Source organism: Thermus sp. LT1-2-5 (assembly GCF_040363165.1).
In the GTDB taxonomy this organism is placed as follows: Bacteria; Deinococcota; Deinococci; order Deinococcales; family Thermaceae; genus Thermus.
On record NZ_BSRG01000005.1, the window covers coordinates 1 to 54801 of the forward strand.

General features: G+C 67.1%; 55 protein-coding genes and 1 tRNA gene (1 of these 56 only partly in view). 38 read left to right on the forward strand and 18 right to left on the reverse strand.

The features are described 5' to 3' along the window. Positions 1 to 46: 46 nt before the first annotated feature. A tRNA-Gly gene (locus tag ABXG85_RS06195) sits at positions 47 to 122 on the forward strand. A gap of 91 nt (positions 123 to 213) precedes the next feature. Further along, positions 214 to 1191, forward strand: a complete 978-nt coding sequence (gene moaA, locus ABXG85_RS06200) for a GTP 3',8-cyclase MoaA (RefSeq protein WP_353512854.1) — start codon at positions 214 to 216, stop codon at positions 1189 to 1191. Here the strand turns inward: moaA and ABXG85_RS06205 are convergent. Further along, positions 1169 to 1999 (reverse strand): DMT family transporter, encoded by an 831-nt coding sequence (locus tag ABXG85_RS06205; RefSeq protein ID WP_353512855.1) that lies wholly within the window; start codon positions 1997 to 1999, stop codon positions 1169 to 1171. The genes moaA and ABXG85_RS06205 overlap by 23 nt on opposite strands. A 17-nt stretch (positions 2000 to 2016) precedes the next feature. On the opposite strand from ABXG85_RS06205, the gene ABXG85_RS06210 reads away from it, so the two are divergent. Genes ABXG85_RS06210 through dusA form a run of 5 tightly spaced genes read left to right on the forward strand, consistent with a single transcriptional unit; the run spans position 2017 to position 5822 of the window. Next, positions 2017 to 3009, forward strand: a complete 993-nt coding sequence (locus tag ABXG85_RS06210; RefSeq protein ID WP_353512856.1) for a polyprenyl synthetase family protein — start codon at positions 2017 to 2019, stop codon at positions 3007 to 3009. Positions 3010 to 3016: 7 nt separating this feature from the next. Further along, positions 3017 to 3208 carry a hypothetical protein gene (locus ABXG85_RS06215; RefSeq protein WP_353512857.1) on the forward strand — a complete coding sequence of 64 codons (192 nt, stop codon included), beginning with the start codon at positions 3017 to 3019 and terminating at the stop codon, positions 3206 to 3208. Next, on the forward strand, positions 3196 to 3786 hold the full coding sequence (locus ABXG85_RS06220) for a hypothetical protein (protein WP_353512858.1): 591 nt from the start codon (positions 3196 to 3198) through the stop codon (positions 3784 to 3786). Before ABXG85_RS06215 ends, ABXG85_RS06220 begins: the two co-directional genes overlap by 13 nt. A 1-nt stretch (position 3787) precedes the next feature. Further along, complete coding sequence (gene ispH / locus ABXG85_RS06225) at positions 3788 to 4810, forward strand: 4-hydroxy-3-methylbut-2-enyl diphosphate reductase (protein WP_353512859.1); 1023 nt, start codon at positions 3788 to 3790, stop codon at positions 4808 to 4810. Then, positions 4803 to 5822 carry a tRNA dihydrouridine(20/20a) synthase DusA gene (gene dusA / locus ABXG85_RS06230; protein ID WP_353512860.1) on the forward strand — a complete coding sequence of 340 codons (1020 nt, stop codon included), beginning with the start codon at positions 4803 to 4805 and terminating at the stop codon, positions 5820 to 5822. Before ispH ends, dusA begins: the two co-directional genes overlap by 8 nt. On the opposite strand, the gene ABXG85_RS06235 is transcribed toward dusA, so the two are convergent. The 6 genes from ABXG85_RS06235 to glgC are packed head-to-tail and all read right to left on the reverse strand — an operon-like array spanning position 5727 to position 10670. Continuing rightward, positions 5727 to 6362, reverse strand: coding sequence for a tetratricopeptide repeat protein (locus ABXG85_RS06235; protein WP_353512861.1), 636 nt, complete (start codon positions 6360 to 6362; stop codon positions 5727 to 5729). The two genes, dusA and ABXG85_RS06235, sit on opposite strands and share 96 nt — an antisense overlap. 1 nt (position 6363) lies before the next feature. Beyond that, positions 6364 to 7677, reverse strand: a complete 1314-nt coding sequence (locus ABXG85_RS06240; protein ID WP_353512862.1) for a glycogen synthase — start codon at positions 7675 to 7677, stop codon at positions 6364 to 6366. Then, the gene (locus ABXG85_RS06245) at positions 7674 to 8045 is read right to left on the reverse strand and encodes a gamma-glutamylcyclotransferase family protein (RefSeq protein ID WP_353512863.1); all 372 of its coding nucleotides are present in this window, start codon (positions 8043 to 8045) and stop codon (positions 7674 to 7676) included. The genes ABXG85_RS06240 and ABXG85_RS06245 overlap by 4 nt, the downstream gene beginning before the upstream one ends. Beyond that, complete coding sequence (locus tag ABXG85_RS06250; protein ID WP_353512864.1) at positions 8045 to 8719, reverse strand: response regulator transcription factor; 675 nt, start codon at positions 8717 to 8719, stop codon at positions 8045 to 8047. The genes ABXG85_RS06245 and ABXG85_RS06250 overlap by 1 nt, the downstream gene beginning before the upstream one ends. A 17-nt stretch (positions 8720 to 8736) precedes the next feature. Then, positions 8737 to 9423 carry a SagB/ThcOx family dehydrogenase gene (locus ABXG85_RS06255; RefSeq protein WP_353512865.1) on the reverse strand — a complete coding sequence of 229 codons (687 nt, stop codon included), beginning with the start codon at positions 9421 to 9423 and terminating at the stop codon, positions 8737 to 8739. A 2-nt stretch (positions 9424 to 9425) separates the two neighbouring features. Then, a complete protein-coding gene (gene glgC / locus ABXG85_RS06260; protein ID WP_353512866.1) occupies positions 9426 to 10670 on the reverse strand; it encodes a glucose-1-phosphate adenylyltransferase in 1245 nt (414 codons plus the stop codon). Between the two features lie 68 nt (positions 10671 to 10738). Here glgC and ABXG85_RS06265 point away from each other — a divergent pair, with 68 nt between their 5' ends. Further along, on the forward strand, positions 10739 to 12829 hold the full coding sequence (locus tag ABXG85_RS06265; protein WP_353512867.1) for an AAA family ATPase: 2091 nt from the start codon (positions 10739 to 10741) through the stop codon (positions 12827 to 12829). Here the strand turns inward: ABXG85_RS06265 and ABXG85_RS06270 are convergent. Next, positions 12826 to 15132, reverse strand: a complete 2307-nt coding sequence (locus ABXG85_RS06270; protein WP_353512868.1) for a penicillin acylase family protein — start codon at positions 15130 to 15132, stop codon at positions 12826 to 12828. The genes ABXG85_RS06265 and ABXG85_RS06270 overlap by 4 nt on opposite strands. Before the next feature lie 58 nt (positions 15133 to 15190). Here ABXG85_RS06270 and ABXG85_RS06275 point away from each other — a divergent pair, with 58 nt between their 5' ends. The 6 genes from ABXG85_RS06275 to ABXG85_RS06300 all read left to right on the forward strand — a co-directional run bounded on the left by ABXG85_RS06275 (position 15191) and on the right by ABXG85_RS06300 (position 21560). Then, on the forward strand, positions 15191 to 16321 hold the full coding sequence (locus ABXG85_RS06275) for a M24 family metallopeptidase (protein WP_353512869.1): 1131 nt from the start codon (positions 15191 to 15193) through the stop codon (positions 16319 to 16321). A gap of 26 nt (positions 16322 to 16347) precedes the next feature. Beyond that, complete coding sequence (locus ABXG85_RS06280) at positions 16348 to 17280, forward strand: ribose-phosphate diphosphokinase (protein WP_353512870.1); 933 nt, start codon at positions 16348 to 16350, stop codon at positions 17278 to 17280. An 8-nt stretch (positions 17281 to 17288) separates the two neighbouring features. After that, positions 17289 to 17990: an alpha/beta hydrolase gene (locus ABXG85_RS06285; RefSeq protein ID WP_353513026.1), complete on the forward strand. Its 702-nt coding sequence runs from the start codon at positions 17289 to 17291 to the stop codon at positions 17988 to 17990. Next, positions 17987 to 18550 carry a DUF72 domain-containing protein gene (locus ABXG85_RS06290; protein ID WP_353512871.1) on the forward strand — a complete coding sequence of 188 codons (564 nt, stop codon included), beginning with the start codon at positions 17987 to 17989 and terminating at the stop codon, positions 18548 to 18550. The genes ABXG85_RS06285 and ABXG85_RS06290 overlap by 4 nt, the downstream gene beginning before the upstream one ends. Then, on the forward strand, positions 18547 to 20439 hold the full coding sequence (gene speA, locus ABXG85_RS06295) for a biosynthetic arginine decarboxylase (protein ID WP_353512872.1): 1893 nt from the start codon (positions 18547 to 18549) through the stop codon (positions 20437 to 20439). Before ABXG85_RS06290 ends, speA begins: the two co-directional genes overlap by 4 nt. Positions 20440 to 20519: 80 nt before the next feature. Further along, positions 20520 to 21560, forward strand: a complete 1041-nt coding sequence (locus tag ABXG85_RS06300; protein ID WP_353512873.1) for a GGDEF domain-containing protein — start codon at positions 20520 to 20522, stop codon at positions 21558 to 21560. Between the two features lie 40 nt (positions 21561 to 21600). Here the strand turns inward: ABXG85_RS06300 and metK are convergent, their stop codons facing one another. Then, positions 21601 to 22779, reverse strand: a complete 1179-nt coding sequence (metK, locus tag ABXG85_RS06305) for a methionine adenosyltransferase (protein WP_353512874.1) — start codon at positions 22777 to 22779, stop codon at positions 21601 to 21603. 88 nt (positions 22780 to 22867) lie between these two features. On the opposite strand from metK, the gene murI reads away from it, so the two are divergent. The 10 genes from murI (at position 22868) to ABXG85_RS06355 (ending at position 34150) form a co-directional block, all read left to right on the forward strand. Continuing rightward, positions 22868 to 23641 (forward strand): glutamate racemase, encoded by a 774-nt coding sequence (murI, locus tag ABXG85_RS06310; RefSeq protein WP_353512875.1) that lies wholly within the window; start codon positions 22868 to 22870, stop codon positions 23639 to 23641. A 9-nt stretch (positions 23642 to 23650) separates the two neighbouring features. Next, the gene (locus ABXG85_RS06315; RefSeq protein ID WP_353512876.1) at positions 23651 to 24295 is read left to right on the forward strand and encodes an LOG family protein; all 645 of its coding nucleotides are present in this window, start codon (positions 23651 to 23653) and stop codon (positions 24293 to 24295) included. A gap of 5 nt (positions 24296 to 24300) precedes the next feature. Next, on the forward strand, positions 24301 to 24912 hold the full coding sequence (locus tag ABXG85_RS06320; protein WP_353512877.1) for an XTP/dITP diphosphatase: 612 nt from the start codon (positions 24301 to 24303) through the stop codon (positions 24910 to 24912). Continuing rightward, positions 24909 to 25940: a hypothetical protein gene (locus ABXG85_RS06325; RefSeq protein ID WP_353512878.1), complete on the forward strand. Its 1032-nt coding sequence runs from the start codon at positions 24909 to 24911 to the stop codon at positions 25938 to 25940. Before ABXG85_RS06320 ends, ABXG85_RS06325 begins: the two co-directional genes overlap by 4 nt. Positions 25941 to 26034: 94 nt before the next feature. Beyond that, positions 26035 to 27231 (forward strand): sugar ABC transporter substrate-binding protein, encoded by a 1197-nt coding sequence (locus ABXG85_RS06330; protein ID WP_353512879.1) that lies wholly within the window; start codon positions 26035 to 26037, stop codon positions 27229 to 27231. Between the two features lie 60 nt (positions 27232 to 27291). Then, positions 27292 to 28620: an ABC transporter permease subunit gene (locus tag ABXG85_RS06335; protein WP_353512880.1), complete on the forward strand. Its 1329-nt coding sequence runs from the start codon at positions 27292 to 27294 to the stop codon at positions 28618 to 28620. Next, complete coding sequence (locus ABXG85_RS06340; protein WP_353512881.1) at positions 28621 to 29940, forward strand: sugar ABC transporter permease; 1320 nt, start codon at positions 28621 to 28623, stop codon at positions 29938 to 29940. Beyond that, positions 29937 to 31649 carry a glycoside hydrolase family 13 protein gene (locus ABXG85_RS06345; RefSeq protein WP_353512882.1) on the forward strand — a complete coding sequence of 571 codons (1713 nt, stop codon included), beginning with the start codon at positions 29937 to 29939 and terminating at the stop codon, positions 31647 to 31649. Before ABXG85_RS06340 ends, ABXG85_RS06345 begins: the two co-directional genes overlap by 4 nt. Positions 31650 to 31654: 5 nt before the next feature. Beyond that, entirely contained in the window at positions 31655 to 31885 is a 231-nt protein-coding gene (locus ABXG85_RS06350) for a hypothetical protein (RefSeq protein ID WP_353512883.1), read from the forward strand. 27 nt (positions 31886 to 31912) lie between these two features. Further along, on the forward strand, positions 31913 to 34150 hold the full coding sequence (locus ABXG85_RS06355; RefSeq protein ID WP_353512884.1) for an endonuclease MutS2: 2238 nt from the start codon (positions 31913 to 31915) through the stop codon (positions 34148 to 34150). Here ABXG85_RS06355 and ABXG85_RS06360 read toward each other — a convergent pair. Further along, the gene (locus tag ABXG85_RS06360; protein WP_353512885.1) at positions 34136 to 34546 is read right to left on the reverse strand and encodes an acyl-CoA thioesterase; all 411 of its coding nucleotides are present in this window, start codon (positions 34544 to 34546) and stop codon (positions 34136 to 34138) included. The genes ABXG85_RS06355 and ABXG85_RS06360 overlap by 15 nt on opposite strands. A 51-nt stretch (positions 34547 to 34597) precedes the next feature. Here ABXG85_RS06360 and ABXG85_RS06365 point away from each other — a divergent pair, with 51 nt between their 5' ends. The 7 genes from ABXG85_RS06365 to ABXG85_RS06395 all read left to right on the forward strand — a co-directional run bounded on the left by ABXG85_RS06365 (position 34598) and on the right by ABXG85_RS06395 (position 42749). Then, positions 34598 to 36865 carry a tetratricopeptide repeat protein gene (locus ABXG85_RS06365; protein ID WP_353512886.1) on the forward strand — a complete coding sequence of 756 codons (2268 nt, stop codon included), beginning with the start codon at positions 34598 to 34600 and terminating at the stop codon, positions 36863 to 36865. A 62-nt stretch (positions 36866 to 36927) separates the two neighbouring features. Then, complete coding sequence (locus tag ABXG85_RS06370; protein WP_353512887.1) at positions 36928 to 37050, forward strand: hypothetical protein; 123 nt, start codon at positions 36928 to 36930, stop codon at positions 37048 to 37050. 88 nt (positions 37051 to 37138) lie between these two features. Continuing rightward, entirely contained in the window at positions 37139 to 37924 is a 786-nt protein-coding gene (locus ABXG85_RS06375) for a hypothetical protein (protein WP_353512888.1), read from the forward strand. A gap of 90 nt (positions 37925 to 38014) precedes the next feature. Continuing rightward, the gene (locus ABXG85_RS06380; protein WP_353512889.1) at positions 38015 to 39415 is read left to right on the forward strand and encodes a hypothetical protein; all 1401 of its coding nucleotides are present in this window, start codon (positions 38015 to 38017) and stop codon (positions 39413 to 39415) included. 75 nt (positions 39416 to 39490) lie between these two features. Further along, positions 39491 to 40354: a hypothetical protein gene (locus tag ABXG85_RS06385; protein WP_353512890.1), complete on the forward strand. Its 864-nt coding sequence runs from the start codon at positions 39491 to 39493 to the stop codon at positions 40352 to 40354. Between the two features lie 214 nt (positions 40355 to 40568). Beyond that, entirely contained in the window at positions 40569 to 42260 is a 1692-nt protein-coding gene (locus ABXG85_RS06390; RefSeq protein WP_353512891.1) for a M3 family oligoendopeptidase, read from the forward strand. 36 nt (positions 42261 to 42296) lie between these two features. Then, on the forward strand, positions 42297 to 42749 hold the full coding sequence (locus tag ABXG85_RS06395) for an arsenate reductase ArsC (protein ID WP_353512892.1): 453 nt from the start codon (positions 42297 to 42299) through the stop codon (positions 42747 to 42749). On the opposite strand, the gene ubiE is transcribed toward ABXG85_RS06395, so the two are convergent. Continuing rightward, positions 42746 to 43450, reverse strand: a complete 705-nt coding sequence (ubiE, locus tag ABXG85_RS06400; RefSeq protein WP_353512893.1) for a bifunctional demethylmenaquinone methyltransferase/2-methoxy-6-polyprenyl-1,4-benzoquinol methylase UbiE — start codon at positions 43448 to 43450, stop codon at positions 42746 to 42748. The genes ABXG85_RS06395 and ubiE overlap by 4 nt on opposite strands. 59 nt (positions 43451 to 43509) lie before the next feature. On the opposite strand from ubiE, the gene ABXG85_RS06405 reads away from it, so the two are divergent. Then, positions 43510 to 45327, forward strand: coding sequence for an ABC transporter permease (locus ABXG85_RS06405; RefSeq protein ID WP_353512894.1), 1818 nt, complete (start codon positions 43510 to 43512; stop codon positions 45325 to 45327). After that, complete coding sequence (locus tag ABXG85_RS06410; RefSeq protein WP_353512895.1) at positions 45324 to 46247, forward strand: ABC transporter permease; 924 nt, start codon at positions 45324 to 45326, stop codon at positions 46245 to 46247. The genes ABXG85_RS06405 and ABXG85_RS06410 overlap by 4 nt, the downstream gene beginning before the upstream one ends. On the opposite strand, the gene ABXG85_RS06415 is transcribed toward ABXG85_RS06410, so the two are convergent. The 5 genes from ABXG85_RS06415 to ABXG85_RS06435 are packed head-to-tail and all read right to left on the reverse strand — an operon-like array spanning position 46235 to position 49296. Then, positions 46235 to 46504 carry a hypothetical protein gene (locus ABXG85_RS06415; RefSeq protein ID WP_353512896.1) on the reverse strand — a complete coding sequence of 90 codons (270 nt, stop codon included), beginning with the start codon at positions 46502 to 46504 and terminating at the stop codon, positions 46235 to 46237. The genes ABXG85_RS06410 and ABXG85_RS06415 overlap by 13 nt on opposite strands. Beyond that, positions 46501 to 47037, reverse strand: a complete 537-nt coding sequence (locus ABXG85_RS06420) for a flavin reductase family protein (protein WP_353512897.1) — start codon at positions 47035 to 47037, stop codon at positions 46501 to 46503. Before ABXG85_RS06420 ends, ABXG85_RS06415 begins: the two co-directional genes overlap by 4 nt. Next, the gene (locus ABXG85_RS06425; protein WP_353512898.1) at positions 47034 to 47801 is read right to left on the reverse strand and encodes a PSP1 domain-containing protein; all 768 of its coding nucleotides are present in this window, start codon (positions 47799 to 47801) and stop codon (positions 47034 to 47036) included. Before ABXG85_RS06425 ends, ABXG85_RS06420 begins: the two co-directional genes overlap by 4 nt. Next, positions 47798 to 48607, reverse strand: a complete 810-nt coding sequence (locus tag ABXG85_RS06430; protein ID WP_353512899.1) for a DNA polymerase III subunit delta' — start codon at positions 48605 to 48607, stop codon at positions 47798 to 47800. Before ABXG85_RS06430 ends, ABXG85_RS06425 begins: the two co-directional genes overlap by 4 nt. Beyond that, positions 48574 to 49296 (reverse strand): metallophosphoesterase family protein, encoded by a 723-nt coding sequence (locus tag ABXG85_RS06435; RefSeq protein ID WP_353512900.1) that lies wholly within the window; start codon positions 49294 to 49296, stop codon positions 48574 to 48576. Before ABXG85_RS06435 ends, ABXG85_RS06430 begins: the two co-directional genes overlap by 34 nt. Before the next feature lie 23 nt (positions 49297 to 49319). Here ABXG85_RS06435 and ABXG85_RS06440 point away from each other — a divergent pair, with 23 nt between their 5' ends. Next, positions 49320 to 49940, forward strand: a complete 621-nt coding sequence (locus ABXG85_RS06440; RefSeq protein WP_353512901.1) for a hypothetical protein — start codon at positions 49320 to 49322, stop codon at positions 49938 to 49940. A gap of 14 nt (positions 49941 to 49954) precedes the next feature. Continuing rightward, positions 49955 to 50155 (forward strand): hypothetical protein, encoded by a 201-nt coding sequence (locus tag ABXG85_RS06445; RefSeq protein WP_353512902.1) that lies wholly within the window; start codon positions 49955 to 49957, stop codon positions 50153 to 50155. Here the strand turns inward: ABXG85_RS06445 and ABXG85_RS06450 are convergent. Continuing rightward, on the reverse strand, positions 50118 to 50570 hold the full coding sequence (locus ABXG85_RS06450) for a hypothetical protein (protein WP_353512903.1): 453 nt from the start codon (positions 50568 to 50570) through the stop codon (positions 50118 to 50120). The two genes, ABXG85_RS06445 and ABXG85_RS06450, sit on opposite strands and share 38 nt — an antisense overlap. Positions 50571 to 50593: 23 nt before the next feature. Continuing rightward, the gene (locus ABXG85_RS06455; protein WP_353512904.1) at positions 50594 to 51580 is read right to left on the reverse strand and encodes a tetratricopeptide repeat protein; all 987 of its coding nucleotides are present in this window, start codon (positions 51578 to 51580) and stop codon (positions 50594 to 50596) included. Here ABXG85_RS06455 and ABXG85_RS06460 point away from each other — a divergent pair. The 3 genes in view from ABXG85_RS06460 to ABXG85_RS06470 are tightly spaced (at most 19 nt apart) and all read left to right on the forward strand, a layout consistent with a single transcriptional unit that may run on beyond the window. Then, complete coding sequence (locus ABXG85_RS06460) at positions 51537 to 52760, forward strand: MFS transporter (protein WP_353512905.1); 1224 nt, start codon at positions 51537 to 51539, stop codon at positions 52758 to 52760. The two genes, ABXG85_RS06455 and ABXG85_RS06460, sit on opposite strands and share 44 nt — an antisense overlap. Before the next feature lie 19 nt (positions 52761 to 52779). Continuing rightward, entirely contained in the window at positions 52780 to 54759 is a 1980-nt protein-coding gene (thrS, locus tag ABXG85_RS06465; RefSeq protein WP_353512906.1) for a threonine--tRNA ligase, read from the forward strand. Next, a protein-coding gene (locus ABXG85_RS06470) for a PaaX family transcriptional regulator C-terminal domain-containing protein (RefSeq protein ID WP_353512907.1) crosses the window boundary here: on the forward strand, positions 54759 to 54801 show its start. 734 nt of this gene lie beyond the right edge of the window; only the first 43 of its 777 coding nucleotides appear in the window; its start codon is at positions 54759 to 54761; its stop codon lies beyond the right edge, outside the window. Before thrS ends, ABXG85_RS06470 begins: the two co-directional genes overlap by 1 nt.

The following is a 54801-nucleotide window of genomic DNA, read 5'->3' on the forward strand; positions in this document are numbered from 1 at the left end:
CCGCAGGGTCCCGGGAGAGTAGGTCGGTGCGGGGGATTTTTCCCATGCGGGAGTAGCTCAGTCGGTAGAGCACGACCTTGCCAAGGTCGGGGTCGCGGGTTCAAGTCCCGTCTCCCGCTCCAACCTCACCCCCAGGTTATAGAACCTGGGGGTTTGTCTTTTTGTCCCCCTTAGGGCAGGGCGGGTGTAGTATAGTGGCCCAAAGGGGGCAGAATGAAGCTACTGGATAACCACGGGCGTATCCTCAAGGACCTGCGCATCTCCGTCACCCCCCGGTGCAACCTGCACTGCCTTTACTGCCACCCCTTGGGCCTCGAGGTCCGCGAACCCCCGGGCACCCTCACCGTGGAGGAGGTGGACCACTTCCTGGAAGCGGCCTCCCTGCTGGGGCTTTCCGCCGTGCGCTTCACGGGGGGCGAGCCCCTGGTGCGCAAGGAGCTTCCCGAGATGATCGCCCGGGCGCGGGCCAAGGAGGGGATTGAGGACGTGGCCATCACCACCAACGGCCTCCTCTTCCCCAAGCGGGCCAAGGAGCTGGTGGCGGCGGGGCTCAACCGGGTGAACATCTCCCTGGACGCCATCACCCCCGAGGTCTTCACCCGCATCACCCGGGGGGGCAAGGTGGAGCGCGTCCTGGAGGCCATAGAAACCGCCTTGGAACTGGGGCTTCACCCGGTGAAGCTCAATGCCGTGGTCATCCGGGGGATGAACGAGGAGGAGGTGGTGCCCCTGGCCGCCTTGTCCCTGGAGCGGCCTTTGCACGTGCGCTTCATCGAGTACATGCACCTGGACAACTCCGACCCCGAGGAGTATCGCCGCCGTTTCGTGAGCGGGAAGGAAACCCGGGCCCGTATAGAGGCGGTCTACGGGGCCTTGGAGCCCGTGCCCCACGACCCCTCCTCCCCCGCCCGGGTCTTCAAGATCCCGGGGGCCCAAGGCACCCTCGGCTTCATCAACCCCGTGACCGAGCCCTTCTGCTCCCACTGCTCCCGCCTTCGCCTCACCTCGGACAAAAAGCTTAGGCCCTGCCTCCTCACCGACCTGGAGATGGACATCGCCTGGGCCTTTGCCGCGGGAAACCCGGTGGAGGCCCTCATTGACGCTATCCTCATCGCCACCAACCGCAAGCCCGCCTTCGGCAACACCCTGCCCACCCTGCGGAAGCGGGTCATGCTGGGGATCGGCGGATAGCCAAGGAGGTGGCGAGAACCACCAAAAAGGCCCCCAGGAGCCCCGCAAGCCCCAGGCGCTCCCCCAGGAGCAAGAAGGCGAAAAGGGTGGCCCACACCGGCTCCAGGGTGTAGAGGATAGCCGCCTGGGGCGCAGGGACGCGGCGCTGCCCCCAGGTCTGGAGCCAGGTGGTGAGGGCGGTGGCCACCACCCCCAGGTAAAGCACCGCCCCCCAGGGCACCCCCTCCAGGCGCACCCCTTCCCCCAAGGCCCAAGGAAGGGCCAAAAGAGCGGTGCCCAGGACCTGGACAGCGGTGAGGGGCAAGGAGGGGTAGGCCTTAGCGTGGACCTCGAGGCGCACAATGTACAGGGCGTAGGTCAGGGCGGTGAGGAGGGTCCAAAGGTCCCCCACGTTGAGGGGCGGCTGTTCAGGATCGTAGGAAAGGAGACCCACCCCCAAGAGGGCGAGGACGGCGGCCAGCCATACCCCCCGCACCCGGCGCCCGGCCAGGTGTAGGAGAAGGGGAACTAGGACCACGTTTAACGCGGTGATGAAGGCGCTCCGGCTCGCCGAGGTGTAGAGGAGGCCCACCGCCTGGGAGGCGTAGCCCAAAAGAAGCCAGAGGGCAAGTTCCAACCCCGGGCCAAAGATGCCTTTGGGCAGGCGCAGGGCGAAGGGTAGGAAGAAGGCGCTGGCTACCAGGAAGCGGAGGAGCACGAGAAGGCTTGGGGCCATCTCCCCCACCGCCCCCTTCACCACCACGAAGGTGGTGCCCCAGATGAGGGTGAGGAGGTTAAGGGCAAGGAGGCCCGCGGCCAGGCCGCGCATGGCCTAAAGTGTATAGCATGACGCCCGCGCCAAGCGAGGTGCGCCAAGCCCTCCTAGAGCGCCTCCTCGCCCATCTGCACCACCCAGACCCCGATTACCAGGCCCTCCTCCAGGACTACCCCAGGCGGGGTGGGAAGATGCTTCGGGGCCTCCTCGTCTACTACAGCGGCCTCGCCCACGGGGCGGGCGAGGAGAGCGCCCTCCGCGCCGCCACCGCCTTGGAGCTCTTTCAAAACTGGGTCCTAATCCACGACGACATTGAGGACGGCTCCGAGGAACGTCGGGGCCGCCCGGCCCTGCACCGCCTCTACCCCACGCCCCTCGCTCTCAACGCCGGGGACGCCCTCCACGCCGAGATGTGGGGGCTTTTGCTGGAGGGGCTGGAGCGGGGGCTTTGGGACGGAAGGGTCCTCCGGGAGTTCCACGAGGTGGTGCGCCGCACCGCCTACGGCCAGCACCTGGACCTCTCCTGGACCCTGGCGGGGCGCCTGGACCTCACCCCGGAGGACTACCTGCGCATGGTGGCCCACAAGGCCGCCTACTACACCGCCGTGGCCCCCTTGCGCCTAGGGGCGCTCCTTGCGGGCCAGGACCCCCCTGGGGCCTATGAGGAAGGGGGGATCAAGCTCGGGGTGGCCTTCCAGATCGTGGACGACGTTTTGAACCTGGAAGGGGACGAGGCCTACGGCAAGGAGCTGGCCGGGGACCTCTACGAGGGCAAACGCACCCTGATCCTCCTCCGCTTCCTCCAGGGGGCAAGCCCAAGGGAGAGGGAAAGGGCCGAGGCCCTTTTGCGCCTTCCCCGGGAGGAAAAACCCGAAGAGGAGGTGCGCTGGCTTTGGGAAAGGCTTCTGGCCTCGGGGGCCGTGGCCTGGGCCAAGGCGGAGGCCCGGCAGCTTTGGGAGGAAGGGTATGGGCTCCTAGCCCCCCACCTCGAGACCCTTCCCAACCTAGAGGCCCGTCGGAAGCTTGAGGGGATCCTGCGCGCCCTGGTGGAGCGCAGGGCATAATGGGGCCATGCAGGGGGTACGCTTCAAGGTGATCACGGGGAATGACCAGGATATCTTCCAGGAGAGGCTCAACCGCTTTGTGGAAGATTTGCCGGAAAACGTGGTCCTGGTGGATGTGAAGTTCTCCGTGGCCGAGGGGCCCTCTCCCCTTTTCGCCGCCTTGGTGCAGTACAAGGAAGTAGAGACGTGGAGGGAGTAGAGGCCTTCCGCTTCTTCCTGGCCCTCCAGGGGGAGGCGAGCCGGGAGGAGGTGCGGGCCCGCTTTCCCGCCCTCGCCCCTCTCCTTAGAGCTTTGGGGGAGGAGCTTGTGATCCAGGGAGAAACCTTTCGCCTAAAGCGCCCCTTGCGCCTTTCCTGGTTCGCTCCCCTTTTCCAAGCGTTCTACCCCCTCCTTCCCGAAAGGGAGCGCCCCTTGGCCCTGGAGCGGCTGGTGGAGGCCGCCTTCGCCTCGGCGGAGGCGGGGGAGGAGCTGGTGGAAGGAGAGGGCCTCCTAAGGGCGGCCCGGGCCTTCCAGGAGGGGAGCCTGGCCCTCCTCCGGCAAGACGCCAAGACCGCCCTCCACCGCTACGGGGAAAGCCTGGGCCTTCTGGAAAAGGCGGGGCTTCCCTTTCCCGCAAGCGCCCTGGCCCTTTTGGCCCTGGCCCAGGAGGCCTTCCGCCCCGGGGGCAAGGGCAAGGAAACCGCCAAGAAGGCCCTGGAGCGGGCAAGGACCCCCTTCGCCGAGGAGATGGTGGCCCGCCTCCTCCAGGCCACAAAGGGGGAAGGCCAGGGCCCCTAGAATGGGGGGCATGGACGGGGGGCTTGAGCGGCTTTACCTCGCCCGGCCTCGAGGCTTCTGCGCCGGGGTGGTGATGGCCATAGAGGCGGTGGAGCGCTGGGCGGAGGCGCTGAAGGGGCAGGGGGAGCTGGTGGTCTACCACGAGATCGTCCACAACCGGGTGGTGGTGGAGCGCCTCAAGGCCAAGGGGGTCCACTTCGTGGAGGACCTGGCGGAGCTAGCGGAGCTTAGGCGGCGGAGGCGGCTTGCGGGCACCCTGGTCTTCTCCGCCCACGGGCACCCCCCTGCGGTGCGCAAGGAGGCGGCGGCCATGGGCTTTACCATCCTGGACGCCACCTGCCCCCTGGTGACCAAGGTGCACACCGAGGCCCGGCGCTACGCCAAGGAAGGGTACTGGATCCTCCTGGTGGGCGACTCCGCCGACCACCAGGAGATCAAGGGCACCTACGGCGAGGCCCCAGAAAGGACCATCCTGGTGGCGGTCCACACCCACGTGGGCAAGGACCCCCGCCTGGCCGACCCCCATACGGTGGCGGTGCCGGACCCCGAAAAGGTGGTGGTCCTCACCCAGACCACCTTGAGCGTGGACGACACCCTGGCCACCATAGAGATCTTGAAGCGCCGCTTCCCCAAGCTGGTGGTACCCGCCCGCAAGGACCTCTGCTACGCCACCCAGAACCGCCAGGAGGCGGTGAAGCGCATCGCCCCCCACGTGGAGGCCTTCTTGGTCCTCACAAGCCCCCACTCCTCCAACGGCATGCGCCTTTTGGAGTTGGCGCAAAGCCTGGTGGGGCGGGCTTACCGCTTGGAGCGCCCGGAGGAGCTCCGCCCCGAGTGGCTCCTGGGGGTCAAGCGCCTTGGCCTCACCTCCGCCGCCAGCACCCCCGAGGACCTGGTGCAGGGGGTGGTGGCCCGCTTAAGGGCGGAAAACCCGGGACTGGTGGTGGTGGAGGAAGGGGAGTGGGAGCACATCGGCTTCCGGGAGCCAAGGCCCCTTTCCCCGGAGGAGGTCTTGGGTGCTTGACCTGAGGCTTTCCGTGGCCCCCATGGTGGACCGCACGGACCGCCACTTCCGCTACCTGGTGCGCCAGGTGAGCCGGGGAGTGAGGCTCTACACCGAGATGACCCTGGACCAAGGGGTCTTGCGGGGCAACCGGGAGCGCCTCCTCGCCTTCCGCCTCGAGGAGCACCCCATCGCCTTGCAGCTTGCGGGCCGGAACCCCGAGGACCTGGCGGAGGCGGCGCGGATTGGGGAAGCCTTCGGCTACGACGAGATTAACCTGAACCTAGGCTGCCCTTCAGCAAAAGCGCAAGAAGGGGGGTACGGGGCCTGCCTCCTCCGCGACCCCTTACGGGTGGCGGAGATCGTTCGGGCCATGGCCCAGGCGGTGCGGGTGCCGGTCACGGTGAAGCTTCGCCTGGGCCTCGAGGGCCAGGAAACCTATCCCGGGCTGGCCCGCCTGGTGGAGCGCCTGGCGGAGGCGGGGGCGGAGGCCTTCATCGTCCACGCCCGAAGCGCCCTCCTCACCCTTTCCACCCGGGCCAACCGGGAGATCCCCCCTTTGCGCCACGAGTGGGTCCACCGCCTCAAAGGGGACTTCCCCCACCTCCGCTTCGTGCTCAACGGGGGCCTCCGCACCCTGGAAGAGGCCCTAGCCCACCTGGGCCAGGTGGACGGGGTCATGCTGGGCCGGGCGGTCTACGAGGACCCCTTCGTCCTGGAGGCGGCGGACCAGAAGGTGTACGGCCTAGGGAGGAGGCCAAGCCGCCTCCAGGTGGCGCAGCGGATGCGGGCCTATCTGGAGGAGGAGGCGGCCAAGGGAACCCCCCCGTGGGCCGTGCTGCGGCACATGCTGGGCCTCTTCCGGGGCAGGCCCGCAGGAAAGCTTTGGCGGCGGATCCTCTCCGAGGGAAAGAGCCTGGCCGCCCTGGACCGGGCCCTACGGCTTATGGAGGAGAAGGTAGGCCAAGAGGGCGAGGAGGAAAACCCACACCCAAAGGGGCACCCGCTTCCGGTGCACCCGCTTGCCGGTTAGGGGGTCCAAGGCAGTGGGGGGGGCCATCTTGAGCCGGGTGGCCCGCTTCATGTGGGCCACCATCTTGTCCAGGTCCCCCTTGCGCTTGTAAAGGGCGGCCAGGTTCTCGTGCAGAAGGGGGTCTTCCGGGGCGAGCCTCAAGGCCTTTTGGTAGAGGTCCAAAGCCGCCTCCAGTTCGCCCCGCTCTAGGTAAAGCGTCCCCAGGTTGGTGAGGGCCCGGTGGTGTTCGGGGTCCAGGGAAAGGGCCTTTTGGAAATGGGCCTCCGCCTCCGCCCGACGGCCCTGCCGCACCGCCTCCACCCCCAAGAGCACCTCCCGCTCCGCGGCGAAGAGGGGGTCCTCCAGGACCTTGGGGTCTTCGGCCAGGAGGGCAAGGCCCCTAAGAAGCCGCTCCCGCAAGCCCTCGGGGAAGCCTTCGGCGTAGGTCTTGGCGGCGGCGTAGTCCTTGGCGCGCAGGAGGGCGAGGAAGCGCAAGAGCGCCTCCGCCTCGCCATCCCCCGCCAGGGCCCGCGCCTTGAGCTCGTCCACCATCCCGTCCATCCTAGCCGAGGGCGCGGCGGTAGACCTCGAGGTAGGCCCTGGCCGCCCTATCCCAGGAGAAGTCCTTCTCCATGCCCTTCAGGCCTAAGGCCTCGGCCCCGAGCCAAAAGAGGCGCAAGACCCCGTAGAGGAGGCCCTCGGGGTGGAAGCTCTGGAAGAGGACCCCCGTCCTGCCGTCCTCCACGGTGTCCTTCAGGCCCCCCACCGCCCGGGCCACGGGGGGGGTGCCGTAGCGCTGGGCAATCATCTGCACCAGGCCGCAGGGCTCGAAGCGGCTTGGGACCAAAAGCGCCTCCGCCCCGGCGTAGGCCAGGCGGGCCAGGGCCTCTTGGTAAGCGGAAACGAAGCGGAGCCGCCCTGGGCTTTCCCCCTCCGCCGCCCGCAGGGCCCGGGCCAGGTCCTCCTCCCCCACCCCCTGCACGTAGAGGCTGAAGCCGAGCTCCTTAAGGCGGGGCCAGGCGGCGAGGAGGAGGTCCAGGCCCTTCTGCGGGTCCAGGCGGCCGATGTAGGCCAGGATGGGGGGCTTAAGCCCCGTTTCCCGCCGGAAGGCCTCCTTGGCCAAGGCCTTGCCCCCGGGGTCTTCCCGGGAGTAGGGGGCGGGGAGGTAGGGGTCGCGGGCCGGGTCGAAGGCCTCTGGGTCCAGGCCGTTTAGGATGCCCACAAGCTTCCCCGCATGCCGGCGCAACACCCCGTCCAGGCCCATGCCGAACTCGGGGGTCTTGATCTCCTCGGCGTAGGAGGGGCTCACCGTGGTCACCCAACGGGCGAAGACGATCCCCCCTTTCATCAGGTTCACCTGCCCGTGGTACTCCAGGGCCTCCATGTGGAAGAGGCTCCAGGGAAGCCCGGTCCAGTGGAAGAAGGCGGCGGGGTCCACCAGGCCCTGGTGGGCCAGGTTGTGGATGGTGTAGACCGTGGGGGTGTAGAGGGCGAGGAGGGCGGTGGTCCAGTCGTGGGCGTGGACCAGGTCGAAGCCCCGGGCCACCTCCTTCGCCGCCAGGGCGAAGCGCAGGTAGCGCTCGGCGTCGTCCGGGTAGCCGTAGACCCGCTCCCGGTCAAACCCCTCCACCCCGAGGAGGAGGAACCGCACCCCCCCTCCCACCCGCTCCCCCAAGGGCGCCCTCGCCTCCCGGCCGGCGAAGAGGAAGCGCACCTCCCCCACCCCTTGGGCCTCCAGGCCCCGGTGCCAGGGAAGGAGGACCGCCGCCTCCACCCCCAGGGGCCTTAGGGCCTTGGGCAGGGCCCCTACCACGTCGGCAAGCCCCCCCACCTTGGCCAGGGGGTAGGCCTCGGGGGCCACCAGGAGGACCCTCATGGGGGCCACACCCCCTCGGGAAGGGGAAGGGCCCCTTGGAGGTCCTGGAGGTAGAGGTAAGCCCAGGCCTCGAGGGGCCCCTCCGCCGTGTGGACCAGGACCCGCACCCTCCGGTACTCCTCCCCTTCCTCCTCCAGGGCGTCCAGGAGGGAAAGGGCCTCCTCGGGGAGGAGGAGCACCTCGCCATAGACCCTGCCTTCCCCCGGCACCATGGCGGGGTAGGCGTAGGGCCTCCCCTCCCCCTCAGGGAGGTGGTAAAGGCGGAACCCCTCCACGTACCCCGGGACCACCCCCAAAAGCTTCCCCGCCACCCGGGCGTGGTTCCGCTCCCCCCGCTTCAAGGTGCCGTAGACGAAAACCCGCTCCACTACTCCCCCAGGAAGCGGTACCCCACCCCCACCACGGTTTCTATGAAGCGGGGGGCGTGGGGGTCGTCCTTGAGCTTCTTGCGGAGAAGCCGCACGTAGGCGTCCACCACCCGCTCCGAGCCGGCGAAGTCGGGCCCCCAGACCCTTTCCAAAAGCTCCTCCCGGGTGTAGACCCGGCCCGGGGCCTGGGCCAGGGCGAGAAGCAAGCTCATCTCCGTGGCGGAAAGCCTAAGGGGCTCCCCTTCCAGATAAGCCTGGCGTGCCTCCACATCCAGCTCCAAGGGGCCGAAGCGCCGCCTCCCCTCCTTGCCCGCGCGGCGCAGGAGGGCCTTGATGCGGGCGAGGAGCTCCTTGAGGGAAAAGGGCTTGCCCAAATAGTCGTCCGCCCCTTCCAGAAGCCCTTCCACCCGGCTGTCCTCGTCCGCCCGTCCCGTGAGCAGGAGCACGGGGAGAAGGGGGTCCAGGTCCCTCAGGGCCTTGAGGACCTCGAGGCCCTCCAGGTCCGGCAGGCCCCGGTCCAGAACCACCAGGTCGGGCTTCGTCCCCTCAAAGGCCTCCGCCAGGGCCTCCTTGCCCGTGCGGGCCCAGACCACCCGAAGCCCCTCTTTTTCCAGGAACCGCTTCACCAGTTCCCCCACCTGGGGGTCGTCCTCCACCAAGAGAATCTGCGCCATAATCCCTTTCCGAATACCTAGCGCCCCAGAACCACCACCACCCCGGGGTACTCCCCCTCGGGCAAACCCAGAAGCCGGGCCACCGCCTCATCGTAGAAGGTTTCCGCCGGATAAGCGGCAAGCCCCAGGCCCACGGCGGAAAGCAGGATCAAGCCTGCGGCGTAGCCGGCCTCCAAAAGAGCATACCGGTATCCCCGAAGGCCGAACAAGGCCTCGCTCCTTTCCGGGACCAGGGTCAAGGCGAGCAGGGCCGCCGCCTTCTCCGGGGAAAGCCCCAAAAGCGCCTCGGCCCAGGCCCCAGGCTCCGCCTTGTGGGAAAGCTGGAAAAGCTGGTGCTCCTTGGGGAAGTAGTGGTAGACCCCGGGAAAGACCCCCTCCACCTTGAGGGCCACCAGGTAGGCCTCCACGGGGTAGGCCTCCCCGGCGGAGGGGAAGCCCCTTAGCCCCTCCCGCTCCGCCAGGGGAAGGAGGAGCTGGGAAAGGTCGTTGAGGGTGAGGGCGGCCCCCACCTCGGGCAGCGCGGGCTTGAGGTGGGCCAGGGCGCGGAAGAGGGGCGGGCCCCCTTCGCGCCGCCCGGGGGGAAGGGCCTGGGTTTCCAGGGGGTTGGCGTAGACCTTGGCCTTGGGCTTGCGCTTGAGGGGTAGTTCGTCCCCTGGCTGGAGGCGGGAAAGGCGGTAGAAGAGCTTGCCGGGATGCTTCTCCATGGCTAGAAGCGGTACCCCTTGGGGACCACCACCACCCCTTCCGGGGTCACGGTGAAGCCGCGGGCCCGGTCGGCCTCGAGGTCGTAGCCGATCTCGGTGTGGGGAGGGATCTTCACGTTCTTGTCGATGATGGCGTTTTTTATGCGGCAGTAGCGCCCCACCTCCACGTCGTCGAAGAGGACGGAGCGCTCCACCAGGCTATAGGAGTTCACCCGCACCCGGCGGAAGAGGACCGATTCCCGCACCGTCCCCCCGCTCACGATGACCCCGCCGGCGAGGAGGCTATTGAGGGCCCGCCCCACCCGCTCCCCGGTTTCGTGGACGAACTTGGCCGGGGGGCTAAAGAGGTTGGCGGTGCGGAGGGGCCACTCGGGGTTGAAGAGGTCGAACTCGGGGATGACCTTCACCAGGTCCATGCTGGCCTCAAAGTAGGCGTCCAGGGTGCCCACGTCCCGCCAGTAGAGGTTGGGGCCTTCCTGGCCGGGGATGGGGTTGCGGTGAAAGTCGTAGGCATAGACCCGGTACCCCTCCTTGAGGGCCCTAGGGATCACGTCCTTGCCGAAGTCGTGGGAGCTCGCCTCGTCCTTGGCGTCCGCCTCCAAAAGCTCAAAGAGGGCCTCGGTGCGAAAGATGTAGTTGCCCATGGAGGCCAGGGCCAGGTGGGGCTTATTCGGCAGGGGCTTGGGGGTCTTTGGCTTTTCCTGGAACTCGGTGATGCGCCACTCCTCGTCCACCTGGAGGACGCCGAAGCGGCTCGCCTCCGCCACGGGCACGGGGTAGGCGGCGATGGTGATGTCCGCCCGCTTTTCATAGTGGTATTCCACCATGTGGCGGACGTTCATCTTGAAGATGTGGTCCCCGCCGAAGATGGCCACCGCCGCGGGGGCATGGTTTTGCACCAGGTGCAGGTTCTGGTAGATGGCGTCCGCCGTGCCCCGGTACCACACGGGCCCGAGCTCCTCGTAGCGGTACATCTGGGCGGGCACCAGGAGGATGAAGTGGTCCTCCAAAAAGGCGCCGAAGCGCCAGTAGCGCTGGATGTGCTCGGTGAGGGACTGGGCCTTGTACTGGGTGAGGACATAGATGGCGTAGATGCCGGAGTTGACGAAATTATTAAGAACGAAATCAATAATTCGGTATTTGGCCCCGAAGGGCACCGCGGGCTTGGCCCGCTTGGCGGTAAGGGGGTAAAGGCGGCTTCCCTGCCCCCCCGCCAAGATCATCCCCAAAACCTCCACCTTGACCATGCCATCCCCCTTTGGGGGTAGTTTACCTTAGGCCCCAAGGACCCACGTCCCGGGTATAGTGGGGGCCGATGCGGGTCCTCCACCTCACCTGGTTCACCCCGCCCACAACGCCCAAGCCCGCCCCTCCCTTCTTCGGTCAGGAGCGGGCTCTAAAGGCCCTGGAAAGCGCCTTCCGCCAAAAGGGGCACGGCTACCTGGTGGGGCCAAGCGGCCTGGGGAAGCGCAAGCGCCTCCTGGCCTACCTCGAGGACAAGGCCTTCCCCAAGGAGGAGCTGGTCTACCTCCCCCTGGGGGAGGAGGCCTTCCCCTTGCCCCTGCCCCCCGGGGAGGGCCGGGCCTTGGTGGAGGGCGTGGAAGCCCTCTTCGCCGAGTTCACCCCCGCCCTTTTCCGGGAAAAGGGCTTCATCTACGCCAAAAGCCTCCTGGAAGCCCGCTATGAGAAGGAGGCGGAAACCCTGCTCAAGGCCCTGGAGGAGGAAGCCCGGGGCCACGGCTTCACCCTCGAGGAGGGCGAGGAAGGGCTTACCCTCACCGGCCAAGGCCCCCTGCCCCCCGAGCTTTCCGCCAAGCTGGAGGAAACCATCCTGGCCTACGTGGACCTGAGGCAAAAGGCCCAGGCGCAGGTGGCCGCCTTAAGGCGGGGCTTCGCCGAGCGTTTCCTCCTGCCCAAGGCCGAGGAGCTCAAGGCCCGCTTCCCCCAGGCCGGACCCTATCTGGATTGGCTTCTGGAAAACCTGCTACGGGCCGCGGCCTTGGAGGAGGAGGTCGAACCGGAAAGGCTCCTTCCCCGCCTCCTGGTGGAGGGAGGGGAGCGGGTGGTCCACGAGCCCAACCCCACCCCGGAAAGGCTTTTCGGCCACCTGGAGTACGAGATGCGGGAAGGAGCCCTCACCACCCACCTGGGGCTTTTGCGCCCCGGGGCCCTGCACCGGGCCATGGGAGGGGTTTTGGTCCTGGAGGCCCACCGCATCCTGGAACTGGGGAGCTACCCCCTCCTCAAGCGGGCCCTGGCCACGGGGGAGGTGGAGCCCCTCACCCCCAGGCCCGAGGTCAAGGGCCCCCGGATCAAGCCCGCCCCCCTTAAGGCCCAGGTCTTCTTGGTGGGCCCCCCCGAGGTCATCGCCTTCTTGGAGGAGGACGAGGAGTTTTTGGAGCTATTCCCCTTCCGGGTGGAGTTCGCCCCCGAGATCCCCTACACCGAAGAGAACGTGGCCTACCTCGGGGGCTTCTTGGAACGCGAGGGGGTCCACCTCACCCCCGAGGGCCTGGCCGCCCTGGCGGACGAGGCCCGGCGCATGGCGGGCCACCAAGAACGCCTGGATGCCCGCCTTTACCGCCTCCTGGACCTGGCCAAGGAGGCGGAGGCCCAGGGGAGGCCCCTGGACCGAAAGCGGGTGGCCCAGGCGGTGCGGGCCCGGGAAGAACGGTACGGGCTGGAGGAGGAACTCTACCTGCAGGACCTTAAAGAGGGCGTGGTGGCCCTGGAGGTGAAGGGGGAGCGGGTGGGGGAGGTGAACGGGCTCGTGGTGGTGGAAGGCCCCGTGCCCACAGGCCGCCCCGTGCGCATCACCGCCCAAGCTGGCCCCGGGCGGGAAGGGATCCTTTCCATAGACCGGGAGGTGGGGCTGGGTGGCCAGGTCTTCCACAAGGCGGTCCTCACCCTGGCCGGCTACCTGCGGGGCACCTACGCCCAGATCGGGGCCCTTTCCGCCACGGTGAGCCTGGTCTTCGAGCAAAGCTACGGCGGCATCGAGGGGGACTCCGCCGGGCTCGCCGAGCTTTTGGCGGTGCTCTCCGCCCTCTCGGGCCTCCCCTTAAGGCAGGACCTGGCGGTGACCGGGGCCATCGACCAGACGGGGCGGGTCCTGGCGGTGGGCCGGGTGGCGGAGAAGGTGGAGGGCTTCTTCCGCGTCTGCCAGGCCCTGGGGCTTTCGGGCACCCAAGGGGTGGTCCTGCCCCGGGCCAACCTCCCCCACCTCACCCTGCGGGAAGAGGTGGTGGAGGCGGCGGAAAAGGGGCGCTTCCACCTTTACGCCGTGGAGCAGGTGGACGAGGCCCTCGAGCTCCTCTTCGGCCGCAAGGCCTACTGGGTGCACGAAAAGGTGCGGGAAACCCTGGCCCACTTCCAAAGCCTGGAAAACGGGGAGGAAAAGGGCTAGCGGCCAGGCTCCAGGAGGAGAAGCCGCCCCTCTCCGGCGAAGGTCATGGGCAGGTAGTCCCCCTTGGCCCAAAGGGGAAGGAGGTCGGCGTAATGGGGGGAGAGGAAGTGGCCCGACTGGCCCATGGGGTGGACGAAGAGGGAGCGCTCGGGCTCGGCCAGGTCCACGATCTGGCGGTAGCTCGGGCCCTTGTCCATGGCGAGGGTCCGGGGGTCAAAGGGGCCCACGTTCACCGTGTACCGGTCCCCGCCAAAGGCCACCTGGCGGTCGGAAAGGCGCTTTAGGGGGGTGTGGGTGAGGACGGGGTGGCGGAAGGTGGCCCGGTGGACCTCGCCCCAGGTCCGGACCCGAAGCCCTTCCCTGCGGTCCAAGGCCCTTTCCAAGGCCAAGGCGGCGTAGTCCAGGCAGGTTTCCGGGTACTCGGTTTCCGGCTGGTCGCAGTTCCTGTCCCCCTCCTTCATGGCCTTGAGCAGGTAGCGGGGCTCGTCCCAGTACTCCTCCCCCACCTCCCTGGCGGGAAGCCGGGTGAGCTCGGCGTACCAGAGGGCGAAGACCAAAGCCTCCTCCGAGGAGGGGGCCATGGTGCCGTCCCAGGCGAGAAGCCGTTCCCGCCACGCCCCGCTCCGCTCCGAAAGGGGGGTAAGGAGGGAAAGGACGGGGCGGAAGTCGCGGAAAAGGAGGCTCGTCTGGTCCTGTTGGATGGCCTTCATGTCCGCCAGGGTGAGCTTCTCCTTGGCCCGCAGAAGCTCTAGGATGCGCTCCGCCCGGTAGGGCTCGGCCCAGTCGTAGGTAAGGGCGTAGGGGAAGCCTTCAGGGGTCACCTTGTGGTTGGCGGTGACCAGGAGGCCCTCCTTGGGGTTTAGGACCTGGGGCCATTCCTCGGGCCTGCGGTAGCCCAACCAGTCCCAGTTCCCGTCCCCCGGCACCGGGACCATGCCCGTGTGCCCCTCCTTGCGGATGGGAAACTTCCCCGGGGCGATGTAGCCGATGTTGCCCTCGGTATCGGCGTAGACGAAGTTTTGGCTGGGGGCGGAGTAATGGGTCAGGGCTTTTCTGAACTCGTCCCAATTGGTGGCCCGGTTGAGGCCCAGATAGGCCATCAGGATGTGGTCCTCAGGGTCCAGGCTCACCCAGCGGAGGGCCATGGGGGTCTTGGGGGGGTCTTTCAGGGCATCCGTGATCACGGGGCCGTAGAGGGTTTCCCGCACCTTGAGCCGCTCCTCCTTGCCCCCCTTGACCCGGATCACCTCCTCCCGCACCCGGTAGGGGACCACCTGGCCCCGGTAGCGGTAGCCCCCGCTCCCCACCTCCTCCAGGAGGTAGAGGTCCTGCACGTCCGCCCCCACGTTGGTCACCCCCCAGGCGATGCGCTGGTTGCGGCCGATGACGATGCCGGGAACCCCGGGCAAGGAGGCGCCCACGGCCCGGTAACCCGGGGCCTCGAGGGCCATGAGGAACCACAGGGAAGGGGCCTGAAGGCCCAGGTGGGGGTCGTCCGCCAAGAAGGGCTTTCCCGTGGCGGTGCGGCTTCCCGCAACCACCCAGTTGTTGCTGGCCTCCAGAAAGCGGGGCGGGGCCATGCGGAGGAGGGCACTTGGGGCTTCCTCCCGCTTTAGGGGAAGCCTGAGGTCCTCGGCGCTCAGGATGGTGGGGGCGTCCTCGGGGTAGGGAGGCATGAGCTCCAAAAGCCTTTCTGGGCTGATCCCCCGGGCCAGGAGGCGGTGGCGGAGAAGCTCCTCCTCCCAGTTCCCGGAAAGGTCAAAGCTCATCATCTTGGCCCAAACCAAGACGTCGGGCCCGGTCCAGGGCTCGGGGCGGAAGCCCAAAAGGGTGAACTCGGGGGGCAGGGGGCCCCCCAGGGCCAAGAAGGCGTTGACCCCGGCGGCGTAGGCGTCCACCGCCCCCTTCTCCTCGGGGTAGAGCCGCTCGTAAGCGCTTTGCGCCGCCCGGTAGAAGCCAAAGGTGCGCAGGAAGCGGTCCTGGGCCAGGGTGGCCTCCCCCAGGACCTCGCTCAGGCGCCCCTGGCCCACCCGCCTTTGGAACTCCATCTGCCAAAGCCTTTCTTGGGCGTGGACGAAGCCTTGGGCGAAGAAGAGGTCCTCTAGGCTTGCCGCCTTAATCCGCACCACCCCGTGCCGGTCCCGCACCACCTCCACCGGGGCGGAAAGCCCCTTGAGGGCCAAGCGCCCTTCGCTCTTGGGCAAGGAGGCCCGCAGGTAGACCACCCCCCCGATTCCCCCCAAAAGCCCCAGGGCTACCAGGCCCACCCCAAGCCAGGCCAACCCCCGCAGGAAACGTTTCATACTTGGCGGCCAGCATACCACACTTCCCAAAACCCGCCCAAGGCGGGAGGATAGGGGCATGGAACTCACCCGCATCCAGGAGGTCCTACGGGAGGAGAAGCTGGATGGCTGGCTCCTGTACTCCTTTGGCCGGAGCAACCCGGTGGCCCTGGAGGTCCTGGGCCTGGGTGCCCTCCACCTCACCCGCCGCCTGGCCTACTTCCTCCCCCAGGAAGGGGAGCCCACCCTCCTCTGCCACGCCATAGAGGCAAGCCTCTTCCCCTCCTTGCCGGGGAGGCGGGTCTCCTACCACACCTGGCAGAGCTTTTCGGAAGGGCTATCCCAAGCCCTGGCCGGGGCCCGGCGGGTGGCCCTAGAGTATGTGCCCGGAGGGGCCATCCCCTACCTCTCCCGGGTGGACGGGGGTACGCTAGACCTCCTTCGGGGCATGGGGCTGGAACTCGCCTCCTCCTGGCCCCTTCTCCTCCTCTTTCAGACCTGGGGGGAGGAAAAGCTCCAAAGCCACCGCCGGGCGGCTGCGGGGCTGGTGGCGGCCAAGGAGCTGGCCCTGGCGTTCCTCCGGGAGCATCCCGAGGCCACGGAAAGGGCAGCGCAAGGGGTCCTCGCCCAGGCCCTCGAGGCCAGGGGCCTCACCTTTGACCATCCCCCCATGGTGGCCTTCGGGGAACACGCCGCCAACCCCCACCACGCCCCCGCAGAAAGGCCCCTTAGGGAGGGGGACGTGGTCCTGTTGGACCTATGGGCCAAGGAGCCCGGGGGGGTTTACGCCGATTTGACCTGGATGGCGGAACGCCGGGCCCCGGAGGCGGCCCACCGGGCCTTCCAAAGCGTGGCGGCGGCGCGGGACGCCGCCCTCCGCTTCGTGGCGGAGGCCTACCAGAAGGGGCGCTACCCCAAGGGCTTTGAGGTGGACCGGGTGGCCCGCCAGGTTTTGGTGGAGGCAGGCTACGGGGCCTACCTGCGCCACCGCACCGGGCACAACCTGGGGGAGGAGGTGCACGGCACCGGGCCCCACCTGGACGACCTGGAAACCCACGACTTCCGCCCCTTGGTGCCGGGGCTTGCCTTTACCGTGGAGCCCGGGGTCTACCTGGAAACCTTCGGGGTGCGCACCGAGGTGGACGTCTACCTGCACCCCACAGGGCCCGAGGTGACCACCCCTTTGCAGCAGGAGCTTACCCCGCTTTAGGGGGGCATGGTATCTTGGGGGACGGCATGGACCGCCCCCTCCTGATCTTTTCCGGCCAGTCCAACCGCGCTTTGGCCCAGGCCATCGCCGAGGCCCTGGGCCTTCCCCTAGGCAAAAGCACCACCCTCCGCTTCGCCAACGATAACCTCTTCGTGCGTTACGAGGAAAGCCTCCGGGAAGGCGACGTCTTCATCGTCCAGTCCCTCACCCCGCCGGTGCAGGACCACCTGATGGAGCTCCTCATGATGATCGACGCCGCCAAGGGGGCGAGCGCCGCCCGGGTCACCGCGGTGATCCCCTACTTCTCCTACGCCCGTAGCGACAAGAAGGACGCTCCCCGCATCTCCATCGCCGCCCGGCTCATCGCCGACCTCCTGCAGACGGCGGGAGCGGACCGGGTCCTCACCATGACCCTCCACTCCCCCCAGGTCCACGGCTTCTTCAAGATCCCCGTGGACCACCTCTCCGCCGAACCGGTGATCGCCAACCACTTCGCCACCCGGGTGGACCTGGAAAACGCCGTGGTGGTGGCGCCAGACGCCGGGGACATCAAGCGGGCCAGCTCCCTGGCCCGCAGGCTCGGCCTCCCCTTGGCCTTCATCGACAAGGAACGGGTTTCCGACACGGAGGTGCGGGTCCGGATGCTGGTGGGGGAGGTGGAGGGCAAGACCGCCCTCATCGTGGACGACGAAATCTCCACGGCAGGAAGCCTGGTGGAGGCGGTGGAGGCCCTCCTCCAGGCGGGGGCCAAGGAGGTCTACGCCGCCGCCACCCACGGGGTCTACGTGGGCCCCGCCCTGGAGCGCATCGCCAAGAGCCCAGTGAAGGAGGTGGCGGCCACGGACACCTGCCCCCCCAAGGAGGGCCCCAAGCTCAAAACCCTCACCGTGGCCCCCCTCTTCGCCGAGGCCATCTGGCGCATCCACCGGGGCGAGTCCGTGTCCAGCCTCTTCACCTAGCCATGGCGATGCGGGAAGAAACCCTCACCTTGGCCGGGCTTCCCGTCCTGGCGCACCTCCCCGAGGCGCCCAAGGCCCTCCTCCTCGCCCTCCATGGCCTGCAAGGCTCCAAGGAGCACATCCTCTCCCTCCTTCCCGGCTACGCCGAGGCCGGGGTTTTGCTCCTCGCCTTTGACGCCCCGAGGCACGGGAAACGGGGAAGCCCCCCCTCGGCCAAAAGCCCCCGCTACGTGGAGGAGGTCTACCAGGTGGCCCTGGCCTTCGGGGAGGAGGCCCGGGCCGTGGCGGAGGCAGCCCAAGGGCGCTTCGGCCTCCCCCTGTTCCTGGCGGGGGGGAGCCTGGGGGCTTTTGTGGTGCACCTCCTCCTTTCGGAGGGCTTCCGGGCCCAGGGGGCCTTGGCCTTCATCGGCTCGGGGTTTCCCATGAAGCTACCCCAGGGACAGGCCCTGGAAGACCCCAGGGTCCAGGCCCTCTACGAGCGCCCCCCCGCCCTTCGGGGGGAAAACTACGGCGAGGTGCCCCTTTTTCACCTCCACGGCACCAAGGACCTCATCGTCCCCCTGGCCCGCATGGAGAAGACGGTGGAGGCGCTTCGGCCCCACTACGGGGAAGGCCGCCTGGCCTGGTTCGTGGAGGAGGGAGCGGGGCATGCCATCACCCCCCTGATGGCCCGGATGGGGCTCGCCTTCTTGGAAGCCTGGCTCCCATGATCCAAAAGGGGCTTCGGGGCTACAAAGGCTACCCGGGCGGGTTCAAGGCCTACCGCCAGGCCTTCCCCACGGTGGAGCTTTCCTGGTGGCACCGGGTGGCGGACCCCATGACGATTCGCCGCCTCCGGGCCCTGGCCCCCGAGGGCTTCCGCTTTAGCGTCTATGGGCACAAGCACCTCACCTTCCGCCCCTCGGGGGAGGAAAGGCGGGTTTTGCGCCGCTTTTTAAGGCGCTTTCGCCTTTTTGGGGACAAGGCGGGGGCGGTGCGGCTTTGGGTACCGGAAGGCCTCACGCCCGAGGCGCTAGGGGCGTGGCTAGACCTCCTGGAGGGGGTGGAGGAGGAACTTGGCCCCCTGCCCATCGCCTTCCAAGCGGCAGAGCCCCTGCGCCCCCTCCTTTGGGCCAGGGGGCGGGTGGTGGTGAACGAGCCCGGGGGAGCGTTCCTCTACCTGGTGGACCCGGAAGGCCCCATCCCCCAAGGGGAAGGCTACCTGTACCTTAGCCCTTCACAAGCGGGCCCTTCCGCCCTACACTCAAGGGCGGAGGTTGACCCGGATTGAAGACGGCCAGGTGCTTTTCCCCCAAAGAAGCCGAGGAGATCTACCTGGTGCCCTACTGGGGCGCGGGGTTCTTCCGCGTGGGCCGGGACGGGGAGCTGGAGGTAACCCCCTTGGGCCCCGAGGGCCCTGCCGCCTCGCTTTTGGAGATTGTGGAGGCCCTGCGGGACGAGGGGAGGCCTTTGCCCCTGGTGCTTCGCTTTCCCCAGATCCTCGAGGCCCGGGTCCGCGAGCTCAACGAGGCCTTCCGCCGGGCCATGGAAAAGTACGGCTACGGGGGCACCTACCGAGGGGTCTACCCGGTGAAGGTGAACCAGAGGCGGCTGGTGTTGGAAACGGTGGCCAAGGCGGGAAGGCCCTACCACTATGGCCTCGAGGCGGGAAGCAAGGCGGAGCTCGCCCTCATCCTGGCCCAGGACCTCTCCCCAGAAGCCCTCATCACCACCAACGGCTTCAAGGACGACGACTTCATCCGCCTGGCCCTCATGGGGCGGAAGCTCGGGCGGAACGTGATCATCACCCTGGAGAAGTTCGCCGAGCTTCCCCGGGTGGTGCGGCTTTCCAAGGAGCTTGGGGTCAAGCCCCAGATCGGCATCCGCTACAAGCTCAAGGCCAAGGGGGCGGGGCAGTGGGAGGCCTCGGGAGGGGAAAACGCCAAGTTTGGCCTCACCACCCCGGAGATCATCCGGGCGGTGGAGATCCTAAAGGAAGAGGGCCTCCTGGACGCCTTGGTCATGGTCCACGCCCACATTGGGAGCCAGGTGACGGACATCCGCCGCATCAAAATGGCGGTGCGGGAGGCGGCCCAGACCTACGTGCAGCTGAGGAAGCTCGGGGCTCCCCTCCGCTACTTGAACCTGGGCGGCGGCCTGGCCGTGGACTACGACGGCTCCAAGACCAACTTCTACGCCTCTGCCAACTACACCCTCCTGGAGTACGCCGAGGACCTGGTTTACGTGACCAAGGAGGTGGTGGAGGCGCACGGCGAGCCCCACCCCATCCTGGTCACCGAGTCGGGGCGGGCGGTCACCGCCTACCACCAGGTCCTGGTCCTGGAGGTCATCGACGTCATCACCCCCCCGGGGGAGAAGCGCCCCGAGCCCCCGCCACAGGAGGCCCACCCCCTGGTCAAGGAGCTCTGGGAGGGCCTGCAAAGCCTAAGCGCCAAGAACTTCCGCGAGGTCTACCACGACGCCTTCGCCGATAAGGAAACCCTGCAAACCCTCTACGATCTGGGCCTGGTGTCCTTACGAGACCGGGCCTTGGCGGAGGAGATCTTTTACCACATCGCCAGGCGGGTTTACGGCATTGTGCAGGAGCTTCCCTACGCCCCCGACGAGTTTGAGGACCTGGAAAAGCTCCTCGCCGACAAGCTGGTGTGCAACTTCTCCATCTTCCAAAGCCTCCCCGACGCCTGGGCCATCCACCAGCTTTTCCCCATCGTGCCCCTTTCCCGCCTCCACGAGCCCCCCACCCGCCAGGCCACCTTGGTGGACATCTCCTGCGACTCCGACGGCAAGATTGACCGCTTTATCGACCTGCACGACGTGCGTCAGAGCCTTCCCGTCCACCCCATCCGCCCCGGGGAAGCCTACTACCTGGGGGTCTTCCTGGTGGGGGCCTACCAGGACGTCTTGGGAAGCAACCACAACCTCTTCGGCCAGGTGGGGGAAGCCCATGTGGTGGTGGACGAGGAGGGCTTCGCCATCGAGCGCTTCGTACCCGGGGAAACGGCGGAAAAGGTCATCGAGAAGATGGGCTTCGCCGCCCGGGAGCTCTTCCAGGGCGTCGAGCGCCTGGTGCGGCAAAGCCGCCTCTCCCCGGCGGAGAAAGGGACCTTCCTGGAGCGGTACGTGCGGGAGCTCCAGGGGTACACCTATTTGGAAGACTGAAGGCGTTAAGGCCCCGTTAAGGGGGGTCCTGGCAAGATGGGGGCGTGGGCCTTTGGGAAGGGCGGTACACTGGGATTAGCTTGCAGCCCACCCTCGAGCTTCTAGACCCCTTGAACCCCCTCCGTAGGCGGGTAGCCCTATGGCTTTTGCCCCTGGGAGCAGTCCTCGCCGCAGTGGCGCTTTTCGCCTCCCAAAGGGTGACCTTAGACCCCGTGGACCGGGTCTTCCTGCCCCTTTTGGCCCTGGGGTTTGCCCTCCTCACCGCCGCCCTTTGGCTTCGGCCCCGCTCCGCCTCCTGGGTCCTGCCCAGCGCCCACGCCCTGGTGGCCTCTTACCTCCTCGCCACCTTGGCCTACCAGCTCCTCTTCCGGCCCAACCCCATGGGGCTCTCCCCCGCCGCCTTCTGGGTGCCCTTCGTGTACTTTAGCGGCTTCCTCTTCTTCCACACCCGGCAGGCGGTACGCCTGGCCCTCCTTTACCTTCTCACCCTTTTCCTCCTCTCCCTCCTGGGAGCCTTCCGCGGACACTACCACCCAGAACACGTGAACGCCCTGGCCCAGTTCTTCGGGGCCAATCTGGCCTACGTGGGCCTCCTCTACATGCTGGTCCGGATCAAGGAGGGGTACCTCGAGGCCCAACTGGACGCCTACACCGACTTCCTCACCGGCCTGCGCAACCGCCGCTACCTGGAGCTTGTTCTGGAAAGGGAGCTTTTCCGGGTCCAGCGCTACGGCCGCCCCCTCTCCCTCATCACCCTGGACTTAGACGGCTTCAAGGGGGTGAATGACACCTTCGGCCACGAGGCGGGGGACCGGGTGCTCAAGGCCCTAGCGGAGTGCCTGGAGCGTCACATCCGCCAAAGCGACCGGGCGGTGCGCTTAGGAGGCGAGGAGTTCGCCGTCCTCCTGCCGGAGACCGAACTCCCCCAAGCCCTGGCCTTGGCGGAAAGGCTCCGCCAAGCGGTGGCCCTTCTCAAGGTCCCCCCGGTGCCCCAACTTTCCGCCAGCTTCGGGGTGGCCCAGGCCGCTCCCACGGACTCTCCCCTCTCCCTCCTCAAGCGGGCGGACGAGGCCCTGTACCGGGCCAAGCGCAAGGGGAAAAACCGGGTGGAAATCGGTTAGGCCCCCTGGGCCCGGGCCCAGGGGGCCAAAAAAGCGTGGCTTAGAGGCCCGCTTCCCGGCGCAGGGCCTCCACCCGGTCCGTCTCCTCCCAGGGGAAGCCGGCGCGGCCGAAGTGGCCGTAGGCGCTGGTGGGGGTGTAGATGGGCCTAAGGAGGTCCAGCTCCTCAATGATGGCCAAGGGCCTAGGGTCGAAGACCCTCTGGGCGATCTCCGTAAGCTTCTCGTCGGGGAGAACCCCGGTGCCGAAGGTCTCCACCCGCAAGGACACGGGCCTGGCCTTGCCGATGGCGTAGGCGAGCTCCACCAAGGCCCTTTTGGCGAGCCCCGCCGCCACCAGGTTCTTGGCCATGTAGCGGGCGTAGTAGCTGGCGGAGCGGTCCACCTTGGTGGGGTCCTTGCCGCTGAAGGCCCCACCCCCGTGGGGCACCGCCCCCCCGTAGGTGTCCACGATGATCTTGCGCCCGGTAAGCCCGGTGTCGGCGTGGGGGCCGCCCAGGATGAAACGGCCCGAGGGGTTGATGAGGTACTCCGTCTCCCCCTCCTTCAGGTACTCCGGAGGAATAGCCTGGCGCACCACCTCGCGGACCAGGTCCTCCCGCAGTTGCTCCTGCTCCACCTCGGGGGAGTGCTGGGCGGAAACCACCACGGTCTTCACGTAAAGGGGCCTGTCCCCCTCGTAGACCACGGTGACCTGGGCCTTGCCGTCGGGGCGCAGGTAGGGGAGGAGCCCGGTCTTGCGCACCTCCGCCAAGCGCATGGTGAGGCGGTGGGCCAGGGTGATGGGTAGCGGCATGAGCTCGGGGGTTTCGTCCGTGGCGTAGCCGAACATGAGCCCCTGGTCCCCCGCCCCGGTGCGGTCCAGGGGATCGGTGGACTTCAGCACCCGCCACTCGTAGGAGAGGTTGACCCCCCCAGCGATGTCCGGGGACTGCTCGTCGATGGCGGTGAGCACGGCGCAGGTGTCCGCGTCAAAGCCGTACTTGGCCCGGGTGTAGCCCACCTCGCGCACCGTCTTGCGCACCAGGTTGGGGATGTCCACGTAGCCTTCGGTGGTGATCTCCCCCGCCACGAAAACGAGCCCGGTGGTGACCAAGGTTTCCGCCGCCACCCGGGCCTTCTTGTCCTGGGCGATGAGGGCGTCCAGGATGGCGTCGGAAATCCGGTCCGCCAGCTTATCCGGGTGCCCTTCCGTGACCGACTCGGACGTGACCAGCCGCAACTTGCGCACCTCCTTCGTACCCGCCCCCTTCGGGGCAACCCTGATAGTATAGCACCCCCCCTTCCCCGTCCAGGTATGATGGCGGGCCGTGAAGGACCCCAAGGCCCCCATCGGCGTCTTTGACTCGGGGGTGGGCGGGCTCACGGTGCTCAAGGCGCTCCGGCAAGCCCTGCCCCGGGAAGACTTCTTGTACTTCGGCGACACCGCCCGCGTTCCCTACGGGGGTAAGCCCCTGGCCATGGTGCGCCGCTTCGCCTGGGAGATTGCGGGCTTCCTCCTGCGCCAAGGGGTGAAAGCCATCGTGGTGGCCTGCAACACGGCGAGCTCCGCCGCGCTGCCCGACCTGGCCGAGGACCTCTCCGTCCCCGTTTTTGGGGTGTTGGAGCCGGCGGCGGAGGTGGCACGGGGCTACCGCAAGGTGGGCCTCATCGGCACCCAGGCCACGGTGGAAAGCGGGGCCTACGAGCGGTACGTGCCCCTCTTCTGGGCCAAGGCTTGCCCCCTCTTTGTCCCCTTGGTGGAGGAGGGGCTATGGGACGACCCCGTGGCCTTCCTGGTGGCCCGGCACTACCTGGAGGAGGCCCCCAAGGACCTCGAGGCCCTCATCCTGGGCTGCACCCACTACCCCTTCCTCAAGGCCACCCTGGAAAGGGTCCTTCCTGGGGTGAGGCTCATCGACTCCGCCGAGGCCACGGCCAAGCGGGTGGCCGAGGCCCTGGCCCAAGCCGGGCTTTTGAACCCGGAGGGCCAAGGGAAGGTGGTCCACTACGTCACCGGGGACCCGGAAAGCTACAAGGCCCTGGCGGAGCGGCTTGGGGAAAGGGTGGAAACCCTATACCGGGTGAGTCTGGAAGAGCTTTAGGATGGAGGCATGCCCAAGAAGCCCCTCATAGACCAGCTCCACCACGAGGACGCTTGGCGGCTTTTCCGCATCCTGGCAGAGTTCGTGGAGGGCTTTGAAACGCTTTCCGAGATTGAGGTGCCCTTGGTTTCCGTCTTCGGCTCCGCCCGCTTCGGCGAGGGCCACCCCGCCTACGCCCTGGGCTACCGCCTGGGCAAAACCCTGGCCGAGGCGGGCTACGGGGTGGTCACGGGGGGCGGGCCCGGGGTGATGGAGGCGGTGAACCGGGGGGCTTACGAGGCGGGCGGGGTGAGCGTGGGGCTCAACATTGAGCTTCCCCACGAGCAAAAGCCCAACCCCTACCAGACCCACGCCCTCAGCGTGCGCTACTTCTTCGTACGCAAGGTGCTTTTCGTGCGCTACGCCCACGCCTTCGTCTTCCTGCCCGGGGGGTTTGGCACCCTGGACGAGCTGTCCGAGGTCTTGGTCCTCATCCAGACGGAAAAGGTCCACCCCTTCCCCGTCTTCGCCCTGAACCGGGACTATTGGCAGGGCCTTCTTTCCTGGATGGCCTTCTTGCAGGAGCAGGGGGCCATAGACCCCAAGGACTATGGCCTCCTCACCCCCGTGGAAACCCCGGAAGAGGTGGTGGCCGCCCTAAAGGGAGTATTCTGAAAAGGATGCGCGTGGTCCTGGCCACCTCCAACCCCGGCAAGGTGCGGGAGCTAAAGGAGGGCCTCGCCCCCCTGGGCTGGACCCTCCTTTCCTTGGCGGATTTCCCCTTGCGCATGCCCAAGGAGGAGGGGGCCACCTTCCTGGACAACGCTCTCCTCAAGGCCGCCCACGTGGCCAAGGCCACGGGGCTCCCCGCCCTGGCGGACGATTCGGGCCTCGAGGTCCACGCCTTGGGCGGCGAGCCTGGGGTCTACTCCGCCCGCTATGGGGGAAGGGAAACGGACCGGGAGCGGAACGTGTACCTCCTGGAAAGGATGCGCCACCTCAAGGGGGAGGAGCGCAGGGCCCGCTTCGTGGCCGTCTTGGTCCTGGCCTACCCCGACGGGCACGCCGAGGCCTACGAGGGGAGCGTGGAGGGCTACATCCTGGAAGCCCCAAGGGGGGAGAAAGGCTTCGGTTACGACCCCCTCTTCTACGTGCCCGAGGCGGGGAAGACCTTCGCCGAGATGGACCTAGAGGAAAAGGCCCGCTACTCCCACCGGGGAAGGGCCCTTAAGGCCCTTTTGGAAGCCTACAGGGAAGGGCCCCCACCCCGGGAGGTTTCCAAGCTGGAATGAACCTCCTCTCCCCCCACATCGCCCTTTACCGCCTCTTTGACCTGGCGGACGAGATCGACCTCTCCCGCCTTTCCACCCCCCGCCTCCGCCTCTCCCGGGCGAGGCTGGGAGCGGTGCGCTTCCAAAACCCCCCGGCGGAGGTGGAGCTTGGGGTGCGGAGCGTGGAGGGCCTTTCTGGCCTCCTCACCGCCCGGCTTTACGAGTTCGGGGTGGTTTCCCTCTCCTTCCGCATCCACCTGGGGGAGAAGGTGCCCTGGGGGGTCTTCCTGGACAAAGGGCTCAAAGTCCCCGAGCTCCCCTTTTGGGAGGGGTTTTTCCTGGCGGAGCTCGCCGCATTGGAGCCCTACCTGCAAGGGGCGCTCCTCCGCCCCGAGGAGAAGCGGCTTTCCGAGGAGTTCGCCGTCTACCACGCCCTGGGCCTCGAGGGGGCCAAGGCGCACGAGCCTCCCGTGGACCTCACCCCCTTGTGGATGGGCACGGCGGAGGAGTTCGCCCCCGAGGTGCGCCGGGAGATGGAGCGCTACCGCTACAGCTACTCCACCGAGGACCTGGCCCTTTTGGGCTTTGACCGGGTGCTCATCCTGGACTCGGAGGGCATCTGGGACGTGGCGGATCTGGTGGAATTCGTCCACGCCCAGCTTTTGGAGCTTTCCTACTACGACCGGGTCCTCACGGAGGAGCTGGAGGCGGTGCCCGAGGTGCTCAAGGAACGGGGGCTTTGGGGCTACGGTCGGCTCCAGCGCCTGAGGCGCCGCCTCATGGCCCGCCATGCGGAGATCGCCGACGTGCGCGCCCGCATGGAAGGGGCCTTACGCATCACCGAGGACCTCTTCTACGCCAAGATCTACCGCGCCGCCTTGGAGCTCTACGGGGCCCACGAGCTGGAAAAGAGCGTGGAGGAGAAGCTCAGGGTCTTGGAGGCCACCTACGAGATGGTGACGGAGGAGGTGGCCCATCTGCGCACCCAAGCGGTGGAGGTGGCCATCCTGGCCCTCATCGCCTTTGAGGTGCTCCGGGCCCTCCACTAGGGACTTGTGCCCTTCCCAAGAAGGGGTATACTTGGGGCGCAGGGCGCGGATAAAACCCTTAGCGGAAACGCTACCAAGCGCCCGGAGGTGGGATATGCGAACGCTCCTGGCGGTTTTGGCCCTCGGACTCTCCCTGGCCTTAGCCCAGGGAAGGATCACGGTCTGGACCCACTTTGGCGGCCCCGAGCTGGAGTGGCTCAAGGCCCAGGCGCAGGCGTTTGAAAAGACCTCCGGCACCAAGGTGGAGGTGGTGGAGGTGCCCTTTGGGGACATAAAGCAGAAGTTCATCCTGGGCGCTCCCCAAGGGCAGGCGGCGGACCTCGTGGTCTCCATCCCCCACGACTGGCTTGGGGAGATGGCCCAGGCGGGGGTGCTGGAGCCCATGGGCAAGTACGTGACGCAAAGCTACCTGGCGGACCTGCAGCCCGTGGCGGTGGAGGCCTTCACCTTCGGGGGCAAGCTCATGGGCCTGCCCGCCTTCGCCGAGAGCGTGGCCCTCATCTACAACAAGAAGTATGTGAAGGAGGCCCCGAAGACCTGGGAAGAGTTCTTGAGCTTGGCGCAGAAGCTTACCACCGGCTCCACCTTCGGCTTCCTCTACAACATCGGCGACCCCTACTTCAACTTCGGCTTCTTCAAGGCCTACGGGGCGGACAACGTCTTCGGCAAGGACAACAAGGGGAACCTAGACCCCTCTAAGCTCCTCCTGGGCGGCGAGGTGGGGGAAAGGGCGCTCCAGTTCATCAAGGATCTCCGCTTCCGCTACAACCTGGTGCCCGAGGGGGTGGACTACGGCGTGGCGGATGGGGCCTTCAAGGACGGGGCCTTGGCCATGATCCTCAACGGCCCCTGGGCTCTCGGGGACTACAAGAAGGCCAAGATCGATTTCGGCATCGCCCCCTTCCCCACCCCGCCCGGGGCCAAGAACCCCTGGGGGCCCTTCCTCGGGGTCCAGGGGGTGGTGGTGAACGCCTACTCCAAGAACAAAACCGCCGCCGTCAACTTTGCCAAGACCCTCATCACCGGCAAGAACCTGGTTTCCTTCAACCAGGCGGGAGGCCGCATCCCCGTGTCCAAGAGCGCGGCCAAGACCTTGGAAAAGGACCCGGTGGTGGCGGGCTTTTCCAAGGTTTTCGCCCTGGGCACCCCCATGCCCAACATCTCGGAAATGGGCAAGGTCTGGAGCCCCTGGGGGAACGCCATTAGCCTGGCCATCCAGCGGCCCGATTCCAACGTGAAGAAGATCGTGGAAGACATGGTGGCCGAGATCAAAAAGGCCATTGGCAAGTAAAGGCCTATGCCCACCCCCCCACGGGACTCTCCTCCCCCGTGGGGGGTTTATGGTTAGACCATGAAGCATCCACCGGGTCTAAAAGGCTTCCTCCTGGCCCTCACCCTTCTCCTTGGCCTCCTCCTCCTGGCCACGGGGGTAGGGGTCTTGGGGTACTTCGCCCTCGAGGCCTACCTGGCCCCCCCAGGCTGGACCATCCTCGTGTTGGCCCTCCTCGTCCTCCTGCCGGGGGCGGTGGCCTTGGAGCGGCTTTTCCCCTGGCTTTCCGACTGGTACTACTTCCTGCCCGCCCTTGCCTTTCTTTTGGTCTTCACCCTCTACCCCATCGGCCTCACCATCTACTTGGCCTTCACCGATTACTCGGGACAGAAAAACGGCTTTCCCGACCGCTCCACGGAAACCCGGGTGCTGGGGCAAGAGGGCCAGAGGCTCGTCCTGGAAGCCCCTGTGGCCGAGGCCCTCCGTTGCGACCCCTGCCAGGGCGAACCCGTGGAGGTCTACGCCGAAGGGCACCGGGCCCGGGCCCGCATCCTGGAGGCGGAAGGGAAGGCCTTGGTCCTGGACCGCGCCCTCCCCTTCCAAGCGGAGTTCGTGGCCAAGGTGAACGCCTTCCGCTTCGTGGGCTTAAGGAACTTCGCCTTCATCCTTTCCCAAGCGAGCCAGGCCCTCCTTCCCGTTTTCGTGTGGAACGTGATCTTCGCCGGGAGCACCGTGCTTTTAAACGCCCTCCTCGGCCTGGTCCTGGGCCTTATCCTGAACAACAAGAACCTCAAGCTCCGCAACTTCTACCGCACGGTGCTCATCGTCTCCTGGGCCCTACCCGGGGTCATCACGGTCCAGGTCTGGGTGGCCCTCTTGAACTACAACTTCGGGGCCATCAACCGCCTCCTGGGGGTCTTGGGCGTCTACCCCATCCCCTGGCTCAACGACCCCGACTGGGCCAAGGTGGCCATCCTCCTGGTGAACCTTTGGCTTGGCTTCCCCTACATGATGACAGCCACCTTGGGCGCCCTTTCCACCATCCCCGACGAGCTCTACGAGGCGGCCAAGGTGGACGGGGCCACCCCCTGGCAGGCCCTTTGGGGGATCACCCTGCCCCTTTTGGAAAAGCCCATGGTGCCCATTCTGCTCTCCTCCTTCGCCTTCAACTTCAACAACTTCTACATCATTTACCTCCTCACCGGGGGCGGCCCGGCCCAGGAAGGGAGGCTGGCCACGGCCCAGGCCACGGACATCCTCATCTCCTGGGCCTACAAGACCGCCTTCAGCGCCGAAGGGCAGTCGGCTTACGGCCTGGGGGCAGCCATCAGCCTCCTCATCTTCGCCATCACCGTGGCCATAAGCCTGGTGAACTTCCGCCTCACGGGGGCGCTACGGGAGGTGCGGTAGATGCGGCGGCTTTTTGGCTTCCTCCTCACCGGCTTAGCCCTCTATGGGGTTTACTGGTTTGCGGCCCACCGCCTCTTTGACGAGGGGTCTTACCGCAAGCAGGTGGCCTTTGGCAGCGTCTTCGTGCCCTATGGCTGGGCTTACGCCCTCTTGGCGCTTTTGGGCTTGGCGCTTCTCATCCTCCTTTATAGCCTCCTCTACACCGCCCTCGCCAACCGCCTCAAGGGGCGGAAACGGAGCCCCTGGCCCCTTTTCCTCCAGGGGGTTACCCACCTCTTCCTCTGGGGGCTCATCCTTTTGGTCTACTACCCGGTAGTCCAGGTGGTGGCGGCGAGCTTTGACCCCACCAACAACCTCTTCAGCTTCCGCAGGCCCAACACGGGCTTCCTCCTCCTGGACGCCAAGGTCATCCCCTACCTGCCCCAGCCCTCCTTGGAAAACTACGCCGCCTTGGTGCGGGGGGTGGTCCTTTACCCCTACCAGATGGGGCTTCTCCTCCTGGCGGGGCTATCCCTTCTGGGGGTGGCCCTAATCGGCCTCCTCCGCCGCCTTCTTCCCCAGGAGGAATGGATGGACCTCTGGCAAAGCCGCCTCCTTGCCGCCTTGGCCCTTTTCGTCTTCCTCCTCGCCCTCTTCCTTTCCCCCAAGCAGTTCACGGGGCAGGGGACGGAGACCAAGTTCCTCCTCTGGGTGCGGAACACCTTCCTCATCTCCGGGCTCACGGGGCTTTTGGCGGTCCTGCTCACCGCCACCGCCGGCTACGCCTTCGCCCGCTTCCGCCACCTGCCTGGGCGCTACCCCATGCTCCTCTTCTTCATCTTCGTGCAGATGTTCCCTGGATTTTTGGCCCTGGTGGCCATCTACTACCTCCTTTCCCGGCTGGACCTCTTAAACACCTTCACCGGCCTCGTCTTGGCCTACTCCGGGGGCATCATCAGCTTCGGTACCTGGGTGTACAAGGGGTACCTGGAGAGCATCAGCCCGAGCCTCGAGGAGGCCGCCATGGTGGACGGGGCCACCAGATGGCAGGTCTTCACCCGGATCCTCCTCCCCCTTTCCGCCCCCATGTTCGTCTTCATCTTCCTCCTCCAGTTCGTGGGCACCTACTCGGAGTTCGTTCTGGCCAACCTGGTGCTCACCGGGGTGGAAAGCTGGAACGTGGGCGTGGGGCTTAGGAGCTTCACCACGGGGCAGTTCCAAACCAAATGGGGCATCTTCGCCGCGGCGAGCGTCTTGGGTTCCTTGCCCATCCTCTTCCTCTTCTACGGCTTCCAGCAGTACTTCGTCTCCGGCTACACGGCGGGGGCGGTGAAGGAATGAACCACCACGACCTGGAACACGTCCACCCCCCCTTTCCCGACCTGGGGGAAGCGGTGGAGCTTCGCCTGGAAACCCCGGCCAGGGAGGGGCTTCTCCTTTACGAGAAGGACGGGGAGCTCCACGAAAAGCCCCTGGTGCCTTGGGAAAGGGGCCTGAAGGCGGAGGTCCTCCTCCACACGAGCCCCTTTCGCTACTGCTTCCTCTTGCCCGAGGGGTACTGGGGAAGCCACGGCCTGGAAAAGACCCTTCCCCGCTACGACCGCTTCTTCCACCTCCTGGCCGGCCCCCAGCCCCCGGCCTGGGCTTTGGGGGCGGTCTTTTACCAGATCTTCCCCGACCGCTTCCGCCAAGGGCGTCCGGAGCTCGCCCCCCAGGAGGGGGCCTGGCTTTACGGGAATAGGCCCATCCGGCGCAAGGCCTGGCACGAGCCCCCGGGGGAAGACGGCGCCCGGGAGTTCTACGGGGGGGACTTATGGGGGGTCCTCGAGGCCCTCCCCTACCTACAGGACCTGGGGGTGGAGGCCCTCTACCTCACCCCCATCTTCCAAAGCCCCAGCAGCCACCGCTACGACACGGAAGACTACCTGCAGGTGGACCCCCACCTGGGCGGGGAAGAGGCCCTAAGGGCCCTCTACCAGGCCCTGGAAGCCCGGGGCATGAAGCTCATCCTGGACGGGGTCTTCAACCACGTGGGGGCAACCCACCCCTGGTTCCAAAAGGCCCTAAAAGACCCCGAGGCCCCGGAGCGGGGCATGTTCACCTTCTACCCGGACGGAAGCTACGCCAGCTTTTGGGGCGTGAAGCACATGCCCAAACTGAACTACGCTTCCCCTCTCACCCAGGAACGCTTTGTCTATAGCCCCAAGGCCCCCATCCGCCACTGGTTGCGCCTGGCCCACGGCTGGCGCCTGGACGTGGCCCACTCCATCGGGGAAGGGGGCACCAACCGCAAGAATGCCCGCTGGCTACGGGCCTTGGCCCGGGCGGCCAAGGAGGAGCGGGAGGACGCCTTGGTTCTAGGGGAGCTTTCCTACGATACCACCCCCACCCTAAGGGCCCACACCCTGGACGGGGCCATGCACTACGCCGGCTTCGCCCACCCGGTGATGGCGTGGCTTTCGGGGCGGGACGTGCACGGGCGGGCGGTGGCCCTGGAGGCAGAGGAGGTCTGGCCGGCCCTCCTGGACCCCTACCAGGCCCTTCCCCTCCAGGTGCGCCACGCCATGTACACCCTGGTTTCCTCCCACGACATCCCCCGGGCCCTCTGGCGGCTTAGGGGGGATGTGGAGCGCTTCAAGCTGGCCTACGCCCTCCTCTTCGCCTTCCCCGGAAGCCCCGCCATCTACTACGGGGACGAGGTGGGGCTTTCCCAGCCCAACCCCTACACCCTCTGGAAGGGCGACCCCTACTGCCGCGCCCCCTTCCCTTGGGACCAGGGGCGTTGGAACCGGGAAGTCCTTTCCTTCGTGAAGCGGCTCGTGGACCTCAAGAAGCGCCACCCCGCCCTGCGCTGGGGAGGGCTTTTGCCCCTGAAGGTCCCCCCTGGGGTCCTGGCCTTTCGGCGGCGGTACGGGGGCGAGGAGGTCTGGGCCTTCTTTGCGCCCCAGGGGGCTCGGCTTCGGCTTCCCCGGGGGGTGGACCTCCTGAGGGCAGAGGAGGTGGCGGGGGAGGTAGAGGTTACCCACCTCCTCTTCCAGCCTCTAGAATGAGGGGGATGGGGCGCAAGATGCCTGGGCCCCGCAAAAGGCCTGGAAGGAAGCCCTTCCTCAAGGAGGCGTGGGACCGCCTCTCCCCCGAGGAGCGGAGGCGGCTTGTGGAGGGGCTCTTCCTCCTCCTCTCCCTCCTTCCTTTGGGCCAGCTTGGCCGGGTAGGGGCCTGGCTGAAGTTCCTGGCGGGCCCCGGGGGGCAGGTGGCCTGGGGGCTTCTCCGCCTCCTTAAGCGCTAGGCCTTTTCCGGGGTATACTTTTTCTTTGTGCGGGACGTCCTCGAGGTCCTGGAGTTCCCCAAGGTGCGGGCCCTCCTGGCGGAAAGGGCCAAGACCCCCTTGGGGAGGGAGCTGGCCTTGGCCCTCGCCCCCCTTTCCCGGGAGGAGGCCGAGCGGCGCCACCAGTTGACCCAGGAGGCGCAAAGCTACCCCTACGCCCTCCCCGAGGCGGGGTCGCTCCGGGAGGCCTACCAGAAAGCCCTCTCCGGGGGCAAGCTTTCCGGCCTCGAGCTCCTCAAGGCCGCCCAGGCCTTGGAAGGGGCCATGGCCCTTAAGGAAGAGCTCGCCCCCCTACGGAACGCCCTGAGCCAGGTGGCGGAGGCCATCGGGGACCACAGCGCCTTCCTGGGCCGGGTGAAAAAGGCCCTGGACGAGGAGGGGGCGGTGAGGGACGAGGCAAGCCCCCGCCTCCACCAGATCCGCCGGGAGCTAAGGCCCCTCCGCCAGGAGATCCTGGACCGCCTCTATGCCCTCATGGACCGCCACCGGGAGGCCTTCCAGGACCGCTTTGTCACCCTGCGTCGGGACCGCTACTGCGTGCCCGTGAAGGCGGGCTTCGCCCACAAGGTGCCCGGCATCCTCCTGGACGAGTCCGAGTCCGGGGCCACCCTCTTCGTGGAGCCCCTTTCCGTGGTGAAGCTCAACAACCGCCTCCAGGCCCTGAGGCTTCAGGAGGAAGAGGAGGTGAACCGCATCCTGCGGGAGCTTTCCGAGCGCCTGGCCCAGGACGAGGGGGTGGCCCAGACCCTCAAGGCCCTGGCCCTTTTGGACCTGGTCCAGGCCCAGGCCGCCTTGGCCAAGGACCTGGGCCTCGCCCGCCCCCGCTTTGGCGAGCGCTACGAGCTGGCGGAAGCCTTCCATCCCCTCATCCCAAACCCCGTGAAAAACTCCTTCGCCCTGGACGAAAAGACCCGCTTCATCCTCATCTCCGGGCCCAACATGGGGGGGAAGACCGCCCTCCTAAAGACCCTGGGCCTAGCGGTCCTCATGGCCCAATCGGGGCTTTTTGTCGGGGCCAAGAGGGCCCTTCTCGCCTGGCCCGACCGGGTCTACGCCGACATTGGGGACGAGCAGTCCTTGCAGGAGAACCTCTCCACCTTCGCCGGGCACCTCCGAAGGCTAAAGGAGATGCTGGAGGAGGCCACGCCCCACAGCCTCGTCCTCATAGACGAGCTGGGAAGCGGCACCGACCCCGAGGAAGGGGCGGCGCTTTCCCAAGCCATCCTGGAAGCCCTTCTGGAGCGGGGGGTGAAGGGGATGGTCACCACCCACCTCTCCCCCCTCAAGGCCTTCGCCCAGGGGCGGGAAGGCATCCTGAACGCCTCCATGCGCTTTGACCTCGAGGCCCTCCGCCCCACCTACGAGCTCGTCCTGGGGGTGCCGGGGCGGAGCTACGCCCTGGCCATCGCCCGGAGGCTTTCCCTGCCCGAGGCGGTGCTCCAGCGGGCGGAGGCCCTTCTGCCGGAAGGGGGAAGGCTGGAAACCCTTTTAGAGCGCCTGGAGGCGGAAAGGCTCCGCCTGGAGGAGGAAAAACGCCGCCTGGAAGGGGAGCTGGCCCGGGCCGAGGCCTTGCGGCAAAGGCTGGAGGAGCGGGAAAGAAGCTACCAAGAGGAGCGGCAAGCCCGCCTAAAGGCCGTGGAGGAGGAGGTGCGGCAGAGGCTTTTGGAGGTGGAGGCGGAGCTCAAGGCCATCCGGGAGAAGGCGAAAACCGAAAGCAAGCGGGACGCCCTCCGGGAGCTCATGGAGCTCCGGGCACGCTACGCCAAGAAGGCCCCTCCTCCCCCGCCCCCGCCCGGCCTCGCCCCCGGCAGCCTGGTGGAGGTGCCCGCTTTGGGCAAGCGGGGCCGGGTGGTGGAGGTACGGGGGGAGGAAGCCTTGGTCCAGGTGGGGCCTTTGAAGATGAGCCTGAAGGCCAAGGAGCTCACGCCCCTACCCCAGGAAGAGGCGCCCAAGCCCCTCCTGGCCAAACCCAAGCGGGAGGTGAAGGAGGTGGACTTAAGGGGCCTCACGGTGGAGGAAGCCCTCCTCGAGGTGGACCAAGCCCTGGAGGAGGCGCAGGCCTTAGGGCTCACCACCCTCCGCCTCCTCCACGGCAAGGGCACGGGGGCCCTGCGCCAGGCCATCCGCGAGGCCCTTAGGCGGGACAAGCGGGTGGAAAGCTTCGCCGACGCCCCGCCCCACGAGGGCGGGCACGGGGTAACGGTGGCCGTGCTACGAGGCGGTTAGGGGCCGGCCTTCCAGGGCCTCTATCTGCCGGCGCACCGCCTCGGGCAGGGGGGCGGGCTTTCCCCCTTCCAACCACACCAACACCCCCACCCCTTGGGCGGCGGGCACGCCGCCAGCGGTGATGCGGTGCTCCATGCGCAGGCTGGAGCGGCCCATCCCCACCGCCCGCACCCCCACCAGGACCTCGTCTTCCAGGAAGATGGGCTTCAGGTAGTCCACCTCCATGCGGGCCACCACGAAATGTCCCTCCTCCAGCCAATCGGGGGAGATTTTTTGGAAATAGCGGATGCGGGCAAGCTCCATGTAGGAGAGGAAAACGGCGTTGTTCACATGGCCTAAGGGGTCTAGATCGCGAAAGCGAACGTCCACCCGCACCACAACCGGGAACCCTTCCATGGCCTCAGTCTATACCTTAACCCCCCCCGGGGAAGGCGTATCCTAAGAAACGTGTACCTACACCGGTCCCGGCTCTTCCGGGCCCTGGAAGAAGGCCTCGCCGAGGGGGTTCTCCTCCACGCCCCGGCCGGCTTCGGCAAGACCCTCCTCTTGAAAAGCTTCGCCGAAGCCCACGGGCTCCACTACCGCCGGGAGTGGCTTCCCGAGCCCGGCTGCTACGATCTGCGGGAGGAAGCCCCCCCCGAAATCCTTCCCGGGCAGGTGGTGGGAACGCGAAGAGCCCGCCTTCCCGCCCCCCACCGCCTGGGGCCCGAGGAACTGGCCTTCACCCCGGAAGAGGTGCGGGAGCTGGCCCGCCGCCTAGGGCGCAGGGAGCTCGCCGAGGAGGTCTACGGCCTCTTTGGAGGCTGGCCCCATCTCACCCGCAAAGCCTTGGAAGAGGGGGTTGCGTCCTTTGCCCCGGAGCTTCGGGCCTTTTTGGAAGGGACACTGCCTCCCCTGGAGCTAAGCCCCTTCCGGCTTCCCCTTCCCGAGGCCGCCTTCCGCCAGGCGGGGTTCAATGAGGCCGTGGAAGCCCTTTTGGAAAGGGCTTTGGCCGGCGGGGTTCCCCTTCGCCTCCTTCCCGCCCTGGAGGCCTACCTTCGGGCCACCCACCCCCTACCCCCTTCGGAGGTGGCCCGGAGGCTGTTGGAGGCGGCCTTGGCCCTGGGGGCTTGGGAGGAAGCCTTGGAGGTGGCAAGTCTCTATGGGGAAGACCTTCTTCTGTGGGCTTTGGAGCGGGGGGGAAGGCCCCTTCTGGAAAAGGGGAAGGTGGAGGTCTTCTTCCGCCACGCCGACCGGGTGGAACACCCCTCCCCCCGCCTGCGCCTCCTCCTGGCCCTGGGGCACCGGATGCGGGGGGAGCTGGACCGGGGTTTGGCGGTGCTGGAGGGTTTCCCAGAGGAGGACAAAAACCTTCTGGGGGAAGCCCTCCTGGCCCGGGGCACCCTCCTGGGCCTAAAGGGGGAGCACGCCGAGGCTGAGCGGGTCTTCTCCCAGGGGGTGGCCCTGGGGGAAGGGCCTTTACGGGCGCGCTTTCTCACGAGCCGGGGGGCGGCCCGCATCCGCCTTGGCCGCTACCGGGAAGCGGCTTCAGACCTCGAGGAAGCCCTTGCCCTCGCCCGTAGGGAGCGGAAGCGGGAGGTGGAGGCCCTGGCCCTGCACAACCTGGCCATCGCCCGCCACCACCTGGGGGAGCTTTCCGAGGCGGTGCGCCTTTACCGGGAGGTCCTTCCCCTCAAGACCACCCCTCTTTCCCAGGCTTACACCCTGCTTTCCCTGGGAGAAGCCCTGCGCTACCTGGGGCAGTTTCTGCAGGCCAAGCGCACCCTTTTGGAGGCGAAGCAAAAGGCCCAGGCCTCCGGGGACTACCGCGCCCTGGGCTACACCCTCCTCAACCTCGCCGACCTCTTTCGGGAGGCCCGCTTCCCCGAGGCGGAGGGCCTCTACCGGGAGGCGGAGGCCTCCCTGGAAAGGGCCCAGGACCCCTACGCCTTGGGCCTCGTCCATCTGGGGCTAGCCCAGCTCGGGGTGAGGGGGAGCCTGGAGCGGGCCAAGGCCTTTTTCCAGGAGGGGGGAAGCCCAGGGGAGATGGCGGAGTGGCACCTGGTGGCGGGCAGGCTCTGCGGCAGGCCCGAGCACTTCCAAGAGGCCCTGCGCCTGGCCGAGAGGGTGGAGGCAGGGCGGCTTGTCCTCCTCTCCCGGCTGGAGCTTTTCCTAAAGGAACCCTCCTCCGCAGAGGCCAAGGCCCTAGCCAAGGAAGCGGTCAGGGTGGGCTTCCAAGACTTCTGGCTTTGGGAAAGGGCCCTACTCCTTCCCCTCTTTGCCTTCGAGGCCGGGGAGGAGGCGCTTTTGGAAAGGCTTTTAGAAGGGGTGGGATGGCTCAGGGTGCGGAGCCTGGGGGCCCTCGAGGCCAAAACCCAAGACGGCCCCCTCCCCCTTCCTTCCCGCAAGGAGCTCTTGCTCCTCCTCCTCCTCTGGCAAAACGGCCCCTTGCCGGCAACCGCCTTGGCCCAGCGCCTTTTCCCCGAGAGCAAGAACCCCAAAAAGCGCCTCCAGGTGGCGGTCCACCACCTGAGGGAAGCCCTGAACCCCGACCTCCTCCGCTTGGAAGGCGAGGTGTACCGGGCCTTCCTGCCCCCCGGGGTCTGGTGGGACGCCCTCCTTAAGCGGGGCCTTTCCCGCTGGCTTAAGCGGTTCCCCCTCCCCCGGGCCAAAACCCGGGTGGAGGAAGCCCTTCCCGGAAGGTTTTCCTTTCAAGCCTGGTTAACCAAGGATTAACCGAGCCTGTGCTAAAGGGTGGGGTGAGGCCCCAAGGGTCTCTGCAGAGGAGGTGAAGCACTATGCGGAAAGCGGCGTATGCGCTTCTCCTTGGCCTCGCCCTTCTCCTCGCCGCCTGCGGGGGGGCAGGGGGGTACCGGCTCGGGCGGCGGGGGTGGAGGCGGCGGGGGTGGCGGAGGCAGTGACGGAGGTACCGGTAGCCTTAGCGACGGCCAAGCCCAAAGCCTCGGGCAAGCGTTTTCCCAGTACTTCCTGCAAGATCTCCTCCTCGATATGTTTACGGGCGATTTTATAAGCGGCTTGACCAATACGACTAACCCGAGAGGCCTCAGCTTTCAGGGAAGCCTTGAGCCTCAGCAGTCCCCGAATTGCGCCCGGGAGTACGCGGAGGAAACGGGGAACACAACAGATAGCGACAATGACGGTGTTAGCGTAAATTCCACGTACACGGTAGACGCAGATTGCACGTTTTCCTGGCAAGGGACCACATACCACTGGATCATCCAGGGCAAGCTATGGGAAACCGATGCAAACGACAGCGACCCCTGGGTTTGGAAGATGGGCATTGAAGGGTTAACGGGAACTCAATTCTTCATCTACGACTACTCCATCAATGGTAGCACCACCCGACTTCGTTACAAAGGCGAGGCGGAAGGCAAGCGTGTGGGTAACACGTATTGCATCCGTCTGAACGATTTCCAACACCAGGCGACTCCTCCTTCGGGTCCTACCTTCTACCTGAGCGTCTCTGGGGAAGGCTGCTTCACTCCGCAGAATCCCTCCTGGCAGCCGGGAGATCCCGTGAACGGCAGGCTCACCCTCGAGTACCAGCAAACCTGGCATTGGGATGGCGGCCCCGGAGAGTTCCGCTTTACGGTAACCACACCCGATCCCCTGGAGCTGAGGAGCACCTGCTATAACTATGTTGTAGACGGAACAATCCGCTTGGGGTGGCAGGATCCCGATGGACACACATATGTTTTGGAAATTGATTGGACCTCTTGCGGAAACGCCGACATCTACTACAACGGCGGGCTAGTGGGCCGCGTGTCCGGTTAGAAGGCGTGTACACGTGAAGGCGAGCCACGCGCAAGCCCTAGTGAACCTCGCCCCCCCTTAAGGAGGGGGCCTTTGCACCCCAAGGCCCTTATGCGCAGGTTTTCTCTTCTCCTGGCCTTTCTGACGGCTTGCGTCCCCATGCCGGCAGAAACACCTCGGGAAGCACCCTCCCCCCGCTCAAGCCTTCCTCCCTTCCCCGACGCCCACTTCGGCCTCTACCTGGAGCCCGAGGCCCTACGGCGGGCCTTGCCCACCTTACCCCTTCCCGTGGAGGAGAGGGTGCGGCGTAACCTTCCCTCCTTCCCCCTCCTCCTGGCCTTCTGGGGCACCGCCCTGGGGGAGGGGTACGGCGTCCGCATCGGCCGGGTGGTCCGGGAGGCCAAAGCCCTCAGGGTGGAGGTGGTCGCCCAAGGCCCCCCTGCGCCCCCGAAGGAGGTGCGCTACACCTACCCCTTCGACCTGAGGCCCGTCCGGGACCTCCCGTCCTACCCCTTTGAGGTGGTCTTCCAGACCCCGGAGGGCCAGCTCCTCCATCGGGAGCGGGTCCGCCCCCGGGTGAACCTCTTGGGGCGGCCGGAGGCGGTGGGGGACCCCTATGGGGTGGTGGGACAGTGGCAGGAAACCTACCGGGATGGCCGCCACCCGAGGCGCAACCTGGTCCGCCTCCACGAGGACACCCTGGAGGTCTTCTATACCCCGGAGAAGGAGGGCAGCCGCTTCTACCTGGACTTCCCCTACTGGCTTCAGGGAGCCACCTGCGCCCTCACCGACCTCCCCCCGGAGGTCCTGGCCAAGATCAGAGCCTCCTCTCTCTTATCCACGGAGCTAACCCTGCGCGGGGTCCATGCGCCCCTAAGCCAGCGGCACAATCTAGCGGCAAGCCCCCTGCCCCCGGATGGGGTGCCCGAGCAGGCCTACGTGGCCTGCGCCTATCAGGCCCTCGAGGCCCCAGGGGGGCTCGAGGCCATGGTCCTGGACCTCTACCCCGCCAGACTCCTTCGCAGGGCGCCAAGGAGCGTGGAGGTCCTCCGGGCAGAGGCTGGCCCCTCGGAAATCCTCCTTCAGGTCCGCCTCCACCCCCTTCCCTTGGAAGACGTGCCCCTGGACCTCTATACCCTAAACCCACCCCAGCTTCCAAACGGGGAGCGGGTGGCGGTCTTCCCCTACTACGGGTTTGACCGGGACCCCACCCAACCCCGCTACGCCCTCTCCCTCCACAATGGCCTCGAGGGCTTTTACCTCTGGATACTCCATCCCGAGGTCCACACCTTCACCCTCTACGCCCGCCTCGCCTCCTGCCGGGAGGCAGAGGGGCCGGAGATCTCCGCCCTCAACCCGCCCCCCGGGGCCAGTTGCCCGAGCCACCCCTTGGTGGAGGCCTTTTACACCCATCGCAGGGTTTTGGGGCCCGGAGAGGCCCTTTCCCTAAGCCTCCAGTTCCGCTCCCCCAGGGGGTGGCGCTCGGAGCCCTTCACCCTTATCGTTCCCTAGGGGCTTTGGAAGCGGACACTTAACCGGCACTTAACCAGGCTTCTGGTACGTGTGAGCTCAAGGAGGTGAACGGCCATGAAGAAGGCGCTTTGGCTTCTGGCGGCGTTGGCCCTTCTTGCGGCCTGTGCGCCCCGGATCACGGCGGAGCCCCTCCCCGGGGTCAGGGTGGACGTGCCCGTCACCGTGCCAGCCCCATCGGTACCCCAGCCCGGCCAGGCCCAGGGCCAGGGCAGAGGGGTGACCGCTCCCGTGGTCAAGGTCCTTCCCGGGAACCCCTTGCCCCCTCCGGGAAGCGTTTTCTCTGACGACTTCTCCGCCTACCCCACGGGAGCGGTCCTGCCCGTGGTGGCCCCGGACCGGTACGGTTTGCTACGGACCGGTGGGGACTGGCAGAAGATTACCGTGGAAGAAGCCTTTGACCCCACAGGAAAGCTGGATAAGGCGGTGCGCTTGGAAGGGGGCCTTGGGGAAGGCTTCCTTACCCTGGGCGCCGAGGACTGGTCGGACTATCGGGTGAGCTTCCGGCTCAAAACCCTCGAGGCGCCCTACACCGGCAGCCACATCCGGGCTAGGCTCTTCCTGGACGGTTCCGGTTCCCGGGGCCTCGAGTTCTTCCTAGGACGGGACCCCATCAGGGGGGTCGGCCTCTACAAGCTGGCGGGCAATCAGCGGATCCTCCTCCTGCAAAGGCGGCAGCTAGACCCCGTTGCGGAAGCGGTTCTTAGGGACAAGAACTGGCACGATTTCGCCTTTGAGCTGAGGGGGGATGGCACGGTCCGAGCCTTCGTGGACCAAACGGAGGTGCTCAGCTGGAAAGACCCCGATTATAACCGAGGCGGCTTCGGTATCGCTCCCGGGGACGTCACCTTCCAGCTGGACGATCTGCGGGTGGAACGCCTGGACAACACCGCCCCACCCTCCAGCCCTACCGGCGGGTAAGTCCCGCCCGGCCGCGGAGGTGGCTCCGGCATAGGTTTGAGGCCGAGCCTCCCCAGGCCCTCTGCCCCAGGGCCTGGGGAGGCTTCGGCGTGTTGGCGAGCCCTTAGCAGCGCTGGGTGGCCGCATCGGCCCCTACCGGGCAAGGCCGAGGCCCTTTCCCGGAAGGACATAGCCCCCCCATGGCGCTGACCCACGGGTCAGGTATAGTGGGGGCATGACCGAGACCACCTGGGACCTAACCCCCCTTTTTCCCGACCTGGATAGCCCCGAGTTCCGGCGGGCCTGGGAAGGCCTAAGGGGGCAGATCGCCCACCTCCAGGGGCTCCTGGAGAAGGAAACCCCCCTGGGCGAGGTCCTGGCCGCCCTGGACGCCCTCCAGGAGGAGGCCACCCCCCTTTGGGCCTACCTCTACGCCCGCTTCACCGCCAACACCCAGGACGAGGCCGCCTTGGCCAAGCTCTCTGAGCTGGAGATGCTCTTCCTGGACTTCCAGCGCCTAAGGCCAAGGCTAACCCGCTACCTAGCCCTGAAGGACCCCGAGGAGGCCGGGCCCTACCGCATCCTGGTGGAGGAGGCGAAGGAGGAGGCCCTTCACATGATGCCGGAAGGGGAGGAGGTCCTGGCCGCCGAGCTTAGCCTCTCGGGGCGGCGGGCCTGGGCCAAGCTCCACGAGAGCCTTACCAGCCAGATCACCGCGGTGGTGGACGGGGAGGAGCTACCCATCACCCAGGTGCGCAACCTCTACTTCCACCCCGAGGAGGCGGTGCGCAGGAAGGCCTACGAGGCGGAGCTTAAGGCCTGGGAAGCCCATGAGGTGCCCTTGGCCTTTGCCCTCAACGGGGTGAAGGGGGAGGCGAGCGTCCTCCACCGGCGGCGAGGGTACCGGGACGACCTCGAGCCCACCCTTTTCCGCAACCGCATCCGCCGCAAAACCCTTGCCGCCTTGCAAGAGGCGGTGCGGGAAAGCCTCCCCCTTTTCCGCCGCTACTTCCACCTGAAGGCCAAGGCCCTGGGCAAGGCGCGCCTGGACTGGTGGGACCTCTTCGCCCCCATCGGCCAGGGGCGGCGCTGGACCCTGGAGGAGGCCCGGCGCTTCATCCGGGAAAAGCTCGCCGCCTTCGCCCCGGGGGCCGCCCAGGTGGCGGAGGCCGCCTTTGCCGAGCGCTGGATGGACCTCCTCCCCCGCAAGGCAAAGGTGGGCGGGGCCTACTGCATGCCGAGAGGAAGCGGCAAAAGCCTCATCCTGGCCAACTACGAGGAGAGTTTCGAATCGGTGTCCACCCTGGCCCACGAGCTCGGCCACGCCTACCACAACTTCGCCCTGGCCCAGGCCCCGGCCGCCCTGCGGGAGGTGCCCATGACCCTGGCGGAAACCGCCAGCATCATGAACGAGACCCTGGTGGTGGAGGCGGCCCTCAAGGAGGCCTCCCCTGAGGAGGGCCTCCTCATCCTGGACGCCTATTTGCAAGGAGCGGCCCAGGTGGTGGTGGACATCCATAGCCGCTTCCTCTTTGAGTCTTGGGTCTTCCAAAAGCGCAAGGAGCGGGAGCTTTCCCCCAGGGAGTTCAAGGAGCTCATGCTTAAGGCCCAGGAGGAGGCCTACGGGGAGGCCCTGGCCACCCGCCACCCCTACATGTGGGCGGTCAAGGGGCACTACTACGGCGCGGACTTCTACAACTACCCCTACACCTTCGGCCTCCTCTTCGGCCTCGCCGTCTACGAAACCGCCAAGGAGGACCCCGGCTTCGCCGAGGGCTACGAGAAGCTCCTGGCGGAGTCGGGGATGCACACCGCCGAGGCCTTGGGGCGCCGCTTCGGCTTTGACCTGGAAAGCCCCGCCTTCTGGGGCAAGGGGCTTAAGGTTCTGGCGGACAAGGTGGCGGAGCTGAAAAGGCGGCTTTCCTGACCGCCTCCTGACAAGAGGGGATAGATTTGGGGGAAGATGCGGGTCCTCCTGCTTTGCACCCACAACTCCGCCCGGAGCCAGATGGCGGAGGCCTGGCTTAGGCACTTCGCCCAGGAGCTTGGCCTTGCCCTAGAAGTCCACTCCGCCGGCACGGAGAAGGCCTTCGTGAAGGAGGAGGCCAAGCGGGTGATGGCGGAGGTGGGGCTGGACCTTTCGGGCCACCGCTCCAAGACCCTCCTCGAGGTCCCCGACCCCTGGAACTTCGACCTGGTCCTCACCGTGTGCGACCAGGCCAAGGAGGCCTGTCCCGCCTACCCAGCCAAGACGGAGAAGCGCCACGTCTCCTTCCCCGACCCCACGGGGCAACCCCTGGAGGAATGGCGCCGGGTGCGGGACGCCTTAGGGCGCATGTGCCGCCATCTGGCGGAAAGCCTTAAGAAGGGGGAGATCCCCAGCGACGAGGCCCTGCGCCGGGCGGCGGGGCTTTAGGGCTTGTCCCCCACATGGATGGCCGCCACCCCGAAGGTGAGGAGCTCGTAGCGCACGGAAAAGCCCGCCCGCTCCATGAGGCCTTTTAGGGCCTCTGGGGGCGGGAAGGCCTCCACGCTTTCCGGGAGGTAGCGGTAGGCGCCGAAGTTCCCCGAGATCACCCCCCCGAGGAAGGGGAGGACCCTTTGGAAGTACACCCGGTAGACCAGGCCAAAGGCCCCCGTGGGGGGCGGGGGGAATTCCAGGAGGACGAGCCTCCCCCCGGGGGCCAGGACCCGGTGGAGCTCGGCGAGGGCCTTCCCGTAGTCGGCGAAGTTGCGGAAGCCGAAGGCGACGGTGATGGCGTCAAAGGCCCCCTCGGGGAAGGGGAGGGCGAGGGCGTCGGCCTCGAGGAAGCGCACCTCTAGCCCCCGCGCCTGCGCCTTTTTCCGGGCGATCTCCAGCATGGGGGGGGCAAAGTCCACCCCCACCACCTCCGCCACCGGGGCCTTGGCCTTGAGAAGCAGGGCCAGGTCCCCCGTGCCCGTGGCCAGGTCCAGGATGCGCCTTGGGCTCTTTTCCAGGGCCAGGGCCACCGCCCGCCTTCGCCAGCGCACGTCCGCCCCCAGGGAGAGAAGGCGGTTTAGAAGGTCGTAGCGGGGGGCGATCTCCGAGAACATCCGCCGCACCCGCTTGGCTTTCTCCTCGGGCAAGGCCGCCACGAGGGGAGTCTAGCACCAAGAGGGCGTTCCGCCCAGGCGGGTGGGGTACAATCGTGGGCGTGTTGACGGACCGGAAACGCCTAGGGGTCCTGGTTCTGTTGGGGGGAGGGCTCACCTTCCTCCTCTGGTACCTGGCCCCCTGGGCCGTACCCCACCGCCTCTTCGGCGGCGAAGGCGTCCTCCTGAACCCCTTCGGCCACCACCTGCCCCAAGGGAGCCTCCCCCAAGGCTACCGGGACGGCTGGCTTTACCCCCTCTTCTATCTTGGCCTGGTCTGGCTCGGCCTGAGCCTCCTCCTCCCCTGGACCAAGGCCGGCCCCCGGGGGCTTTACCTGGCGGGGGCTTTGGGGCTTGGGTTTTTCCTCCTGGTTTATGTGCTTTTCCAAGGTAGCGTGGCCGAGGTGAACCGCCTGGCGGAAAGGCCGGCGCTCCGCCGCTACAGCCTGGGCCTAGGGAGCTACGCCACCTTGGCCTATAGCCTCTACCTCCTCCTCCTCGCCCGCACCTTTTCCCCAGGGGGCCTCGCCTTTTTGGTGCGGCGGCGGGGGGTGGTGGTGCCCCTTTTCTCCTTGCTCCTCGCCTCCCTCTTGGGAGGGGTCATGGTGGCGGTGCTTAAGGAAAGCCCCGGGGAAGCGGGCTCTTGGCGGGAGGCCCTCATGCTCAAGCTGGATCTCATCACCTACACCTACCAGCTCCTTTATAGCCCCCTGGTGAACCCCTCGGGCTTCCTACAAAGCCTCCTTCTGGCCACCCCCCTCATCTTCACCGGCCTCGCCGTGGCCTTGGGCTTTAGGGGCGGCCTGTTCAACATCGGCGCCCCGGGCCAGCTGATCCTTGGGGCCATCGCCGCCATGCTGGTGGGGGTGTACCTGCCGGGACCCAGGTGGCTCGTCCTGCCCCTGGCCATCCTGGCCGCCGCGGTGGCGGGAGGGCTTTGGGGAGCCTTGCCGGGCTGGCTCAAGGCCCGTTTTGGTGCCCACGAGGTAATCAACACCATCATGTTCAACTACATCGCCGCAAGCCTCTTCCTCTTCCTCATCTCCGCCAACGAGTACAAGTTCTTCGGCCAAACCCTCTACCTGCCCTTCAAGTACCCAGGCTATGAGGCGCGGAGCTACGAGGTCCGCCCCGAGGCCCGCTTGCCCCACTGGACCGAGCTGGTGGCGCCGGGCGGGGAGCTTTCCTTCGCCTTGCCCTTGGCCTTCCTCCTGGGGCTTCTCGGCTACTTCTTGGTACGGAAGAGCCTGGGGCACCGGGTGCTTGCCGCCCTCCTCCTTGGGGTCGTGGGGTATGGGCTTGGGGGCCTTCTCCCTGGACCCCAGGTGGCCTTCGGCCCCGACCTCACCTCGGTGCGGCTCAACGGGGCCTTCCTCCTCGCCCTCTTGGCCCTGCTCTTCTTCCACTTTTACGTCTTCCGGACCGTGGGGGGGTACGAGCTGCGCGCCCTGGGCCTCGCCCCCAAGGCAGCGGAGTACGGGGGGGTGCTGGCGGGGCGGAAGATAGTTCTCATCCTGTTCCTAGCGGGGGCCTTGGCAGGGCTTGCCGCCACCCACTACGTGCTGGGTGGGGGGATTGACGAGTACCGCCTAAAGCAGTCCCTCCCCTACTCCGTGGGGTTTGACGGCATCGCCGTGGCCCTCATGGGCCAGAACACCCCCCTAGGGGTGGGGCTTGCCGCCTGGCTTTTTGGCATCCTCCTCACCGGGGGGCTTCAGGTGAACCTGCAGCTTGGCATCAGCCGGGAGCTGGTCTCCGTCTTGCAGGCCCTCATCGTGCTCTTCATCGCCGCTGGGGGCTTTTTGCCCCGCTACTTCACCGATCCCCTTAGGGCGGCGGAGGTGGAGCTGCGGGAAGAGGGGAAGGAGGTGCGGGCGTGAGCCTGGACGCCGCCTTCCTCACCGCCCTATTCCTCTCCACCCTGCGCCAGACCACCCCCCTCCTCTTCACCGCCTTGGGGGGGATGTTCTCGGAAAGGAGCGGGGTGGTGAACATCGCCCTCGAGGGCATCATCCTCTTCGGGGCCCTCACCGCAGCGGTGGTGGTGGAGCGCTTCGAGGCCGCCTTGGGCCCGGGGCCCCACCCCTGGCTCCCCTGGGTGGGGGTCTTGGCCGCCATGGCTGTGGGGGGCCTGGTGGCCTGGGTGCACGGGGTGGTTTCCATCCGCTACCGGGCGGACCAGATCATTAGCGGCACCGCCATCAACCTCCTGGCGGCGGGGGCCCCGAGCCTGGTCCTCACCTACTTCTACGGCAACGCCACCAGCTCCAAGGAGGTGGCGAACCGCCTCCCCCTCCTGGGCCCTGAGGGCTTTGCCCTCTCCCCCTTGGTCTACCTGGCCTTCCTCCTGGTGCCCTTGGCCTGGTGGGTGCTTTTCAAGACCCCCTTCGGCCTCCGCCTCCGGGCCGTGGGGGAGCACCCTGAAGCCGCGGACACCTTGGGGGTGAACGTGTACCGCCTGCGCTACGTGGGGGTGGTGCTTTCCGGGGTCTTGGCGGGGCTTGCCGGGGCCTACCTGGCCATCGGCTTCCTCAACCAGTTCGTGCGGGGAATGTCGGCGGGGATGGGCTTCATCGCCCTGGCGGCCATGATCTTCGGCAAGTGGCACCCCGTGGGCATCCTCTTTTCCACCCTGCTCTTCGGTTTCGCCTCGGCCCTGGCCATCCAGCTTCAGGGGACGGAGATCCTCCCCGCCGTCTTGGTGCAGGCCTTCCCCTACGTGGTCACGGTGCTGGTGCTGGCGGGCTTCATCGGGCGTAGCCGTCCTCCGGCGGCGGTGGGCAAGCCCTACGAGAAGTAGGGCTTTACCCGCTTCCGCAGCCTGCCGAAGCGGTAGAAGAGAAGGAGGACGCTCCCGTCAGGAAAGCGGAGCTCCACCCCCCTTCCCCTCAGGGCGAAGTCCAAAAGGCCCTCGGCCCCTTCCCCCTGGACGAAGCGGGCAAAGCCGTCCGCCCGCAGGTAGAGGAAGCCCCTTTCCAAAAAGACCTGGGCCTCCGTGGCCTGGCGGTTCAGGACCAGGCGGCGCACCCTTTGGGCGAAGGCCTGGGCCTGGGTCAAGGGGTGAAGGCCTCCTCCCCCGCGCGGCCGTAAAGCCCCTTGCCGTAGTAGAGGAGGGCAAGGCCGGGCTTGGGCCGCTTCCTCTCATCCAAAAGCGCTTCTTCCTCCCACACCGCCACCACCTTCCCCACGAAAAGGTCGTGGTCGCCGAGGGTGCGCACTTCCAAAAGCTCCAGCTCGTAAGCGGCGTAGGCCCCTTCCAGGATGGGCACCCCCGTGTGGCCCTGGAAGTGGGGGGCCTGCCCCTTGTCCACCTCCCGGCCGGAAACGCTTCCCAACCACTGCACCAAGGCGGCTTGGGTGTAGGGGTGAAAGCTTGCGGAAAAGCGCCTAGCCTTAAGGAGGAGGCCGTGGGTAAAGCGCTTGGGGCTTAGGGAAACCCCAAAGAGGGGCGGGTCGGCGGAAAGGCCCGTGTTCCAGACGGCGGGGCAGAAGTTCACCCGCTCCCCAAGCCGCACCCCCACCACGGCGGGCACACCGGGGTAGTAGTGGTAAAAGCCGGGAATAGGGCCTTGGGGCAGGTAGCTTTTCACGCCAGGTCCTCCTTGGAAACCTCCAGGCTCTTCCCCTCTTCCAGCAAGAGCTCCACCGTGCCCTTCAAGGGGTTCACCTTCTGCACCTTACCGCAGATGCCCGCCTTGGTGCAGGCCCGGGCGTTCCTTTTGGGAAGCTCGGCCAGAAGCTCCTGGTACACGGGGTGCTCGTAGGCCAAGCAGCAAAGAAGCCGCCCGCAGGGCCCCGAGATCTTCTCGGGGTTAAGGGGGAGTTGCTGGTCTCGGGCGAGCTTGATGGAAACCTGGGCAAAGCCCTGGAGCCAGGTGGAGCAACAGCTCTCCATGCCGCAGGCCCCCAAGGCGCCCAGGTACTGGGCCTCCTCTCGAGGGCCTTCCGCCACAAACTCCACCCGGGCGTCATAGCGCCCGGCCAGCTCCCGGGTGAAGCGGCGCAGGTTCACCCGCTCCGCCGCAGCGTAGTGAACCAGGAGGTGGCGGCCGTCCAGGGTGAAGTCGCACCCCAGGACCTTGGCCTCCACCCTCTCTTCCCTAAGCCGGGCCCGTAGGTAAAAGGCCGCCTCCTCGGCCTTGGCCCGCAGGCGCGCCGCCTGGTCCAGGTCTTCCTTGGTGGCGAGGCGCACCACCTCGCCCTCCTCCCGGGCCTTCCGCGGGGGGGTGCGCACCTTGCCCACCTCGAGGCCCCGATTCGTGCGCACCACCACGTACGCCTCCAGGGGCGGGGGCTCCCCCTGGAAGGCGAAGTAGCGGAGAAGGGGGGTGCGGAAGCGGACGCCCACGGTCATGCTTCTAAGTCTAAGGCCAAGCGGGCCAGGACCAGCTCAGGGTTCACGTAGCCCTCCAGGGCCTCGCGGGCGGACTCCAGGGCCAAAAGGGCCCTGGGCCTTTCCCTGAGGAGGGCGTGGAGGGCAAAAAACCCCTCCTCTTCCGCCAAGAGCTCCCGCAACAGCGCAAGCCGGGCCAAGGGCGGCGCCTTAAGGGCCTGGCGGGCCCGCTCCATCCGGGCCCGATGGGCCTCCGGGTCAGCCAGGGCACGGAAAAGCCGCCCCGGGGCCCCGGCGGCGTAGGCCAGAAGCTCCGGGTCTTGGGTGAAGGGAAGAAGCTTCTCCTCCGGCACGGGGCCGAAGGGTACCTCCAGGGCCCGGCTGGCCAGGGTGGAGAGGAGGGTGTCCCGGCTGGGGGCGATGAGGACGATGCGCCCGTAGGAAGGAGGCTCTTCCAGGAGCTTGAGGAGGGCGTTGGCCGCCGTCTCGGTAAGGAGGTGGGCGGCATCGAGGATGGCCACCTTCACCCGCTCCCGGGGGTGGGTGGCGAACCAGGCAAAAAGGGGCTCCACCTCCTCCAGCCGCACCTCCCTCTCCCCCCTTAGGCCCCGCTCCTTGGGCCCGATCTCCAGGAGGTCGGGGTGCTCCGCCAAGGGGGGCGGGGGGAAGCCCCGGTTGAGGCCCAGGGCGTACCAGCGGGCCACGGTGCGCCGCCCCACCCCCTCAGGCCCGGAAAAGAGCAGGGTGTGGGCGGCAAGGCGGGGCAAGAGGGCCAAAATCCCCTCGTGCCCGATTACTCCCCCCGGGTGAGGCGCGTGTAGAGCCATTCGGGAAACCCCTCCTCCCTAAGGCGCTGGGCCACCCGCTCCGCAGGGTAGGCTATGCGGAAGAACTCCACCTGGTTTCCCTCCCACAGGGCGAAGGCCGCCCCCGGCACCCGGTCGCGGGGCTGACCCACGGAGCCAGGGTTGACCAAAGCCCGCACCGTGGGGGGAAGGAGGAGCTCCCCCCCCTGGGCGAAGCTCTGGTAGCGCACCCAAGGCCTGGGGCCGGTGAGCTCCAAAAAGGCTCCCGCCAGGTGGGTGTGGCCGTGGAAGGCGAGCCGGGCCTCGGTGCAGCGGAAGCCCTCCCGGGCGAGTTCCAGCTCGTCCAGGTACTCCAGGGGGTCACAGGGGCTCCCGTGGACCAAAAGCGCCCCCTCCACCTCCCTTTGCCAGGGCCAGGAAGCGAGGAAGGCAAGGTGGGCCTGGGACAAGCGCGCCCGTTGCCAGGCCAGGATCTCCATCACCGCCCCCTCTAGGGGAAGCTGGTCTAAGGCCAGAAGCCAGGCGTCATGGTTGCCCAAGACGCAAAGGGCTTCCACCTCCCTAAGCCAGTCCAGCACCCGGTCCCCATCGGGGTAGTAGCCCACCGCATCCCCCAGGAAGAGAACCCGGTCAAAGGGGGGAGCCGCCTCCAGCACGGCTTCCAGGGCGGGCCAATTCCCGTGGATGTCCGAGAGGACCAGGTAGCGCACGGGGCTTAGGATACCATGAGAACATGGCTTCTGCCCTCTTGGAAAGGCTTTCCTTGGACCTCGAGGCCTTCTCGGAGAAGGTGCGGGCCGGCCTGGACGAGTTCGGCACCCTCTACGCCTACCTGGAAGGAGGCCGGGGCGGGGGGACCACCCTCCTCCACGCCCCCTACGAGGAGGCCCTTCCCGTGCTCCAAGCCCTGAACGGCCTCGCCTTTCGCGGCCGCATCCTGTTGGCCTTAGACCCCTCCCCCCTTTCCCCCACCCAGGAAGGCTTACCCCTCACCGGGCCCACCCGCGCCCCCCTGGAGCACCTTCTTGGGCGCTTTGTCCCAGACCGTCTCCTTTTGGTCTTTCCCGGGGAAGGCCTGGGCCTGGCCTTTGCGGGCGGTAAGGAAACCGCCTCGGGCTGGCAACCCCTGGAGGCGGAGGAAGCGCCCCTCATCCTCCACGTGGAGGCCCCCACCGGCTTCACCTACCGGGAGGTGCGAAGCTACGAGCCCTGGGAAAGCCCTCCCTTGCCCGTGGCGCTCCCCCAGGTCCCGGGCCCTTACTGGGGGGAGGTGGGCCGCAAGCGGGGGATTCCCACCTACGGGGTGGGTCTGGTAAACTTGAGGCCAAGCCTGGAGGCGCTTTTTCGCCTCTGATAAGGGAGGGAAGCATGGTTTATATCGCCCTTTTCGCCCTGGGAGCCGCTTTGGTGACCCTGCTATTCTACCTGATCCTGAACCCCCGGGTCCTCACCACGGAAGGCGAAACCTTTGACCTGCGCTTTATCCTCTTCATGCTCATCCTCATCGTCCTCTCCGCCGCCACCGTGGCCCTCATGCTCCTTTTGGGCCGGATGTACCATCTGGTCTAGCCGCCTGGACCACCGCCTCCGGGGGCAACTCGCCCCGGAGGTATTTTAGGTCTTTTTCCAGATAGCCCTCCGTGGCCTCGAGGACGGGCAAGAACTCCGGGGGAAACTCCCGCTTTAAGTGGTCCACGCACCGGAGAAGCCCCTCCACCAAAACCCGCTCCTGCTCTCGGCGCCGCTTGCCCCCCCGGAGGGCGCTATAGGCCAGGTGTTCCATCCGCCGCACCACGCAGACCCTAGGCTCCCCTCCCACCCCCTGGCAGGGAAGCCCCTCCGCCCCCCCGCAAACGGTGTAGGCCTCGGCGTAGCGGGGCGCAAGCTCGGGGTACCCCAAAAGGGCCAGCCCCAAGGGCCCTGCGTGGACCGCAGCCAGCCGCAGGTATAGGGCGTGGCGGGCGCGCCGGACCTCCACCTCCATGCTCTCAGGATAGGCCCGAAGCCCTAGGACAAATGACCCCCTTCTTCCAGGCGAAAAGGGCTCCTTAGGCCCGCCAAGGCGATGGCCCGGGCCTCCTCCGGGGCGTAGGAGAGGGCTAAGACCCCCCGGTAAGCCCTTAGGGCCCTCTCCCGCTCCCCCGCCAGGTCCAATAGCTGGCCGAAGCGGGCGAGGACGTAGCCGGGAAGGTAGCCGGGATGCTGAAAGTCCGTGCGAAAGACCTCCTCCATAAGGCTGAGGGCCTGCTGCCACTCTCCCGCCGCCAGGTAGAGCTGGGCCGCCAGGTAAAGGGCCTCGGGGCTTCCGATGGCGAAGAGCCCTTCTAAAAGCGCCCCCCAGTCGTCCTCCTCCTTCAGCTGCCAGGCCCGGTCCAAAAGGGCCCGCTCCCGCTCCTTTTCCGTGGGGGTGTGGGCCTGGGGCAAGGCGTGGGGGAAGGCCTCCGCCAAAAGGGCGTAGTCCAAAAGCTCCGCCACCACCGCCCCTTCCTTCCCCGCCAAGGCCGCCTTCACCCCTTCCATGCGCCGGCGGCGGAAGCCCGTGGCCGGGCCTTCCCCAAAGGCCTCAGCGAAGCCCTGGTAGACCTCCCGCAGGCGGGAAAGAAAGGCCTCCGAGCCCAAGGTCTCGGAGGAAAGGGGGGTCTTGAGGAGGTCCAGCAAGGCCTCGTCAAAGGCCCGCATCCTCTTCAGGTAAGGCGCCCCGAGGGGGTGCTGGGCCAAGGCCTCGCGGAAGGCCTCCGCTTCCCCCTTGAGGTGGGCCTCCGCATCCAAGGGCACCACGGGGATGTTCCTTTCCTCCGCCCAAGGGAGGAGGTGGAAGAGAAGGGGATCCTCCTCCCGCCAGGTGCCTTCCCGCAGGGCCTCTTGCGAGTGGGAGGCCAGGTAGATGGCCTTGGGGCGTGCCTCCTCCAGCATGGCCAAAACCGTAGCCGCGTTGTAGCGTGGGTGCAGGATGTGGAAGGGCCCGAGGGAAGGAAGAAGGAGCATCCTCCCCATCTTAGACCTGAGCGAGCGGAACTACCGCCTGGCAGTGGTGAACGGCTGGCTGGTGTGGCTCGGGGACACCTTTTTGAACGCCAACATCGTCCTTTCCGGCTTCGCCGCCAAGCTGGGGGCCCCAGGTGCCCTCATCGGCCTCCTGCCGGCCCTCCTCCAGGCGGGGGGCATGGTGCCCCAGGCCTTCCTGGCCCCCTATGTGGCCCGCTTTCCCCAGAAGATCGTCCTTTACCGCAAGGTGGCCTCCTTGAGGCTCCTCGGGGTGGTGCTCATGGCCCTTTCCGCCTTCTTGCTGGGGCCTTGGCCCGACCTTCTCCTTGGGGGCTTCCTCCTCGGCCTCCTCCTAAATGCCCTTTTCACCGGGGTTTCCAGCCTGCCCTTCTGGGAGGTGGTGGCCAAGACCGTGCCCCCAAAGCGCCGGGCCGCCCTCTTCTCCGCCCGCAACCTGGTGGGGGGGCTCCTCGCCTTCTTGGCGGGGTTTGGGGTGCGGGAAATCCTGGCCTTGCCCCTTCCCTTTCCCCTGCCCTACGCCCTTCTCTTTAGCCTGGGGGCCCTTTCCTTCGGCCTGGGTTGGCACCTTTTCGGCCAGGTGAACGAACCCGAGGAACCTCCCAGGACCGCCCGGCTAGACCTCAAGCTCCCCCTCCTGCACCCCGGCTTCCGCCGCTACCTCCGGGTGCGGGTGGTCCTGGGCCTCGCCGGGATGGCCGAGCCCTTTTACGCCGTCTACGCCGTGCGCGCCCTAGGGCAGGGGAAAGAGCTTGGCCTTTACCTCTCCCTCTACGCCCTTTCCTTCACCCTTTCCAATCTCCTTTGGGCGAGGCTAGCGGAAAGGGGCTCCAAGGGAGTTCTAAGGGCCGGGGCCGCCTTGGGCCTCCTGGCCCCCCTCCTCGCCCTCCTCCTCGCCCCGGGCCTCTTCGGCCTCGTCTTCCTCCTGCAAGGGGCCTACCTGGCCGCCTTGGGCCTTGCCACCACCACCTACCTCCTCAACCTGGCCCCGCCCGAGGAGCGAAGCGCCTTCATTGGGCTTGGCAACACGGTGGCAGGGGTCTTCGCCTTCTCCACGGTGCTTGGGGGATGGGTGGCGGACCAGGCGGGTTTTTCCGCCCTCTTCCTCTTAGCGGCGAGCCTGTACGCCTTGGCGTTTCTCCTGGGGGAAAGGCTCCCCGAGGAGGGATAAGCCAGGTATAGTGGGGTGCATGACGGTCTATTTGCCGGACGGGAAGGCCCTCGAGGTCCCGGAAGGGGCCACCGCCTACCACGTGGCCAAGGCGGTGGGCCCGGGCCTGGCCAAGGCGGCGGTGGGGGCCATCGTGGACGGGGAAGTTTACGATCTCTTCAAACCCCTACCGCCAGGGGCCAAGGTGCGCATCCTCACCGAGAAGGATCCCGAGTACCAGCTCCTCTTCCGCCACACCCTGGCCCATGTCTTGGCCCAGGCGGTGAAAGAACATTTCCAGGAAAAGGGGTACGACCCGGAAAGCGTCCGGCTCGGGGTGGGCCCGGTGATCGAGAAGGGCTTTTACTACGATATAGACGCCCCCGAGCCCCTCTCGGACGAGGACCTGCCGGCCATCGAGGAAAGGATGCGGGCCATTCTGCAAAAGGACCTCCCCCTGCGCCGCTTCGTCCTCTCCCGGGAAGAGGCCTTGGCTCGCTACCAGGGCAAGGACCCCTACAAGACCGAGCTCATCCAGGACCTCCCCGAGGGGGAGGAGATCAGCTTCTACCAGCAGGGGGACGAGACCTACGGCTTCACCGACCTCTGCCGCGGGCCCCACGTCCCCTCCACGGGCCGCATCCCCCCCCATTTCAAGCTCACCCACGTGGCCGGGGCCTACTGGCGGGGGGACGAACGGCGCCCCATGCTGCAACGGGTCTACGGGGTGGCCTTCCGCACCGCCGAGGAGCTCAAGGAGTACCTCTGGCAGCTGGAAGAAGCCAAAAAGCGGGACCACCGTCGGCTTGGGCGGGAGCTGGAGCTCTTCCTCATCGACCCCATGGTGGGCAAGGGTCTGGTGCTGTGGCTTCCCAAGGGGAACGTAATCCGGGAAGAGCTCATGGCCTTCATGCGGGAGGAGCAAATCAGGCGGGGCTACCAGCTGGTCTCTACCCCCCACATCGGCAGCCTGGAGCTTTACAAGACCTCGGGCCACTACCCCTACTACGCCGAAAGCCAGTTTCCCCCCATCAGCTTCAAGGAGCGGGGTGAGGAGGAGGAATACCTCCTCAAGCCCATGAACTGCCCCCACCACATCCGCATCTACGCCTTCAAAAAGCGCTCCTACCGCGAGCTTCCCCTGAGGATCGCCGAGTTCGGCACCGTCTATCGCTACGAGAAGGCGGGGGAGCTTTTGGGCCTCACGAGGGTGCGGGGCTTCACCCAGGACGACGCTCACCTCTTCTGCACCCCCGAGCAGGTGAAGGGGGAGTTTTTGGGGGTTCTGGACCTGGTGTTAAAGGTCTTCGCCACCCTGGGCCTCAAGGAGTACCGGGCCCGGATCGGGGTGCGGGAGCCGGGAAGCGAAAAGTACGTGGGGGACGAGGCCAAGTGGGCCTTGGCGGAAAGGCAGATCGAGGAGGCGGCCCAGGAAGCGGGCCTTGCCTACACCGTGGAGGCGGGGGACGCCGCCTTCTACGGCCCCAAGCTGGACTTCGTGGTCAAGGACGCCCTGGGCCGGGAGTGGCAACTCGGCACCATCCAAGTGGACTACAACCTGCCCGAGCGCTTCGGCCTCACCTACGTGGGGCCGGACGGGGAGGCGCACCGCCCCGTCATGATCCACCGCGCCCCCTTCGGCTCCTTGGAGCGCTTCATCGGCATCCTCATCGAGCACTTTGCCGGGGACTTCCCCCTGTGGCTTTCCCCGGTGCAGGCGGTGGTCATTCCGGTTTCGGAAAAACAGGAGGACTACGCCCAAGAGGTGGCCTTTAAACTAAAGGAGGCGGGCCTTAGGGCTGAGGCCGACCTGAGGAACGAGCGCATGCAGGCGCGGATCCGCGACGCCGAGGTGCAGAAGGTGCCCTACATCCTGGTGGTGGGGGAAAGGGAAAAGGCGGAGGGGACGGTGAGCGTGCGGCGGCGCCACCGCGGGAACCTGGGAAGCATGCCCCTGGCCACCTTCCTGGAGAAGGCGCTTCTAGAATACCGGGAAAAGCGCTTGGAACCCCCCTTCTGATGCGGGCTCGCTCCACCATTTTTACCATCTTTTTGGAGTACG

Bases quoted from the DNA above. Each gene is read 5' to 3' on its own strand.
- moaA (WP_353512854.1), top strand. From the start codon at position 214: ATGAAGCTACTGGATAACCACGGGCGTATCCTCAAGGACCTGCGCATC.
- ABXG85_RS06205 (WP_353512855.1), bottom strand. From the start codon at position 1,999: ATGCGCGGCCTGGCCGCGGGCCTCCTTGCCCTTAACCTCCTCACCCTC.
- ABXG85_RS06210 (WP_353512856.1), top strand. From the start codon at position 2,017: ATGACGCCCGCGCCAAGCGAGGTGCGCCAAGCCCTCCTAGAGCGCCTC.
- ABXG85_RS06215 (WP_353512857.1), top strand. From the start codon at position 3,017: ATGCAGGGGGTACGCTTCAAGGTGATCACGGGGAATGACCAGGATATC.
- ispH (WP_353512859.1), top strand. From the start codon at position 3,788: ATGGGGGGCATGGACGGGGGGCTTGAGCGGCTTTACCTCGCCCGGCCT.
- ABXG85_RS06235 (WP_353512861.1), bottom strand. From the start codon at position 6,362: ATGGACGGGATGGTGGACGAGCTCAAGGCGCGGGCCCTGGCGGGGGAT.
- ABXG85_RS06240 (WP_353512862.1), bottom strand. From the start codon at position 7,677: ATGAGGGTCCTCCTGGTGGCCCCCGAGGCCTACCCCCTGGCCAAGGTG.
- ABXG85_RS06250 (WP_353512864.1), bottom strand. From the start codon at position 8,719: ATGGCGCAGATTCTCTTGGTGGAGGACGACCCCCAGGTGGGGGAACTG.
- ABXG85_RS06255 (WP_353512865.1), bottom strand. From the start codon at position 9,423: ATGGAGAAGCATCCCGGCAAGCTCTTCTACCGCCTTTCCCGCCTCCAG.
- glgC (WP_353512866.1), bottom strand. From the start codon at position 10,670: ATGGTCAAGGTGGAGGTTTTGGGGATGATCTTGGCGGGGGGGCAGGGA.
- ABXG85_RS06265 (WP_353512867.1), top strand. From the start codon at position 10,739: ATGCGGGTCCTCCACCTCACCTGGTTCACCCCGCCCACAACGCCCAAG.
- ABXG85_RS06270 (WP_353512868.1), bottom strand. From the start codon at position 15,132: ATGAAACGTTTCCTGCGGGGGTTGGCCTGGCTTGGGGTGGGCCTGGTA.
- ABXG85_RS06275 (WP_353512869.1), top strand. From the start codon at position 15,191: ATGGAACTCACCCGCATCCAGGAGGTCCTACGGGAGGAGAAGCTGGAT.
- ABXG85_RS06280 (WP_353512870.1), top strand. From the start codon at position 16,348: ATGGACCGCCCCCTCCTGATCTTTTCCGGCCAGTCCAACCGCGCTTTG.
- ABXG85_RS06285 (WP_353513026.1), top strand. From the start codon at position 17,289: ATGCGGGAAGAAACCCTCACCTTGGCCGGGCTTCCCGTCCTGGCGCAC.
- ABXG85_RS06290 (WP_353512871.1), top strand. From the start codon at position 17,987: ATGATCCAAAAGGGGCTTCGGGGCTACAAAGGCTACCCGGGCGGGTTC.
- ABXG85_RS06315 (WP_353512876.1), top strand. From the start codon at position 23,651: ATGCCCAAGAAGCCCCTCATAGACCAGCTCCACCACGAGGACGCTTGG.
- ABXG85_RS06320 (WP_353512877.1), top strand. From the start codon at position 24,301: ATGCGCGTGGTCCTGGCCACCTCCAACCCCGGCAAGGTGCGGGAGCTA.
- ABXG85_RS06325 (WP_353512878.1), top strand. From the start codon at position 24,909: ATGAACCTCCTCTCCCCCCACATCGCCCTTTACCGCCTCTTTGACCTG.
- ABXG85_RS06330 (WP_353512879.1), top strand. From the start codon at position 26,035: ATGCGAACGCTCCTGGCGGTTTTGGCCCTCGGACTCTCCCTGGCCTTA.
- ABXG85_RS06335 (WP_353512880.1), top strand. From the start codon at position 27,292: ATGAAGCATCCACCGGGTCTAAAAGGCTTCCTCCTGGCCCTCACCCTT.
- ABXG85_RS06340 (WP_353512881.1), top strand. From the start codon at position 28,621: ATGCGGCGGCTTTTTGGCTTCCTCCTCACCGGCTTAGCCCTCTATGGG.
- ABXG85_RS06345 (WP_353512882.1), top strand. From the start codon at position 29,937: ATGAACCACCACGACCTGGAACACGTCCACCCCCCCTTTCCCGACCTG.
- ABXG85_RS06350 (WP_353512883.1), top strand. From the start codon at position 31,655: ATGGGGCGCAAGATGCCTGGGCCCCGCAAAAGGCCTGGAAGGAAGCCC.
- ABXG85_RS06360 (WP_353512885.1), bottom strand. From the start codon at position 34,546: ATGGAAGGGTTCCCGGTTGTGGTGCGGGTGGACGTTCGCTTTCGCGAT.
- ABXG85_RS06370 (WP_353512887.1), top strand. From the start codon at position 36,928: ATGCGGAAAGCGGCGTATGCGCTTCTCCTTGGCCTCGCCCTTCTCCTC.
- ABXG85_RS06375 (WP_353512888.1), top strand. From the start codon at position 37,139: ATGTTTACGGGCGATTTTATAAGCGGCTTGACCAATACGACTAACCCG.
- ABXG85_RS06380 (WP_353512889.1), top strand. From the start codon at position 38,015: ATGCGCAGGTTTTCTCTTCTCCTGGCCTTTCTGACGGCTTGCGTCCCC.
- ABXG85_RS06385 (WP_353512890.1), top strand. From the start codon at position 39,491: ATGAAGAAGGCGCTTTGGCTTCTGGCGGCGTTGGCCCTTCTTGCGGCC.
- ABXG85_RS06390 (WP_353512891.1), top strand. From the start codon at position 40,569: ATGACCGAGACCACCTGGGACCTAACCCCCCTTTTTCCCGACCTGGAT.
- ABXG85_RS06395 (WP_353512892.1), top strand. From the start codon at position 42,297: ATGCGGGTCCTCCTGCTTTGCACCCACAACTCCGCCCGGAGCCAGATG.
- ABXG85_RS06425 (WP_353512898.1), bottom strand. From the start codon at position 47,801: ATGACCGTGGGCGTCCGCTTCCGCACCCCCCTTCTCCGCTACTTCGCC.
- ABXG85_RS06430 (WP_353512899.1), bottom strand. From the start codon at position 48,607: ATGGCTCTACACGCGCCTCACCCGGGGGGAGTAATCGGGCACGAGGGG.
- ABXG85_RS06440 (WP_353512901.1), top strand. From the start codon at position 49,320: ATGGCTTCTGCCCTCTTGGAAAGGCTTTCCTTGGACCTCGAGGCCTTC.
- ABXG85_RS06445 (WP_353512902.1), top strand. From the start codon at position 49,955: ATGGTTTATATCGCCCTTTTCGCCCTGGGAGCCGCTTTGGTGACCCTG.
- ABXG85_RS06450 (WP_353512903.1), bottom strand. From the start codon at position 50,570: ATGGAGGTGGAGGTCCGGCGCGCCCGCCACGCCCTATACCTGCGGCTG.
- ABXG85_RS06460 (WP_353512905.1), top strand. From the start codon at position 51,537: ATGTGGAAGGGCCCGAGGGAAGGAAGAAGGAGCATCCTCCCCATCTTA.
- ABXG85_RS06455 (WP_353512904.1), bottom strand. From the start codon at position 51,580: ATGGGGAGGATGCTCCTTCTTCCTTCCCTCGGGCCCTTCCACATCCTG.
- thrS (WP_353512906.1), top strand. From the start codon at position 52,780: ATGACGGTCTATTTGCCGGACGGGAAGGCCCTCGAGGTCCCGGAAGGG.